This window comes from Abyssibacter sp., assembly GCF_964229365.1.
Classification (GTDB): Bacteria; Pseudomonadota; Gammaproteobacteria; order Nevskiales; family OUC007; genus Abyssibacter.
Genome location: NZ_CAXRDQ010000041.1, coordinates 1 through 56,745, shown reverse-complemented (window position 1 = coordinate 56,745; position 56,745 = coordinate 1). Strand labels below are relative to the sequence as shown.

General features: G+C 62.7%; 55 protein-coding genes (1 of these 55 only partly in view). 31 read left to right on the top strand and 24 right to left on the bottom strand.

What is annotated here, in order from left to right; all coding sequences use genetic code 11:
• The 3 genes in view from uvrD to ACE1EY_RS07200 are tightly spaced (at most 40 nt apart) and all read right to left on the bottom strand, a layout consistent with a single transcriptional unit that may run on beyond the window.
• Positions 1–969, bottom strand: the 5' portion of a protein-coding gene (gene uvrD / locus ACE1EY_RS07210; protein ID WP_291512679.1) for a DNA helicase II. The gene continues 1,191 nt to the left of window position 1, outside the view; only the first 969 of its 2,160 coding nucleotides appear in the window; its start codon is at positions 967–969; its stop codon lies off the left edge, out of view.
• Between the two features lie 40 nt (positions 970–1,009).
• Positions 1,010–2,590 carry a carbon-nitrogen hydrolase family protein gene (locus ACE1EY_RS07205; protein ID WP_291512680.1) on the bottom strand — a complete coding sequence of 527 codons (1,581 nt, stop codon included), beginning with the start codon at positions 2,588–2,590 and terminating at the stop codon, positions 1,010–1,012.
• A complete protein-coding gene (locus ACE1EY_RS07200; protein WP_291512681.1) occupies positions 2,587–3,333 on the bottom strand; it encodes a TerC family protein in 747 nt (248 codons plus the stop codon). Before ACE1EY_RS07200 ends, ACE1EY_RS07205 begins: the two co-directional genes overlap by 4 nt.
• 133 nt (positions 3,334–3,466) lie before the next feature.
• Here ACE1EY_RS07200 and ACE1EY_RS07195 point away from each other — a divergent pair, with 133 nt between their 5' ends.
• The 3 genes from ACE1EY_RS07195 (at position 3,467) to ACE1EY_RS07185 (ending at position 6,252) form a co-directional block, all read left to right on the top strand.
• Positions 3,467–4,354, top strand: a complete 888-nt coding sequence (locus tag ACE1EY_RS07195; RefSeq protein ID WP_291512682.1) for a DUF4382 domain-containing protein — start codon at positions 3,467–3,469, stop codon at positions 4,352–4,354.
• A gap of 21 nt (positions 4,355–4,375) precedes the next feature.
• Entirely contained in the window at positions 4,376–5,032 is a 657-nt protein-coding gene (locus ACE1EY_RS07190; protein WP_291512683.1) for a hypothetical protein, read from the top strand.
• Positions 5,033–5,133: 101 nt separating this feature from the next.
• A complete protein-coding gene (locus ACE1EY_RS07185) occupies positions 5,134–6,252 on the top strand; it encodes a glycosyltransferase family protein (protein WP_370299810.1) in 1,119 nt (372 codons plus the stop codon).
• A gap of 50 nt (positions 6,253–6,302) precedes the next feature.
• Here the strand turns inward: ACE1EY_RS07185 and ACE1EY_RS07180 are convergent, their stop codons facing one another.
• Positions 6,303–6,983 carry a type 1 glutamine amidotransferase gene (locus ACE1EY_RS07180; protein WP_370299809.1) on the bottom strand — a complete coding sequence of 227 codons (681 nt, stop codon included), beginning with the start codon at positions 6,981–6,983 and terminating at the stop codon, positions 6,303–6,305.
• A gap of 144 nt (positions 6,984–7,127) precedes the next feature.
• Between ACE1EY_RS07180 and ACE1EY_RS07175 the strand changes: the two genes are divergently transcribed.
• From ACE1EY_RS07175 to ACE1EY_RS07165, 3 genes are all read left to right on the top strand, one after another.
• Positions 7,128–8,945 (top strand): long-chain-acyl-CoA synthetase, encoded by a 1,818-nt coding sequence (locus tag ACE1EY_RS07175; protein WP_370299807.1) that lies wholly within the window; start codon positions 7,128–7,130, stop codon positions 8,943–8,945.
• A 14-nt stretch (positions 8,946–8,959) separates the two neighbouring features.
• Positions 8,960–10,294 (top strand): wax ester/triacylglycerol synthase family O-acyltransferase, encoded by a 1,335-nt coding sequence (locus tag ACE1EY_RS07170; protein ID WP_370299806.1) that lies wholly within the window; start codon positions 8,960–8,962, stop codon positions 10,292–10,294.
• 142 nt (positions 10,295–10,436) lie between these two features.
• Positions 10,437–12,485 (top strand): M13 family metallopeptidase, encoded by a 2,049-nt coding sequence (locus ACE1EY_RS07165; protein ID WP_370299805.1) that lies wholly within the window; start codon positions 10,437–10,439, stop codon positions 12,483–12,485.
• Positions 12,486–12,551: 66 nt separating this feature from the next.
• On the opposite strand, the gene ACE1EY_RS07160 is transcribed toward ACE1EY_RS07165, so the two are convergent.
• Entirely contained in the window at positions 12,552–13,445 is an 894-nt protein-coding gene (locus ACE1EY_RS07160; RefSeq protein WP_291512689.1) for a LysR substrate-binding domain-containing protein, read from the bottom strand.
• A 164-nt stretch (positions 13,446–13,609) separates the two neighbouring features.
• On the opposite strand from ACE1EY_RS07160, the gene ACE1EY_RS07155 reads away from it, so the two are divergent.
• Together ACE1EY_RS07155 and ACE1EY_RS07150 are read left to right on the top strand one after the other, a co-directional pair.
• Positions 13,610–15,160 carry a catalase gene (locus ACE1EY_RS07155; protein ID WP_370299804.1) on the top strand — a complete coding sequence of 517 codons (1,551 nt, stop codon included), beginning with the start codon at positions 13,610–13,612 and terminating at the stop codon, positions 15,158–15,160.
• Positions 15,161–15,219: 59 nt separating this feature from the next.
• Complete coding sequence (locus ACE1EY_RS07150; RefSeq protein WP_370299803.1) at positions 15,220–15,792, top strand: ankyrin repeat domain-containing protein; 573 nt, start codon at positions 15,220–15,222, stop codon at positions 15,790–15,792.
• A gap of 583 nt (positions 15,793–16,375) precedes the next feature.
• Here the strand turns inward: ACE1EY_RS07150 and ACE1EY_RS07145 are convergent.
• The 5 genes from ACE1EY_RS07145 to aceE all read right to left on the bottom strand — a co-directional run bounded on the left by ACE1EY_RS07145 (position 16,376) and on the right by aceE (position 23,100).
• A complete protein-coding gene (locus ACE1EY_RS07145; RefSeq protein ID WP_370299802.1) occupies positions 16,376–16,972 on the bottom strand; it encodes a hypothetical protein in 597 nt (198 codons plus the stop codon).
• Between the two features lie 252 nt (positions 16,973–17,224).
• Positions 17,225–17,797 carry a hypothetical protein gene (locus tag ACE1EY_RS07140; protein ID WP_370299801.1) on the bottom strand — a complete coding sequence of 191 codons (573 nt, stop codon included), beginning with the start codon at positions 17,795–17,797 and terminating at the stop codon, positions 17,225–17,227.
• A gap of 348 nt (positions 17,798–18,145) precedes the next feature.
• Positions 18,146–18,631: a paraquat-inducible protein A gene (locus tag ACE1EY_RS07135; RefSeq protein WP_370299800.1), complete on the bottom strand. Its 486-nt coding sequence runs from the start codon at positions 18,629–18,631 to the stop codon at positions 18,146–18,148.
• A gap of 72 nt (positions 18,632–18,703) precedes the next feature.
• Positions 18,704–20,413 carry a dihydrolipoyllysine-residue acetyltransferase gene (gene aceF / locus ACE1EY_RS07130; protein WP_370299799.1) on the bottom strand — a complete coding sequence of 570 codons (1,710 nt, stop codon included), beginning with the start codon at positions 20,411–20,413 and terminating at the stop codon, positions 18,704–18,706.
• On the bottom strand, positions 20,410–23,100 hold the full coding sequence (aceE, locus tag ACE1EY_RS07125; protein WP_370299797.1) for a pyruvate dehydrogenase (acetyl-transferring), homodimeric type: 2,691 nt from the start codon (positions 23,098–23,100) through the stop codon (positions 20,410–20,412). Before aceE ends, aceF begins: the two co-directional genes overlap by 4 nt.
• A 62-nt stretch (positions 23,101–23,162) precedes the next feature.
• Between aceE and ACE1EY_RS07120 the strand changes: the two genes are divergently transcribed.
• Positions 23,163–24,203 (top strand): amidoligase family protein, encoded by a 1,041-nt coding sequence (locus tag ACE1EY_RS07120; RefSeq protein ID WP_370299796.1) that lies wholly within the window; start codon positions 23,163–23,165, stop codon positions 24,201–24,203.
• A gap of 38 nt (positions 24,204–24,241) precedes the next feature.
• The gene (locus ACE1EY_RS07115) at positions 24,242–24,901 is read left to right on the top strand and encodes a gamma-glutamyl-gamma-aminobutyrate hydrolase family protein (RefSeq protein WP_291513697.1); all 660 of its coding nucleotides are present in this window, start codon (positions 24,242–24,244) and stop codon (positions 24,899–24,901) included.
• Here ACE1EY_RS07115 and ACE1EY_RS07110 read toward each other — a convergent pair.
• From ACE1EY_RS07110 to ACE1EY_RS07095, 4 genes are read right to left on the bottom strand one after another with little or no spacing between them, the layout of a single operon-like run.
• Positions 24,898–25,413, bottom strand: coding sequence for a GNAT family N-acetyltransferase (locus ACE1EY_RS07110; protein ID WP_370299793.1), 516 nt, complete (start codon positions 25,411–25,413; stop codon positions 24,898–24,900). The genes ACE1EY_RS07115 and ACE1EY_RS07110 overlap by 4 nt on opposite strands.
• On the bottom strand, positions 25,413–25,922 hold the full coding sequence (locus ACE1EY_RS07105) for an NUDIX domain-containing protein (RefSeq protein WP_370299792.1): 510 nt from the start codon (positions 25,920–25,922) through the stop codon (positions 25,413–25,415). Before ACE1EY_RS07105 ends, ACE1EY_RS07110 begins: the two co-directional genes overlap by 1 nt.
• A gap of 35 nt (positions 25,923–25,957) precedes the next feature.
• Complete coding sequence (gene lexA, locus ACE1EY_RS07100) at positions 25,958–26,542, bottom strand: transcriptional repressor LexA (RefSeq protein ID WP_291513699.1); 585 nt, start codon at positions 26,540–26,542, stop codon at positions 25,958–25,960.
• 9 nt (positions 26,543–26,551) lie between these two features.
• Positions 26,552–27,028: a GAF domain-containing protein gene (locus ACE1EY_RS07095; protein WP_370299791.1), complete on the bottom strand. Its 477-nt coding sequence runs from the start codon at positions 27,026–27,028 to the stop codon at positions 26,552–26,554.
• Between the two features lie 200 nt (positions 27,029–27,228).
• On the opposite strand from ACE1EY_RS07095, the gene ACE1EY_RS07090 reads away from it, so the two are divergent.
• From ACE1EY_RS07090 to ACE1EY_RS07060, 7 genes are all read left to right on the top strand, one after another.
• Positions 27,229–27,780, top strand: coding sequence for a GAF domain-containing protein (locus ACE1EY_RS07090; protein WP_373928060.1), 552 nt, complete (start codon positions 27,229–27,231; stop codon positions 27,778–27,780).
• 12 nt (positions 27,781–27,792) lie between these two features.
• Positions 27,793–28,248 (top strand): HIT family protein, encoded by a 456-nt coding sequence (locus tag ACE1EY_RS07085; protein ID WP_370299789.1) that lies wholly within the window; start codon positions 27,793–27,795, stop codon positions 28,246–28,248.
• Positions 28,241–28,969, top strand: a complete 729-nt coding sequence (locus tag ACE1EY_RS07080) for an MBL fold metallo-hydrolase (RefSeq protein ID WP_370299788.1) — start codon at positions 28,241–28,243, stop codon at positions 28,967–28,969. Before ACE1EY_RS07085 ends, ACE1EY_RS07080 begins: the two co-directional genes overlap by 8 nt.
• A 64-nt stretch (positions 28,970–29,033) precedes the next feature.
• On the top strand, positions 29,034–29,969 hold the full coding sequence (locus tag ACE1EY_RS07075; protein WP_370299787.1) for a peptidoglycan-binding domain-containing protein: 936 nt from the start codon (positions 29,034–29,036) through the stop codon (positions 29,967–29,969).
• 270 nt (positions 29,970–30,239) lie between these two features.
• Positions 30,240–30,515, top strand: a complete 276-nt coding sequence (locus ACE1EY_RS07070) for a permease (protein ID WP_370299786.1) — start codon at positions 30,240–30,242, stop codon at positions 30,513–30,515.
• A 95-nt stretch (positions 30,516–30,610) separates the two neighbouring features.
• On the top strand, positions 30,611–30,988 hold the full coding sequence (locus ACE1EY_RS07065; RefSeq protein WP_370299785.1) for a rhodanese-like domain-containing protein: 378 nt from the start codon (positions 30,611–30,613) through the stop codon (positions 30,986–30,988).
• Positions 30,978–32,105, top strand: a complete 1,128-nt coding sequence (locus tag ACE1EY_RS07060) for an FAD-dependent oxidoreductase (protein WP_370299784.1) — start codon at positions 30,978–30,980, stop codon at positions 32,103–32,105. Before ACE1EY_RS07065 ends, ACE1EY_RS07060 begins: the two co-directional genes overlap by 11 nt.
• Here ACE1EY_RS07060 and ACE1EY_RS07055 read toward each other — a convergent pair.
• From ACE1EY_RS07055 to ACE1EY_RS07045, 3 genes are read right to left on the bottom strand one after another with little or no spacing between them, the layout of a single operon-like run.
• The gene (locus ACE1EY_RS07055; RefSeq protein ID WP_370299783.1) at positions 32,083–32,565 is read right to left on the bottom strand and encodes a hypothetical protein; all 483 of its coding nucleotides are present in this window, start codon (positions 32,563–32,565) and stop codon (positions 32,083–32,085) included. The two genes, ACE1EY_RS07060 and ACE1EY_RS07055, sit on opposite strands and share 23 nt — an antisense overlap.
• 41 nt (positions 32,566–32,606) lie before the next feature.
• Positions 32,607–33,236: a glutathione S-transferase family protein gene (locus ACE1EY_RS07050; RefSeq protein ID WP_370299782.1), complete on the bottom strand. Its 630-nt coding sequence runs from the start codon at positions 33,234–33,236 to the stop codon at positions 32,607–32,609.
• 25 nt (positions 33,237–33,261) lie between these two features.
• Entirely contained in the window at positions 33,262–34,845 is a 1,584-nt protein-coding gene (locus ACE1EY_RS07045; protein ID WP_291513711.1) for a sodium:solute symporter, read from the bottom strand.
• Positions 34,846–34,895: 50 nt separating this feature from the next.
• Between ACE1EY_RS07045 and ACE1EY_RS07040 the strand changes: the two genes are divergently transcribed.
• The gene (locus ACE1EY_RS07040; protein WP_373928059.1) at positions 34,896–35,702 is read left to right on the top strand and encodes a TVP38/TMEM64 family protein; all 807 of its coding nucleotides are present in this window, start codon (positions 34,896–34,898) and stop codon (positions 35,700–35,702) included.
• Here ACE1EY_RS07040 and ACE1EY_RS07035 read toward each other — a convergent pair.
• Positions 35,699–36,286: a lipocalin family protein gene (locus ACE1EY_RS07035; RefSeq protein ID WP_370299781.1), complete on the bottom strand. Its 588-nt coding sequence runs from the start codon at positions 36,284–36,286 to the stop codon at positions 35,699–35,701. The two genes, ACE1EY_RS07040 and ACE1EY_RS07035, sit on opposite strands and share 4 nt — an antisense overlap.
• Positions 36,287–36,383: 97 nt before the next feature.
• On the opposite strand from ACE1EY_RS07035, the gene ACE1EY_RS07030 reads away from it, so the two are divergent.
• From ACE1EY_RS07030 to ACE1EY_RS07020, 3 genes are read left to right on the top strand one after another with little or no spacing between them, the layout of a single operon-like run.
• Positions 36,384–37,121, top strand: coding sequence for an endonuclease/exonuclease/phosphatase family protein (locus tag ACE1EY_RS07030; RefSeq protein ID WP_291513714.1), 738 nt, complete (start codon positions 36,384–36,386; stop codon positions 37,119–37,121).
• Positions 37,118–38,347, top strand: coding sequence for a cardiolipin synthase ClsB (gene clsB, locus ACE1EY_RS07025; protein WP_291513715.1), 1,230 nt, complete (start codon positions 37,118–37,120; stop codon positions 38,345–38,347). Before ACE1EY_RS07030 ends, clsB begins: the two co-directional genes overlap by 4 nt.
• Positions 38,344–38,670: a PGPGW domain-containing protein gene (locus tag ACE1EY_RS07020; protein WP_291513716.1), complete on the top strand. Its 327-nt coding sequence runs from the start codon at positions 38,344–38,346 to the stop codon at positions 38,668–38,670. The genes clsB and ACE1EY_RS07020 overlap by 4 nt, the downstream gene beginning before the upstream one ends.
• A 19-nt stretch (positions 38,671–38,689) precedes the next feature.
• On the opposite strand, the gene ACE1EY_RS07015 is transcribed toward ACE1EY_RS07020, so the two are convergent.
• Positions 38,690–40,144, bottom strand: coding sequence for a DUF3336 domain-containing protein (locus ACE1EY_RS07015; RefSeq protein ID WP_291513717.1), 1,455 nt, complete (start codon positions 40,142–40,144; stop codon positions 38,690–38,692).
• 153 nt (positions 40,145–40,297) lie between these two features.
• Positions 40,298–41,059: a sulfite exporter TauE/SafE family protein gene (locus tag ACE1EY_RS07010; protein ID WP_370299780.1), complete on the bottom strand. Its 762-nt coding sequence runs from the start codon at positions 41,057–41,059 to the stop codon at positions 40,298–40,300.
• Positions 41,060–41,297: 238 nt separating this feature from the next.
• Between ACE1EY_RS07010 and ACE1EY_RS07005 the strand changes: the two genes are divergently transcribed.
• From ACE1EY_RS07005 to ACE1EY_RS06980, 6 genes are all read left to right on the top strand, one after another.
• Positions 41,298–41,897, top strand: a complete 600-nt coding sequence (locus ACE1EY_RS07005; protein WP_291513719.1) for a TetR/AcrR family transcriptional regulator — start codon at positions 41,298–41,300, stop codon at positions 41,895–41,897.
• A 141-nt stretch (positions 41,898–42,038) separates the two neighbouring features.
• Positions 42,039–44,426 (top strand): RND family transporter, encoded by a 2,388-nt coding sequence (locus ACE1EY_RS07000; protein WP_370299779.1) that lies wholly within the window; start codon positions 42,039–42,041, stop codon positions 44,424–44,426.
• Entirely contained in the window at positions 44,410–45,213 is an 804-nt protein-coding gene (locus tag ACE1EY_RS06995; protein WP_291513721.1) for an outer membrane lipoprotein-sorting protein, read from the top strand. Before ACE1EY_RS07000 ends, ACE1EY_RS06995 begins: the two co-directional genes overlap by 17 nt.
• 10 nt (positions 45,214–45,223) lie before the next feature.
• Positions 45,224–46,027 carry an acyl-CoA thioesterase gene (locus tag ACE1EY_RS06990; RefSeq protein WP_370299778.1) on the top strand — a complete coding sequence of 268 codons (804 nt, stop codon included), beginning with the start codon at positions 45,224–45,226 and terminating at the stop codon, positions 46,025–46,027.
• A 275-nt stretch (positions 46,028–46,302) separates the two neighbouring features.
• A complete protein-coding gene (locus ACE1EY_RS06985) occupies positions 46,303–46,968 on the top strand; it encodes a BON domain-containing protein (protein WP_291513724.1) in 666 nt (221 codons plus the stop codon).
• Between the two features lie 160 nt (positions 46,969–47,128).
• Positions 47,129–47,707 carry an outer membrane beta-barrel protein gene (locus tag ACE1EY_RS06980; protein WP_291513725.1) on the top strand — a complete coding sequence of 193 codons (579 nt, stop codon included), beginning with the start codon at positions 47,129–47,131 and terminating at the stop codon, positions 47,705–47,707.
• A 75-nt stretch (positions 47,708–47,782) separates the two neighbouring features.
• On the opposite strand, the gene ACE1EY_RS06975 is transcribed toward ACE1EY_RS06980, so the two are convergent.
• Positions 47,783–48,181 (bottom strand): hypothetical protein, encoded by a 399-nt coding sequence (locus ACE1EY_RS06975; protein WP_291513726.1) that lies wholly within the window; start codon positions 48,179–48,181, stop codon positions 47,783–47,785.
• A gap of 414 nt (positions 48,182–48,595) precedes the next feature.
• Here ACE1EY_RS06975 and ACE1EY_RS06970 point away from each other — a divergent pair, with 414 nt between their 5' ends.
• The 4 genes from ACE1EY_RS06970 to ACE1EY_RS06955 all read left to right on the top strand — a co-directional run bounded on the left by ACE1EY_RS06970 (position 48,596) and on the right by ACE1EY_RS06955 (position 53,458).
• Complete coding sequence (locus ACE1EY_RS06970; protein ID WP_370299777.1) at positions 48,596–51,022, top strand: penicillin acylase family protein; 2,427 nt, start codon at positions 48,596–48,598, stop codon at positions 51,020–51,022.
• Between the two features lie 129 nt (positions 51,023–51,151).
• The gene (locus tag ACE1EY_RS06965; RefSeq protein ID WP_291513728.1) at positions 51,152–51,883 is read left to right on the top strand and encodes a phosphoadenylyl-sulfate reductase; all 732 of its coding nucleotides are present in this window, start codon (positions 51,152–51,154) and stop codon (positions 51,881–51,883) included.
• 43 nt (positions 51,884–51,926) lie between these two features.
• The gene (locus ACE1EY_RS06960) at positions 51,927–52,631 is read left to right on the top strand and encodes an alpha/beta fold hydrolase (RefSeq protein WP_291513729.1); all 705 of its coding nucleotides are present in this window, start codon (positions 51,927–51,929) and stop codon (positions 52,629–52,631) included.
• 11 nt (positions 52,632–52,642) lie between these two features.
• Positions 52,643–53,458 carry an alpha/beta fold hydrolase gene (locus ACE1EY_RS06955; RefSeq protein ID WP_291513730.1) on the top strand — a complete coding sequence of 272 codons (816 nt, stop codon included), beginning with the start codon at positions 52,643–52,645 and terminating at the stop codon, positions 53,456–53,458.
• A 6-nt stretch (positions 53,459–53,464) separates the two neighbouring features.
• Here the strand turns inward: ACE1EY_RS06955 and pyk are convergent, their stop codons facing one another.
• The 3 genes from pyk to ACE1EY_RS06940 are packed head-to-tail and all read right to left on the bottom strand — an operon-like array spanning position 53,465 to position 56,488.
• A complete protein-coding gene (gene pyk, locus ACE1EY_RS06950; RefSeq protein ID WP_370299776.1) occupies positions 53,465–54,895 on the bottom strand; it encodes a pyruvate kinase in 1,431 nt (476 codons plus the stop codon).
• 52 nt (positions 54,896–54,947) lie between these two features.
• Positions 54,948–55,979 carry a 2-dehydropantoate 2-reductase gene (locus tag ACE1EY_RS06945; protein ID WP_291513101.1) on the bottom strand — a complete coding sequence of 344 codons (1,032 nt, stop codon included), beginning with the start codon at positions 55,977–55,979 and terminating at the stop codon, positions 54,948–54,950.
• On the bottom strand, positions 55,976–56,488 hold the full coding sequence (locus tag ACE1EY_RS06940; RefSeq protein WP_291513100.1) for an acyl-CoA thioesterase: 513 nt from the start codon (positions 56,486–56,488) through the stop codon (positions 55,976–55,978). Before ACE1EY_RS06940 ends, ACE1EY_RS06945 begins: the two co-directional genes overlap by 4 nt.
• Positions 56,489–56,745 lie beyond the last annotated feature (257 nt).

Here is a 56,745-nt window from a genome sequence, read left to right as displayed (position 1 = left end):
GTAAACCTGGATGGCCGCACCGTCCGGGTCCTCGGTCCACAATTCCTTGCCGAGCCGGCCGCTGTTGTGAGCGATCAGCGTGTTGGCGGCCTTGAGGATATGCCCGGTCGAACGGTAGTTCTGCTCCAGCCGCACCGTCTGCGTGCCGGCGAAATCCTTGGGAAAGCGAATGATGTTCTCGACCCGTGCCCCGCGCCAGGAGTAGATCGACTGGTCATCGTCGCCGACCACGAACAGCTTGGCGCGGTCGCCCGCCAGCACACGCAGCCAGGCGTATTGCAGCTTGTTGGTGTCCTGAAACTCGTCGACCAGGATGTGCTGAAAGCGATTGCGGTAATGCGCCTGGATCTGCGGCTGATCGCGGCACAACTCGTGAGCCCGTAGCAGCAACTCGGCGAAGTCCACCAGGTCGGCCCGCTTGCAGGCATCCTCGTAGGCGCCGTAGATCTGGATCAGCGTGCGGCGGGTGTACTCGCCACGGTCATCCAGATCGCCAGGGCGCAAGCCCTCTTCCTTCCGGGCATTGATGAACCCGGTGACCTGCTTGGGCGCCCACTGGTCGTCGGGCAGGTCCATGCCCTTGAGCAGCCGTTTGACCAGCCGCTGCTGGTCATCGGCGTCGAGGATCTGGAAATAAGGCCCCAGGCCGGCGTCCTTGGCATGCAGACGCAGCATGCGATGGGCGATGCCGTGGAACGTGCCCACCCACATCGCCCGTGTCGGGAACTGCACCAGCGATTCAATGCGCGCACGCATTTCCTTCGCGGCCTTGTTGGTGAAGGTCACCGCCAGAATCGACAGCGGCGACACGGCCTCGACCCCCATGAGCCAGGCCACGCGGTGGGTCAGCACGCGGGTCTTGCCGCTGCCGGCACCGGCGAGAATCAGTCGATGTTCGAGAGGGGCCGTGACGGCTTCGCGCTGGGCATCGTTGAGCGGGTCAACGATGGTGGTGATATCGCCATCCATGGCTGCGAATTCTACCTGTCCGGGCGTCACACCGCAGGCGTCAGTTGCTGCGCGTCTGGCCGGCGCGACCGCCGCCCCACCGCACGGAATAAAGGTCGTGCCGGCGATCCTTCAGGTTCTGCACGGTGCCGGACTTGCGGGCCTGCACCAGCGCATCGAGCGAGAGATCGGCGAAGGCGATCATCTCTACATTCGGCGTGGTGTCGGCGGCGATACCGTCACGCGCAAACGGAAAGTCGCAGGGCGTGTAGATGCCGGACTGGGCGTAATGCATGTCCATGTTGAAGTAGCGCGGCAAATTGCCGACATTGCCGGCGGTGGCCACGTAGATCTGGTTTTCGATGCAGCGGGCCTGCGAGCAGTAGCGCACGCGCAAATAGCCGTAGCGCTCCTCGGTGGAGAACGGCACGAACAACAGATTGGCGCCCTGGTCCACCAGATGCCGGGTGAGCTCCGGGAATTCCGAGTCGTAGCAGATCAGCACGCCGATGGGCCCGCAGTCGGTGTCGATCGCCCGCACGGCGCTGCCGCCGGTGATCTGCCACCAGTAGCGCTCGCCCGGGGTGGGGTGAATCTTGGCCTGTTCGTGCACCGAGCCATCACGCAGACATATCCACGCGACATTGAGCAGGCTGCCATCGGCCTGCTCGACCGGATGCGAGCCGCCGATGATGTTGACGTTGTAGCGCAGCGCCAGACGCTGCAGCAGATCGCGCACCGGATCAGCGTACTCAGCCAGCTTGCGAATCGATTCCAGCGGCGACAAGGCGGCGTTCTCGATTGACAGCAACTGGACCGTGAAATACTCGGGAAAAACCACGAAATCGCAGCGATTGTCGGCGACCGTGTCGACAAAGTACGTCACGATGCGCTCGAACGCGGCCCAGTCTTCAATGCCGCGCTGCAAGTACTGCACCGAGGCGATCCGCACTGTGGAGGCCGGCCGGTCCGGGGCATAAGCCGCGTGCCGCGAGCGGGGCTGGTCGTGGGTATTGCGCCAGACCAGATGCACGGCATAGCCCAGCGAGGCGCGGTCCGTGGGATCGTAGCCAGGCAACACTCCAATGGGCTCAAAACCGTTGCGCAGCTGGAAGCTCATGACCTGGTCACGCAGGTCGCCGGCCTTCACCGCATCCACGTAATCCTGAGCCGACGGATACTGCTCATGCCGCCGTGCAAACCCCGGCAGGCGCCCGCCGAACACAACGCCCTTGAGGCCCAGCTCCGCGCAGAGCTTGCGGCGCGCCGTGTAGAGCCGCTGGCCGAGGCGATGCCCGCGGTGGCTGCGGTCGACCATGACCTCGTAGCCGTAGAGCCAGTCGCCTTCCGGCTCATGCGTGCTGCCGTAGCCATTGGCGGTAATGCCCTTCCAGGTATGCGGCGCTAGCGCGCGGCTCTCAGGGAGCCGGATGCTCGCGCAGTAGCCGACCACGTCGCCGTCATGCACGGCGACCAGATGCCCCTCGGGGAACCAGCGTATCTGGGCCGAGATCTGCTCGACGGTGTAATTGTCCTGCTCGCTATACGCGATCGAACCCAGCCGGCGGATCGCCGGCACATCGCCCAGGCGCGCCGGCCTGATATCCAGGCGGCGGCTGCCCGGACCGGTTGCATCGCTCATGCATCCCCCGACTTCGGCCCATGCAGCTTCACCGGTCGATGCACCTTGCGCACGCGCAGGTTGACCATCTCCACCGCGATCGAGAACGCCATCGCGAAGTAGATGTAGCCCTTGGGAATATGGAAGTGCAGGCCTTCGCCGATCAGCGCCACGCCCACCAGTATCAGGAACGACAGCGCAAGAATCTTCACCGTGGGATGGTTGTCGACAAAGCGTGACACCGCACCGGCGGCGATCATCATGAAGCCGACGGCCAGGACGATGGCGATGATCATCACGGGAACGTTGTCCGTCATGCCGATCGCCGTGATCACCGAATCCAGCGAAAACACGATGTCCAGAATCATGATCTGAATGATCACGCCGGTGAAGCTCGCCACCGCCTTGGCCGCGCTGTGGGATTCATCGTCGCCTTCCAGCTTGTGATGGATTTCCAGCGTGGACTTGGCCAACAGGAACAGACCGCCGCCGATCAGGATCAGATCGCGGCCCGACACCGTGTGACCCAGCACCGCGAACAACGGCGCCGTGAGCTTCATGACCCAGGTCAGCGACAGCAATAACAGCACCCGCGTCAACATCGCCACGCCCAGGCCCAGCGTGCGGGCGCGAGCCTGCTGCTCCACCGGCAGGCGGCTGGCGAGGATCGAAATGAAAATGATGTTGTCGATACCCAGAACGATCTCGAGCGCGGTCAAGGTGACCAGGGCGATCAGGGCGTCAACTTCGAAGAGACCTGTCATACAGGGCATCCATGGAAGAAGTGGCGTCAGTATACGGCCGCCATCATCCGCCATCGGTTCCACTTACAATGGGCCATCGGCGGGTTTCAACGTGATCGCGCCCGGGCCCACGACCACCATCAGGATTCATGGAATGATTCGACGATGCTTCCCCCGAGCGCTGTTCGTGGCGCTGATTTCACTGCTATTGGCTGCCTGCGAGGGCGAGTTGCAGATCCGCCTGACCGACGCGCCGGCGGATGACGCCACGGCGGTGAATATCGAGATCACCGGTGTCGAGTTGCTCACGGAGGCCGGCGCGGCCGAGACCTACGAATTCGACGAAGCCCGGACCATCAATCTCACCGATCTCACTGGCGGCCGCACCGTCACGCTGGTCTCGGATGACGACACGCCGGGTGGCACCTACACCGGCGTCCGGTTGCTGATCAACGCGGCGGCGGGCACCTCCGACTCCACGATTACGCTATCGGATGGCGGCGAGTTTCCGCTGGTGCTCAGTTCCGCCGGCGGGGGCAGCCGTAGCGTCTCGCGCAACTTCACCGTTGAAGAAGACGAGCGCACCGCACTGACCATCGACTTCGACCTGCGCCGCTCCATTCTGGAGCCCACCGGCACGTCCACCGACTACCGACTCGCGCCCCGCCTGCGCCTGGTGCTTGATGACGACGCCGGCACCCTGAGCGGCACGGTCGCCGAGGCCTCCATCACCGATGCCGACTGCGACAACGGCGGCAACAACGACATCGGCAATGTCGTCTACGTGTTCTCGGGCAGCAATGCCACCGTAAGCGACCTCGACAACTCGGTGGACGACGCCATCACCTACGGCGCCGTGGAACTGGACGACGTGTCTGGCGAGTACAGCTACACCGTCGGTTTCCTGCCGGAGGGCAGCTACACCGCCGCCTTCACCTGCCAGGGCCGGCTGGACGACCCGCTGACACAGGACGGCATCGAGTTTTCTGGCGCAACCACGGTCGAAATCGAAGCCGGCCGGACTGAGACAATCGAGTTCTAATTCACAGTTGGGGGCGACACGATGCGATGGAGACTGCTCATTGGGTGCGGCGCACTTTGCGCGGTGATCGTGCTTTTCGTGCTTCCTAACCCCGACCGTCCCTCGCCCCCGCCGCCTGTAAGCGCCGGGCCGCTGGAGGAGCCCGCCGACGAGCCTGCTTTCGCGGCCCTCACCACGACCACAACCCTTGTTCAGGTGCCGATGACTGATCCAAGTAGCGAACCGACCACGCCGCGAGGGGAGGCCGTTACTCTCGAAACGCAGCCCAGCGAACCTTTGCCAACAACCTGGACGCGCGCGCTTTCGCAACGGGTCGAATCCGCGGCAGCGGCCGGTTTTACAAGCAACTTAGTCCCTGCATCGACTTACATGGAGAATTTCGATTGCAATGGTGTCGACACCTGCGGTTTTGTAGCGCGTGTCGCTGAGCCGGATCAGGTGTTTAAGGTCACAAGCTCTTTGATGAAAAGCGTGAACGCAAATCTGGCGAAAACCCCCGAAACCAGGAACTTGATGGTTCTTCTTGAGCAAGCGAACCCTGGCCAGCGAATGGCAAGCTTCGTGATTTCACCTCGAGCGCCAAATGTGCCGTGTCCGAACGTGCAACTCACCGAAAACGAGTCCGGTCAGTTGGAAAGTGTCAGCGTCGAATTTAAGGAGGACGACTGCCGACATTGAGCGTAGACGGGTTGGCCACGTCATCAGTCGTTCATACAAGTGTCACGGATCGATCAAACTCACTGAGTAGCGTGGGGGAAACCTGTAGCAGGGAATCCACGATGCGAATTGCCTACGGAGTGATGGGATACGGCCGCGGTCACGCGATGCGAACCGCGACGGTATTGCCCCATTTGATGGAGCAGCACGATGTGCGCGTGTTCGCCTCGGCGGACGCTTACAAGGTGCTTGCGCCCCAGTTTCCAACAACCGAGATCCCGCTGTTCCGTTATCACTACGGTGCGAGCGGACGGTATTCACTACGCAAGACCGTGGCGCGGAATCTCAAGCCGATTGCCGACCTGCTGTTCCAGATGGATGGCATGCAGGCCTTGATGAACGAGTTCGCCCGGTTTCGTCCGGATGTGGTGATCTCGGACTCGGAAGCCTGGACGCTGCGCGCGGCCGAAGCGATGGGTATTCCGACCATTAGCTTTGATCACGTGGGCGTGATTGCGCATTGCGAGCCGCATTTCCCCTGGGAATTGCGCACCGCCGGCCTGCGCGACGCGATGGGCTATCGCTATCTGATGGGCCAGCCCGACCGCATTCTGATTTCCAGCTTCTATCCGGCGACACCCAAGGATGCACGGACCCGTGTGATCGGTCCGTTGATGCGCGACGAAGTGTTAGGCGTGGTACCCACGCAGAGCGAACACCTTCTGGCCTATTTCAACAAGGGCAAGCACCTGTTCCGTCCGCGCGTGGAAGAAGCGCTGCGCAAGTGCGACCGCCCGGTCATCGTCTACGGCACCGATCGTCGCGGCCAGGACGACAACCTGCTGTTCAAGGCCCCGGCCAATGCCGAGTTCGTTCGTGATCTGGCCAGCGCCAAGGCCGTGGTCGGCACCTCCGGCAATCAGCTGGCCGGCGAAGCGATCCACTTTGGCAAACCGATGCTGGCACTACCGGAAGATGCCTTCGAGCAACGCCTCAATGCCTACATGGTCGAGCGCATGGGCGTGGGCATGCGCCGGTCGCTGGCGCGGCTGCATGTGCGCGATATCGAGGATTTCCTGGCGATGTCGCCTTTCATGCGCAACAACATGGATGAGCACCGTCGTAACGGCCGGGCAGAGGCCCAGCAATGGCTGGACACTTACCTCGCCGAACTGGCGGGTCACCGCACTCGGTCGGTGATCACCCCGGCGGTGAACGGCTGGATGGCCCAGACCGCCTGATTCAGCAGCGGATGCGATCAAGGGCGCCTCGGCGCCCTTTTTTGTTGCCGCTAAGTCGAAACCAGGCGATCCAGCAAGTCAAACAAGATCGGTCGCAGGGTCTCGAACCGCGCGGTGTCGGCCAGCATGGCCTCCGCAGACTGGACCGTCGGCCCCGGCTCGAATGTCGTGTGGTCGATAATGTCCTGCGCGCTGCGCGGGGTCGTTTCCAGATGGCATTGCAATCCGAGCACGCGTTCACCCCAGATGAAGACCTGGTTGGCATATAGCGCGCTGCCGGCAATGCACGTTGCGCCGTCCGGTAGCTCGAAGGTATCGCCGTGCCAGTGGTAGGCCTGAAACGAGACCGGCAAGCCGTCGCAGACCGGGTGAGTCGCGGCGGTGCGGGTTACCGGAAACCAGCCGATCTCCGGCTGCGGCCCGCGGTAGACCCTTGCGCCCAGGGCGCGTGCGATGAGCTGCGCCCCCAGACAGATACCCACCACGCGCACACCGGCGTCAATCGCCCGCCGGATGAAGACCCGCTCTGCTGTCAGCCAGGGGTAGGCATCGGTCTCATCGACATTCATCGGCCCGCCCATCACGACCAGCAGGTCCAGGGTCTGCGGATCCGGCAGCGGCTCGCCGGCCCACAGCGCGATGCGGGGAAACGAGAACTGACGCGCCGCCATCCAGTCGGCGATCAGACCAGGGCCTTCGAAGGGAACGTGCTGCAGCCATGCGGTCTTCATGGCGCAGAGTTTAGGACATTCAAACCGCGGGATTGACCCCACAACAACTACGTCAGCGCCCTGCGGGCATTCGCAGCCACGACAGATATCGCTACCCTGCGACACATAACAAACGGGGCAACCCCGCAGCAGCGAGAGACGACGATGAGCGATACCAAGCGGGTCGGGCTGACCGACATTGCCCGGGGCGTGATCCGGGGCGTGCCGGATGCACCATCGGTGGCACGCGGCCTGTACCGGCTGGCCACGGTGCGGCCCGGCAGCCACCAGTCGATCGGATCGGTGATCGAGCGATGGGCGAAAAAGACACCCGATGCCCCTGCGCTGCGTTTCGAAGGCCGGACTTGGACCTACGCGGAGTTCAACGCCTGGGCCAACCGCATTGCCCACGCACTGGCGCAGGCTGGAATTCGTTCCGGTCACACGGTCGCAATCCTGATGGAGAATCGGCCCGAAGCCTTGGTCTGCGTCGCGGCCACGCTGAAGCTCGGGGCCGTCGCCGGCCTGCTGAACCATAATCAGCGTGGCGAGGTGCTGGCGCACAGCATCGACCTGGTGAAGCCGACCGCGCTGATTCTGAGCGCAGAATGCCAGGAGGCACTGGAATCCTCGGGATTTGCCGCCAATGCAGACGCCTGCACCCGGTTCTGGCACGGAGGCGACGATGGCGCGCCGCCTCCGGCCGGGTGGGACGATCTGGACCGCCTCGCCGGCCGTCAGTCAAGCACGAATCCGGCATCGACATCGTCCGTGCGGGCCGACCAGCCCTGCTTTTACATCTTCACCTCGGGCACCACCGGCCTGCCGAAGGCATCGGTCATGACCCATTACCGCTGGCTGTCGGCGATGGGAGGCGTGGGCAATGCCACGCTGCGCCTGCGCGGCGATGATGTGTTCTACGTCTGCCTGCCGCTTTATCACAACAACGCGCTCACGGTGTCGTGGAGCAGCGTGCTGGCGGCCGGAGCCTGCCTGGCGCTGGATCGCAAGTTCAGCGCCTCTCGGTTCTGGGACCGGGTTCGCGACAACGGGGCCACCGGGTTCTGCTACATCGGTGAACTGCTGCGGTATCTGCTCAACCAGCCCGCGAGCGGTCGTGACCAGGATCACGCGGTGCGACTGATCACCGGCAACGGCTTGCGGCCGGAAATCTGGGACGCCTTTCAGCAACGGTTCGGGATCGATCGCATCTACGAGTTCTACGGTGCCAGCGAATCGAACATTGCCTTCATCAACGCGTTCGGGGTGGACCGCACCGCCGGCTTCACCCCCATGGCATTCGCCATCGTCAGCTACGACACCGACGCCGACGCGCCGATCCGCCAGGGGGGCAAGAGTCGCATGCAGCGCGTACGCCGCGGGGATGTCGGCCTGCTGATCAGCAAGGTGACCAATCGCCGCCCATTCGACGGCTACACCGACGCCAAGGCCACGGAAGGCAAGTTGCTGCGCAACGTGTTCCGCAACGGCGATTGCTGGCTGAACACCGGTGACCTGGTTCGGGATCAGGGCCTGCGCCATATCCAGTTTGTCGACCGCACCGGCGACACCTTCCGCTGGAAGGGGGAGAACGTCGCCACCGGCGAGGTCGAGGGCGCGCTCGCCCAGTTGCCGGGCATCGAACATGGCGTCGTTTACGGCGTGCAAGTGCCGGGACACGATGGCCGCGCCGGCATGGCCGCCGTGACGCTGGCGGCGGGGCATGCCTTCGACGGCGCCGGTCTGGCGCGGGGCCTTTGCGAAACCCTGCCCCCCTATGCGGTCCCGGTGTTCATCCGCCTGCGCGAGGAGCAGGACACAACCGGCACCTTCAAATACCGCAAGGTCGATCTGAAAACCGATGGTTTCGATCCGGTGTCGGTCACCGATCCGCTTTATGTGCTGCTGGATCGCGACAAGGGCTACGAGCGGCTGACCGAACGTGTCGCCGAGGCCATCGCCGCCGGTGGCTGCCGGCTATGACGCCGGTTAACCCGATGGACCTCGGCTTCCTGCTGCTGGAGCGCCGTAACCAGCCCATGCATGTCGGCGGCTTGATTCTCGCCCGGCCGCCGGCCGATGCCGGGGCCGATTACGCGCAGCGGCTCATTGCCGACATGCTGCAATTCAAACAGGCCGAGGCGCCGTTCAACCAGCGTTTGCAACGCCGTGCGGGTGTGTGGTGCTGGACCCAGGACGAAGACTTCGATCTGGAGGCCCATGTCTACCACCTGTCGCTGCCCGAGCCGGGGCGGATTCGCGAACTCCTGGCGCTGGTGTCCAAGCTGCATTCCAGCCTGCTCGATCGCAGCAAGCCGCTGTGGGAGGCCTATGTCATAGAGGGTGTGCAGGATGGGCGGATTGCCCTGTACATCAAGGTGCACCACGCCCTCGTGGACGGCGTGGCGGCCATGCGGCTCATGCAACGTGTGACGTCGGAAGACCCAGCCGCCGAGCTCGTCGCACCCTGGGCGCTGCCGCCACGCGAACGGCGGACGGAATCAGGCGACACCCAAGGGTCCGCGCTGACCGCCCTGGTCGACGCCGCATCACAGTTTCGCCGGCATGCGGGATCGGCGAAGACGGTCGCTACCGAGGTCTTGCGCTCGATTCGGGCCCGCAAGTCCGACCCCGACTACGTTTCGGTTTTCCAGGCGCCCCGCAGCCTCTTCAACCAGCGAATATCGGGCAGCCGCCGCTTCGCCGCCCAGTCGTACGGGCTGGACCGCATCCGGCAGGCGGCGACCCGGCACCAGGCCACGATCAACGACATCGTGCTCGCCATGTGCGGCTCCGCACTGCGGCGCTACCTGCTGCAACTCGGTGATCTGCCCGACAAGCCGCTGATCGCCATGGTGCCCGTCTCGGTGCGGCGTGATGATTCCGACGGCGGCAATCAGGTGGCGATGATCCTGGCGAACCTAGCGACGCACCTGGATGATCCGCTCGAGCGGTTGGACATGACCGTACGCTCGGTCAATCACAGCAAGGAGCGTTTCGCCCGGCTTTCGCAAGGCGAGATCCTCGCCTACATGAGCACCGTGATGGCCGCGCATGGCGCCAATATCGCGCTGGGCATCAATCCGGGATGGCAGGCGTTTAACGTGATCATCTCCAACGTGCCCGGCCCAAAGAACCCCATGTTCTGGAACGGCGCGGCGGTCGAGGGGGTTTACCCGGTATCGATCCCCATTGACGGCGCCGCGCTGAACATCACCCTGAACAGCTATGCCGACAACCTCGAGTTCGGTCTGATCGGCTGCCGCCGCACGCTGCCGCATATGCAGCGGCTGCTCGCCTACCTGGACGAAGGCTTGGACGCACTCTGCTGAGCCGCGCTGCGACCCTTTTCGGGATTCCGACCATCCTGCCCTACAAGGGCAGTTGATCGCCGACGTACGGCGCAACTGGCGATTTTTCCGTGATTTGGCGCGTATCTGCTAGCCTGCGCGGGTTCATTTCAGAGATTTCCTAGTGATCAAACACCTTCTAGTAGGCGGCGCCGTGTTGGGCGTAACCGCCTGTTCGCATTTTCCGTTCGGCGATTCCGTGGAGACAGAGCAACCGGAAGCACCTCTGGCCTCCGGCGTGCTGCATGATCATTTCGACGACACAGTGCAGCCGCAGCAGGACTTCTACCGCTGGGTCAACGGCACCTGGTTGGACGAAACCGAGATCCCGTCCGATCGCTCGAATTACGGCGCATTCAGCGTGCTCGCCGACCAGGCGGAGCAGCAGCTGCGCGACCTCATCGAGACCGCGGCGGCTACCGAGACCAAGGCCGGCTCCGACGAACAGAAGATCGGTGATTTCTACGCCAGCTTCATGGATGTCGAGACCGTCAATGCGTTGGGCGCGCAGCCGCTGGCCGAGGAGTTCGCGAAGATCGATGCGCTGACCTCAGCCGACGATTTTCCGGCCCTGTGGGCACATCACCAACTGGTGGGCATCGGCGGCATTTACGGCGCCTATATCTACCAGGACGCCAAGAACTCCGATCAGTACACCATGTACTTCGCCCAGTCCGGCACCGGCCTGCCCGACCGTGACTATTACCTCGAGGAGACCGAGGCCTTCGCGAAAATCCGCGCCGCCTACCTTGAACACATCGAGGCCATGCTGACGCTGGCGCAGATTGATGATGCCGCAGCCAAGGCGCAGGCCATCTTCGAGCTGGAAACCGCGCTGGCACGCGCCCAGTGGACCAAGGTGGAGAGCCGCGATATTTCCAAGACCTACAACAAGGTCACCGTCAGCGAACTGGCCGACCTGACACCCGATTTCGATTGGGGCAGGTTCCTGGGCGATATGGGTATCGAGATCGATGCCGTCGTGGTCAGTCAGCCGAGCTTTTTCGAAGCCTCGAACACGCTGATCACCGACACGGACCTGGGCACCTGGAAGGCCTATCTCAAGTGGAAGCTCATCGATTCCTATGCGGGCATTCTGTCGGACGATTTTGTCGATCAGAACTTCGCCTTCTACGGCACCACGCTGCGGGGCACGCCGGAAAACCGGCCGCGTTGGAAGCGCGGTGTGAGCAGTGTCGAAGGCTCGCTGGGTGAAGTGCTGGGGCGGCTCTACGTCAAGAAGCATTTCCCGCCCATCGCCAAGGCACGCATGGAGCGACTGGTCGGTAACCTGATGCTGGCCTACGAGCAGTCGATCAATGAGTTGGACTGGATGACCGACGAGACCAAGGTCGAGGCGCTCAAGAAGCTTGCGACCTTCCGTCCCAAGATCGGCTATCCGGACAAGTGGAAGGATTACTCGGCGCTGGAGGTCAAGGCGGACGATCTGTTCGGCAATGTCATCCGCTCCAACCTGGTCGAATCCCAGCGCGAGATCGCCAAGCTCGGCGGCCCGGTGGACGAGGACGAGTGGCACATGACGCCACAGACGGTGAACGCCTACTACAATCCGGTCGCCAACGAGATCGTGTTCCCGGCCGCCATTCTGCAGCCGCCGTTCTTCGACTTGGAAGCTGAGGATGCCGTGAACTACGGCGGCATCGGCGCGGTGATCGGTCATGAGATCGGCCACGGCTTTGATGACCAGGGCTCCAAGTTCGACGGCGAAGGCAATCTGAACAACTGGTGGACGGACACCGACCGTCAGGCCTTCGAGCAGCTCACCACCAAGCTGATCGACCAGTACGACGCCTACGAGCCGCTGCCGGGTTATCACGTCAATGGCCAGCTCACCCTGGGCGAGAACATCGGCGATCTCGGCGGCCTGAGCATTGCCTACGAGGCCTACCATCTGGCACTGGGCGATCGTCCGGCTCCGGTCATCGACCGGCTGACCGGCGACCAGCGCCTGTTCATCGGCTGGGCGCAGGTTTGGGCGCGCAAGTTCCGCGACGAGGCGCTGATCGAACGGATCAAGTCCGATCCGCATTCGCCGAGCGAGTACCGCGCCAACGGCACGCTGGAGAATGTCCCCGCGTTCCACAAAGCCTTCAACACCCGTGCCGGCGACGGCATGTGGAAAGACCCGGAAGACCGGGTGCAGATCTGGTGATCTGAACTCAACACGCAGAACGACAAAGGCCGGGGTTTCTCCGGCCTTTGTCGTTCTGGCGGGCAATCAGCCGGTGGCGCGCTCCGCCGTCATGGCGCGCAGCAGCGCGTCCATGCGCTGCACGACCTCACGGGTGGCGCTGGTCTTGCGGTAGAACAGGCCGATCCTGCGGGTCGGCGCGGGCGGCACGAATGGCAGATAGCGAATGCCCGTCTCGCCGGCGCGGATCGCGATCTCCGGAAACAGCGTGATGCCGGTGCCGGCGCGGACCATGTGTCTCAGGGTTTCCAGACCGGTCGCACGCAAATCCTGCTGCTCGCCCGCATCGTGATGGCGGCAGATGTCCAGCGCCTGATCACGCAGACAGTGGCCCTCCTCCAGCAACAACAGGGTGTGGCGCCCCAGCGTCGACTGATCCACCTGTTCGTGGTCAGCCAGTGGGTGGTCATCCGGCACCGCCAGATAAAAGGGCTCCTCAAACAGCGGCTGGCAGACGAGGGAATCATCGTGGACCGGCAGCGCCAGCAGGGCAGCATCGAGGTCGCCGTCCTTGAGCTTCTGCACGAGCGCGGCCGTCTTGTCCTCGACCAGAACCAGCCGCAGCCGCGGTAGCTCGGCCTTCACCACCGACACCAGATCACAGTAGAAGTAGGTGGCGAGCGTCGGGAAAGCACCAATGCGGAACTTGCTGGCGAACGGGTCCTGGGCGCTTTCGGCCGCGTCGCGGATCGACTCGACCTCGCGAACAATCCGGCTCGCGGAGCGAATAATGGTTTCGCCCACATCGGTGGGCATCACCCGCTTGTTGGTCCGTTCGAAGATCTGCACGCCCAGCCACTCTTCCAGGCGCTTGATCTGCCCACTCAGGGTGGACTGGCTCACGTGGCATTGCTGCGCAGCCCCACTGAAGCTGCGCAACTCCGCGACGGCGACCAGGTACTGCATGTCTCGAAGATTCATGGCGAGCTATCGGTCGAACCGATCATTTGGATTGGAACATCCCATTGTACATCGATAATACCGATCAATAGTCTGGCATTCATCGGTTGGGTGGCTTATGCGCGCCTCTCCGACTCTCTTATTCACGAGCGGCCGCCACAGGGCCGGCCGACAGGAGCACCAGAATGTTCAGACTCAGAGCCATCACCGCGGCCGCACTCACCGCCAGCCTATTCGCCGCGTCCGTGGCGTCCGCCGAGCAACTGACCCGGGCGACCGGCGCACCGGTTGGCGACAACCTAAATTCGGAAACGGCCGGGCCGCTGGGCCCGACGCTGCTGCAGGACCACCAGTTGATCGAGAAGCTGGCGGCCTTCGATCGCGAGCGGATTCCCGAGCGGGTCGTCCACCCCCGCGGCACCGGCGCGAAGGGGTATTTCAAGGCCACGGCCGATCTATCTGAGATCACGCGAGCAGCGCCATTCCAGGCCGCCGGCAAGCAGACGCCGGTGCTGGTGCGCTTCTCGTCGGTGATCAATTCCAAGGGCTCGCCGGAAAGCCTGCGCGACCCGCGTGGCTTCGCCGTGAAGTTCTACACCGAGCAGGGCAACTGGGACATCGTCGGCAACAACTTCCCGGTGTTCTTCATCCGCGATGCCAAGCAGTTTCCGGACATGGTCCACAGCCTGAAGCCAGACCCGGTGAGCAACGTGCAGGACCCGAATCGCTACCTGGACTTCTTCTCGTTCAAGCCCGAAGCCACCCACATGCTCACGCTGCTGTACTCACCGCTGGGCATTCCCGCCAGCCTGCGCGAGATGGACGGCTCCGGCGTGCACGCCTTCAAGTTCGTCACCGACGACTGTTCGGCCAAGTACGTGAAGTTCACCTGGAAATCGCGACAGGGCCAGACCGGCCTGACGCCAGCGCAGGCGGCCAAGGTTCAGGCCGCGGATTTCAACCACCTGACGAACGATCTGTACCAGAACATCGAAGCCGGCAATTTCCCGATCTGGGATCTCTATATCCAGACCATCGAGCTGGATCAGGTCGACGATTTCGCCTTCAATCCGCTGGATACGACCAAGATCTGGCCCGAAGACCTCGTGCCGGCACGCAAGGTCGGCGAAATGGTGCTCAACGAAGTCCCCGACAACTTCTTCCAGTGGACCGAGCAGGCCGCGTTCGCACCCAGCAACATGATTCCGGGAATCGAACCGTCGGAAGACCGGATGTTGCAGGGGCGTCTGTTCTCCTACGCCGACACCCAGCGCTACCGCCTCGGCGTCAACCACCTGCAACTGGAACCGAACCGCCCGCGCGTCGAAACGCATGCGGTCAGCGTGCAGGACGGCGCCGGCTACTCCAAGCCCATGTCGCGCAGCGTGAACTACTTCCCCACACGCCGGGCCGGTGAAACGGGGTACGCGACCACCGACGCCGGCTACAAGAGCTGCCAGTACGCGCTCAAGGGCACGACTCAGCAGATTCCGTTCAGCAAGACGCAGAACTTCAAGCAGGCCGGTGAGCTGTATCGATCCTTCAGCCGAGGCTACCGCACGGCACTGGTCGAAGCATTCGGGGGCGACCTGGCGGCCGTCGAGAACCAGGAGATCCGTGACATCATCACCTCGTATCTCTACAAGGCGGATGCGGACTACGGGCAGCGGGTCGGCAAGATCGCGAAGGCCGACATGAGCCGCGTCAAGCAACTTGCAGCGTCCTACAACGACTGAAGCCAACCGAACTGCGGCGCCGGCCAACGGCGCCGCAGTTCGCAGCTGGAGAGCACCGCATGAAAACGCTTCAAACCCTGAGGTTCCGGGTCCGCTGCCTGTACGTGATCACACTGCTGATCCTGCCGTCACTGGTGCAGGCCGGCGATGATCTCGAAGCGGCGCTGCTCGACGCAGCCCGAGGCGGCGACGCCACCGTGATCAGTCAGCTACTGGATGCCGGTGTCGATGCCAACGTGCAAACGGCCAGCGGCTACACCCCCTTCATCCTCGCGACCTACCACGCCCACACCGCGGCGGCCACGGCGCTGCTGGCTGGTGGCGCCAACCCCTGCGCGACAGACGAGCGGGGCAGCAACGCCCTGATGGGCGTGGCGTTTCGTGGTCACGAGGCGATGGCCGAGTGGTTGCTGGAGCAAACCCCGTGCTCCGTCAATCACCGCAACCTGAATGGCCAGACGGCCCTGATGATCGCGGCGCTGTTCGGCCGCGAAGCGATGATTGAACAGCTGGTAGCCCACGGCGCCGACCCGGCGCTGGCCGATGCCAGTGGCAACACCGCAAGCTCGCTGGCCCAGGCGCAGGGACTGACACGGGTGGTGAACAAGCTGCGCTTTTTGATCCGTGGGTGAAGCGACGAGCCTCTCATCACGGTAGGCAGCGCCTTGGATCCCCTGGCGATCAGCCGAACGTGACGACCCCTGATTCTTCTATACGACACACGGGGCGTCAGCCGGCTCCCTCTCGGGCAGCAACGGCACGGCTACACGTGTATTGCGCCCGCCGAGAAGATCGGATTGAACATCCAGCAGCTGGCCGGCAGCCCGTTGGCGGCAACTTGGCGGCGGGAATAGATCAGTGTTTCCCTAGATTCAGTAGCGGCGTATAGCGTTGTGCGCTGCAATGACGGAATGGACGCCCCCCGCCGTTACGAAACCATTTCTTGAGCGCATCGAGAACCCACAAACGTTTTTCAGCTCTGCCTTGGATCAGGTTCGGGGAAGGGATCGAGCGTCAGGGCAGAGCATTGGAAGGCCCTTGGTGGATGACGAGACGCTGGTCGTACTGGGCACGGGAATGCGCGTTCAGTTGAAACCGGGGAAACGCGGACGGCGGCCCAAGGATAAGACAGATTCGGAGCAGATTAAATTAGCGTAATTGATAAGGTGTCGCCGTAAATCGCTTTTTCAGAGCCTCGAAATAGAAATCGGTTTTTTAAAGCTCGAAGTCGAGATTAATTGCGGTTTTTGGGAGCGACTCGTAGGCAGGTTCGTTATAGTAGCTGTTTTGGCTTGGTCCCATCGTTGGCTGTGCCGCGGGAGGTGCGACCGCAATATCGAATTCATCCACCCATGTACGCCCGGCTCCATTTTGAATCGCCCCGAATACGATTCGTGCGGCATCTTCCGGAACAGCGAGTACGATTCGTTTCCTTTGCCAGTCTGTGGTGCCAAAAAGCGGCCTATCTGACATGTTGTCGAGTGAGATCACACGCCCGTCCGCTGCATCAATTCGTGCCCATAATCCCGACCAACCCTTCAAATCTTCGGTCTTGATAGTGGCTGCGACTTCGATTGACCTACCCAGATAATTAGCCGCCGAGATGGCCTGACCTAACCCCCCCCATGTGGTTCTCGTTCCGCTGAGGGAATAGATAAACGCACATTTGGCACCGTATGGTGACTCTGTGATTTCGACTGTGTAATCAGTTCCCGGGGCACCTCCAAACGACCACCCCGCAAGACTCGAATCGGTTTCCTGCGCTTGGGCATAGCCAAATAATAAAGGCACTAAAAAAGCGTAATACTTCACCAATTTAAATCACCCCTTTTGTTTCGTGTTGCAAACATCGCAGGTTGCCCGACTTGGAGTTCCCCGAATTCCGTGGACGTAGCCGCTAGCATTATGCTACGGGCTAACGCACGAAAAATTGTTAAAACAATAAGGGCAGACCACGCTTTATGACTACTCGCAAGATTTAGTGGAGCGACACAGGCAAGGCGTGTGACACCGGGTAAGCCGAGCCTGCAAAGGAAGTAGTAAGCGATGAAGAGGGTGTGTTGTTCAAAACTGTGGTCTGTCCCCTTTTTCTCCATGGTTTTGTTGGGTACCGTTTTTAGCGTGCTCAAATGCAGCACGCACAACAGGTTGCCATTTGTTGTAGGAAAACCCTCTACCTGACGGGTGACTAACATAAGCAACAGGTATGTGACTTGGGAGAGTGGGCAAGTGAGCTTCTGTTTCCTTTCCGAGCACAACCAAGACATCAGGCTTAAGTTCTTGGATGGTAAGTAGCAACGGTTGTTTGGCATTTTCCCAATGCTCAGCTGTTGGGCGTTGGCGAGCTTTGGTGCCCACAAATTTCTGCACATAGTTATAGAAAGCCACTTTCTCCCAGAATTCACGGCGCGACTGCATGGGCACATACCCCCGCGAAGCGTCCAAACTTACGAGCCGCTGAGTTACAGTAAAGAATTTACTTCTTTTCCTTTGCCCCCACTTCGCGATAATTTCTGACGTGAAAGATGGACGCTCAGGCGGCGCTCCATAGTGTGACTCACCAAGAATAAGCACCCGAAGACCATCAATGCCTTCAGCCTGATATTCGCTTCCAATCCAAGGTTCGAAGTTACGCATGATTAGGTACCCAACGCGTATTCGGCACAAGATAGCGCCCTAATCCCGACGGACAAAAGCGACCTAATCTTCGAAGATCGGATCGGTCGCTCCGACCTGCGGTTCGAGTGGCGGCGATAGCTGGGCTTTCGCTTGCTGCGTTTAGCACTCGCGGATGCATGCTTGTCTCGGATTTTGTGTCGAGTTATGCCACCGACTATAGCCCACGAATAGGCACCGGCAAGTTCACCGAGGTTTGAACGGGGCCTGAAACGAAAGGAGCCGGCGCATGGCCGGCTCCTTTTCATGATTTGTCGCTGCGTGCGGGGTGTTACCGCAACGCGAGACATTCCAATATGGCTTGTCGGCCTAGACCGCTTTGATCTCAACCCGGGGCGCCCAGGTAAAGATGGTCGACACGGCGTTGACCAGCAAGACCGAGACGATGAAGTAGTACAAGCCGCTAAGCAGCTGGGCTTCGGTAATGCCATCCATCCGTGCGCTGACGATGAGGATGGCGATGACGAAGACGTCGAGCATCGACCATTTGCCGAGCACGCCCAGCACCTTCATGCCGAACCCACGTGGACGCCCCAGGTGTGCGAGCACCAGCAGCCAAAGGTTCTTGATCACCGGAAACAGGATGGAGAACAGCATGAGCACGCTGCCCAGGAAGGTCTCGCCGCTGCGGAGCAGGGTCATCGTGCCGCCCCATAGCGACACGGTGTCGGAGAACACCCAGAACTGCTCGAAGCGGATCATCGGTTTGGTGAGCCCGGCGATCAGAAAGACCAGCGCTACCCACAGCACCAGGATCAGCGGAATGCGATAAAGCCAGGGCATGCGGTCAGGCATGACGCCTCCGCAGGTGGCCCTGGCGAATCACAGGTTCTGATGTCCCAACCCGCTCGGGAGGCGGCCTGTTCGTCACAGCACGACGCGCCGGTAATCGGACAGCAAATCGGACAAATACACGATAAAGCGGGCTGCCGCGGCGCCATCAATCACTCGGTGATCGTAGGACAGCGACAGCGGCATCATGGTCCGCGGGACGAATTCGCTGCCGCTCCACACCGGTTTCACCTCGTTGCGGGAGACCCCGAGGATGGCGACCTCCGGCGAGTTGACGATGGGCGTGAAGGCCGTGCCGCCAATGCCACCGAGGCTGGAGATGGAGAACACGGCACCCTGCATGTCGCCGGGCCCGAGCTTGCCATCGCGCGCCTTCTTGGCGAGTTCGGCGGTTTCCGCGGCGATCTCCACGACCCCCTTGCGGTCGGCGTTCTTGACCACCGGAACGACCAGGCCGTTTGGCGTGTCGGCGGCGAAGCCGATATGGCGGTATTGCTTCATGACCAGTGATTCGCCATCTGCGGTCAGCGAGCTGGCGAATTCCGGGAATTTGTCGATGGCGTGGCAAACCGCCTTGATCAGGAACGGCAGCATCGTCAGCTTGGCGGCGTGCTTGTCTTTCTCGGCCTGTCGGAAGGCTTCTAGGTCGGTGACATCGGCGTCGTTGAACTGGGTGACATGCGGAATCAGCAGCCAGGATTTGTGCAGATGCTTGGACGACAGCTTGCGAATCCGCGCGAGTTCCACGGTTTCGATTTCGCCGAACTTGCTGAAGTCCACCGACGGTTGTGCGGGCAATCCGGAACCGGCCGCAACGGTGCTGGCACCGCCGCCGGACGGACCTTGCTGCATGACCTGCTTGACGTGCTGCTGCACGTCGTCCTTCAGGATGCGGCCTTTCGGGCCGGACCCATGCACGCCTTGCAGGCTGACACCCAGCTCGCGAGCAAACTTGCGAACGGCCGGTGAGGCATGCGCCGGCACCTGGCTGCGCGTGGTGTCATCCGCCGGTTTGGGCTGGCGGGATGGTGCAGGCTCCTGTTTGGGGGCCGGCTGCTTGGCTTGTTTGGGTTCTTCGGGTTTGGCGGCCGGCTTGTCGTCGCTGGCGGATGCCGACGACTTTGGCGCCGAGCTGCCCTGCGTGCGGATGGTGGCGACCAGATCACCCTGACGCACCGAACTCCCGGACTGCACGGCCAGACTGACCACGGTGCCGGTCACGGTCGATGGCACATCCATGGTTGCCTTGTCCGATTCCAGCGTGACCAGGCCTTGCTCGGTCTCTACCGAATCGCCTTCGGCGACCAATAATTCGATGATTTCGACGGCATCAAAATCACCGATGTCGGGCACTTTGACCTGCACCTCTTCGGCTTCACCACCGGTTTCGGGGGTGTCGTCGGACTCGGCCGCACCTTCGGTGTCCGCGGCCTGTGATGACTCGTCGGCGGTGTCTGCCACCGAACCGGTTTCGGTCTCGGTGTCGTCGGCGCTGTCCGCTGGCGTATCGTCCGAGGCATCCGTCGAGGCGGCTGCATCGTCTTCGCCCTCGGCTTCGATTTCGGCCACGGCGTCGCCTTGCGCCACCTTGTCGCCGACACCGACCAGCAGCTTGCTGACCTTGCCGGCCGCCGTGGACGGCACGTCCATCGTGGCCTTGTCGGATTCCAGCGAGACCAGCCCATCTTCCACCGCAACCGTGTCGCCCTCGGCGACCAGAACCTCGATGATCTCGACCGCGTCGAAATCACCGATATCGGGAACCTTGACCGTGATCGTGCTCATACCGTCACCGGGTTGGGCTTGTCGGGGTTGATGTTCAGATCCTGGATCGCCTTGGTGAGCACCTTCTGCTCCAGCACGCCGTCCTTCACGAGCGATTGCAGTGCGGCGAGCGTGATCCAGCGGCGATCGACTTCGAAGAAATCACGCAAGGCCTCGCGCGTGTCCGAGCGGCCGAAACCGTCCGTACCCAACACGTTGTAGGTCTGCGGCACCCAGGGTCGGATCAGGTCGCCGTAGGTCTTCATGTAGTCGGTGGCCGTAATCACCGGGGCATCCACCTGCGCCAGTTGCTTGGTCACGTAGGGATCACGCGGCGTCTCGTCCGGGTGGAGCAGATTCCAGCGATCACAATCGAGGCCGTCGCGCCGCAACTCGGTGAAGCTGGTGACACTCCAGACATCGACCGCGACCTTGTAGTCGGATTCGAGCATGTCCGCCGCTGCCATGGCCTCGCGCAGGATCGTCCCGCAGGAGAGGAGCTGCACACGCTTCTTCTTACGCTTGTCGCCCTGGCGCAAGCGATACATGCCGCGCTTGATGCCGTCCTCGGCGCTGTCCGGCAGTTCGGGGTGGGCGTAGTTCTCGTTCTCGCAGGTCAGGTAGTAGAAGACATCCTCACCCTCGTCGAACATGCGCCGCAGCCCGTCCTGCACGATCACCGCAATCTCATAGCCAAAGGTCGGGTCGTAGGCCCGGCAGTTGGGAATGCAGTCGGCGAGGATGTGGCTGTGACCATCCTGGTGCTGCAAACCTTCGCCGTTGAGCGTGGTCCGGCCTGCGGTGCCGCCGATAAGGAAACCGCGTGCACGCATGTCACCAGCCGCCCAGGCCAGGTCCATGATTCGCTGGAACCCGAACATGGAGTAGAAGATGTAGAACGGGATCAGCGTGGTCTGGTGGTTGGCGTAGCTGGTCGCCGCGGCAATCCATGACGACATCGAACCCGCTTCGGTGATGCCTTCTTCCAGAATCTGCCCGTCGGTGGACTCGCGATAAAAGGCGAGCTGGTCGGCGTCCTGCGGTTCGTAGAGCTGACCGACCGGCGAATAAATGCCGAGCTGCCGGAACATGCCCTCCATGCCGAAGGTGCGGGCCTCGTCAGGGACAATAGGCACGATGCGCGAGCCGATCTGCTTGTCGCGGCAAAGCGTTTGCAGGATGCGGACGAAGGCCATGGTGGTGGAGATCTCACGCTCCCCCGAACCCTTGGTCACCGAGCTGAAGGCCTCCAGCGCCGGCAGTGGCAGGGATTCGTCAACCACGCGACGCGCCGGCAGCGGGCCGCCCAGCGACTCGCGGCGCTGCTTGAGGTAGCGAATCTCTTCCGAGTCCTCGTCCGGTCGGTAGAACGGGACATCCTTGATCTGGTCATCGCTGATCGGAATCTGGAAGCGGTCGCGGAACTTGCGCAGGGCCTCTTCGCCCATCTTCTTCTGCTGATGGGTGATGTTCTGGCCTTCGCCAGCCTCGCCCATGCCATAGCCCTTGACCGTCTTGGCCAGAATCACGGTTGGCCGGCCATCGGCGTCGTTCACGGCATGGTGATAGGCCGCGTAGACCTTGTGCGGATCGTGGCCGCCGCGGTTGAGGCGGGCGATGTCGTCATCCGACATCCGCGCGACCATTTCCTTGAGTTCCGGATACTTGCCGAAGAAATGCTCGCGGGTGTACGCGCCACCCTTGGACTTGAAGTTCTGGTACTCGCCGTCCACGGCCTCGTTGAAGCGCTGCAGCAGCTTGCCGCTACGGTCCTGAGCGATGAGCGGGTCCCAGGCGGCGCCCCAGATCACCTTGATCACATTCCAGCCTGCACCACGGAAGGTGCCTTCGAGTTCCTGGATGATCTTGCTGTCACCGCGCACCGGCCCATCGAGCCGTTGCAGGTTGCAGTTGACGACGAAGATCAGGTTGTCGAGGCCTTCGCGTGCGGCGATGTCGATGGCGCCGCGGGATTCCGGCTCGTCCATCTCGCCGTCGCCACAGAAACACCAGACCTTGCGCCCCTTGGTCTTGGTCAGGCCCCGGTTGTCCATGTACTTCATCAGGCGGGCTTGGTAGATCGCCATGATCGGACCCAGGCCCATGGAGACCGTGGCCAGCGACCAGAAATCCGGCATCAGCCAGGCATGCGGATAGCTGGACAGGCCACCGGGCTGCGTTTCGGTGCGGAAACGGCGGAGCTGATCCTCGCTCAGGCGGCCTTCCAGATACGCGCGGGCATAAATGCCGGGGGCGCTATGCCCCTGGATGTAGATCAGGTCCGGGCCGTCCGGATGATCCTGACCCTTGAAGAAATGGTTGAAGCCGACGTCATAAAGCGTCGCCGCCGATCCGAAGCTGGCGATGTGGCCACCGATGCCATCGTGCTCACGGTTGGCATGCACGACCATGGCGGTGGCGTTCCAGCGGATCAGCGAGCGAATCTTCCACTCCAGCGCGTGGTCGCCGTCGCTCTTAACCTCGCTATGAGGCGGAATCGTGTTGACGTAGGCCGTATACGGCGAGTGCGGAATGAACGTGCCGCCTCGGCGCGAGCGCTCCAGCAGGGACTCGAGCAGGTAATGCGCGCGTTCTGGACCTTCGACCTCGACAACGGCATCAAAGGCGTCGAGCCATTCGCGGGTTTCCGTCGGGTCCGTATCGGTTTGATCGGACAACGTGGCGTCAAATACGCGGCCTTCGGTCATGCGGCGACTCCTCGGGTGCGAGAGCTATTCGATGGTATCGGCGGCATGGCACCATTGCCACCGTGATCAAGCACATCATCCAGCGTTGGATCAATCCGTCACCGTCGGATTGGACGGGGCCGCCCGTTATTCATACGGCATCCGGCAAGCTACGCCGAATCGGTATCGAGTTGGAGTTCTCCGGACTGGGTATCGAGCAAATCGCGCGCATCGTCAAGGACGTGGTCGGCGGGTCGATCTCGCCCATCTCGCCCTACGAATGCGATGTCGACGACACACCACACGGCACGTATCACATCGAGCTGGATTCCAGCTACGTGAAACGCCTGGGACGGCATGACGATGACAAGCCGGACGATGGCGGCCTGTTCTCGTTCGAGCGGCTGTCGGACGAGGTGATCGGCGCGATCGCAAAGCAGATTGTCCCGTTCGAAATCGTGACGCCGCCGATCCCCATGCCGGAACTGGGCACGCTGAACGAGTTGGTTTCGCGCCTGCGAAAGGCGGGCGCCCAAGGCACACACCACTCGCCGATCTACGCCTTTGGTCTGCACATGAACCCAGAGTTGCCTGACACGGAGGCCGCGACACTATTGGGCTACCTACAGGCTTTTGTCTGCCTGTTTCCCTGGCTGGCGCGCGAGTCCAAGGTGGACTGGTCCCGACGCGTCACACCATATATCGACCGTTTTCCGAGCAGCTATACGCGGCTGATCACCGCGCCGGACTACGCACCAGACCTGGCCGGGCTGATCGATGACTACCTGGACCACAACGCCACGCGCAACCGAGCGCTGGACATGCTGCCGGTGTTTGGCGAGGTGGACTGGGACCGCATCGACGCCGCGCTGGACACGCACCTCGTAAAGCCACGCCCCGCGTTGCACTACCGGCTGCCGAACTGCCTGATCGACGAGGATGGGTGGACCCTGGACGAGCCATGGCGGCACTGGCTACAGGTCGAACATCTCGCCCATGACGAGGCACGCCGTCAGGCGATGATGCATGCGTTTCGCCAGCATCTGGATGATCCGGTTTCCAAGCTGTTCGATGTCTGGGCGCGTGACTGCGAGCAATGGCTGCTGCCGCTTGCGCGGGCATGAAGCGCCCCCGCCGCATCCGAAACCGTCATCGCCGACCCGTGATCGGCATCACCGGGCCGGATAAACACATCGCCTGGGGCTGGTGGTTTGGATCGCTGGCCGTGCGCATGGCCGGTGGCTTGCCGGTGCGCTTGACGCCGGGCCGCGCCACGCGGGTGGGGCAACTCGACGGCGTGATCATCGGCGGCGGCGACGACATCGATCCGCAGCTATACGCTGGCGACCCCGGCACCGGCCACTACGACGCTGAACGGGACCGATTCGAGCTCGCCGTGATCGACGCCGCGTTGAAGGAGCGACGACCGATGCTGGGTATTTGCCGAGGCGCGCAGCTCATCAACGTGGCCCATGGCGGCGATCTGTTCGCCGACCTGCGGCCGATGCGTGTGCAAACAGGCAACCGGCGGCTGATCCTGCCGCGCAAGACGCTGAACATCCGACGTGGCAGCCGGCTCGCCAAACTGATCGGCCAGCCCCAGACCCGCATCAACAGCCTGCACCACCAGGCTGTGCGACGGGTGGGCCGGGGCCTGCAGGTTTCCGGTCGCGATCTCGACGGCATTGTTCAGGCCATCGAAAAGCCTGGCCGCGGATTTCTGATCGGCACGCAATGGCACCCGGAATACATCCCGCAGCGCGGCACGCAGCGGCGCCTGTTCAAGGAACTGGTGCGCGAGGCGGCGCGGCTGAGAAGCTAAGTGTCCGATCCCGGAGGATGCCTCCAGCGATCGCATTCGACCCCTTTCAGCTCGATGGTCGCCTCAATCCGAGCCCCCAGCCGTATCGCCACCGCTTGGGAAGCACGATTTTCAGGGTGGATAAAGCTTACGAGCGCGTCCAGGCCGAGGTCGGCATACGCAAACTGCCTCGCCGCTCGACACGCTTCGGTCGCGTAGCCTTGGCCTACGGCACGGCGGTTTAACCAGTAGGCGATCTCGATGTCCGGCCACGCGCCGGGCTGCCAAAGACCCACCGAACCCAGCAGTCGCCCGTCGCCCTTGGATGTCACAGCCCAGGGTCCAAACCCACGCAGACTCCAATGTCCGATCGTCATGGCCAATCGGCGCCACGCGTCATCCTCTGAGCATGCGCCACCGATATAACGACAATGGTCCGCATCGGAGAATACGGATGCGAAGTCGGGAAAGTCATCGGCCGTCCACCCTCGCAACACCAAACGCTCGGTTTCCAGCGTCGGGACCTCGGGCATCACCGCCCCGGCAGCTCCAGCATCGGCGGCTCTATGCCGCGGGTGCGCAGCCAGTCCCTTAACGCCAGCCCGGTGGCGAACGGCCACGCCTTGCATCGGTCGAGTGGCACCGCTTTCCATGCAGCCAGTTCGTCACCCAGTTCGACGACGCCTTCGGCCTCGACGTGGTAGGCGATGATCACCTCATTGCGCTGGATGAACTCGTAGACCCCGATCAATCCGCCAATGCGGCCATCCAGGCCGAGTTCTTCCTTGACCTCGCGCAGCATGCCGTCCTCCGGTGTTTCGCCGGCTTCGAGAAAGCCGGTGATCAAGCCGAACATCCACTCCGGCCAGGCGGCATTGCGGGCAAGAATGACCTCGCCGTTGTACTCGACGACAGCGGCCACGACAGGGGCCGGATTGTTCCAGTGAATAAAGTTGCAGGCTTCGTCCGGGCAAATGCGACGCGGGACGCCGCCGTGCTCGCCGGAGACCAGCTCAGTTCGACATTGGGGACAGTACTGCATGGACCGAGGGTAGCCGATTGGGGCCGCTGCCGAGGTCAGTAACTGCGGAATACACCCACGGCACGCCCTTCGATTGCCAGCGGCTGCGTAGCCAGATCAACCTCGATGGGGGCGAAATCGGGGTTGTGGGCAATCAGGCGCACGGTGCGGCCGGTGCGCTCGAACTCCTTCACCGTCACGTCTTCGTCCAGCCGCGCGACCACGATCTGGCCATTGCGTGCCTCGTGGTCTTTTTTCACTGCAAGCAGGTCACCGTCCATGATGCCGGCATCGCGCATGCTTTCGCCGACAACACGGAGGAAATAGTCGGGCTGTTCGGCAAACAGGCCGCCCTGCGTCTGAATGCGCTGCTCGACGTTCTCCGCGGCGAGCATCGGCGAGCCCGCCGCGACACGGCCAATGATGGGAATGCCGGCATCGCGCAACCGAATGCCGCGGGACGTGCCACCGACCAGGTCAATCGCGCCCTTGCGGGCCAACGCCCGCACATGATCACGCGCCGCGTTGTCAGAGGAAAAACCCATCCCCTTGGCGATTTCGTGCAGCGTCGGCGGCATCGACTCGGACTCGGCAAATTGCCGGATAAAGTCGAGCACTTCGGATTGGCGTCGGGTCAGCATGCTGTATTTTTAGACAGTTTTGTCCGCAAGATCAAGTGCGGCGACAACTTGCTCCAGCAACGCCGCGTCCGCCTCGCTGAATCGGTCCGCATCCGGGCTGTCCAGATCGAACACCCCGATCACCCGGCCGCGCTCGATCAGCGGGATTACGAGCTCAGAATGCGACGCAGGATCGCAAGCAATATGTCCATCGAAGGCATGCACGTCGGCAATTCGCTGCACCTGCGCGGTGGCCGCGGCCGTGCCGCAGACACCACGGCCCCAGGGTATGCGGATACACGCCGGCTTACCCTGGAAAGGGCCGAGCACCAGTTCGTCACGCTGTTCATCGCGCAGGTAGAACCCCACCCAGTTCACTCGATCCAGCGCGTGAAACACCAGCGCAGCAATGTTTGCAAGATTGGCGACGCGGTTGGGTTCGCCCGCGACCAGGGCGCGGGCTTGGGCAGGAAGCGTCGCATCCGCAGGGATGTCGGTAGGCTGCATTGTCATCTGATTCGCAAAGAGGGTGCTTATCATAGGTGTGTACATGCTTGCCGATGCGATTCATGGCATGGTGCGTGAATCGACGTTGAGCAGAAGATGGCAGGGAGCCGCCGATGCAAGCGCCAACGAACGTCCCAGAAATCGTGAGTCCAGAAACGGTGAGCGCGAGCGAACAGGCATTTAGAGCGCTGCGAGAACAGATGCGCGAACTGAACGCGCTGTGCACAGCGATGAGTCAATCCTTCGAAGTCCTCCCCATGGAGCGGCGGATCGTGACCAGCTCTGCGCGAATGGCTGGCGTGGACGGCTGCAGCCTCTACCGTCGTGAAGGTGATCAGCTTCATTTTCGTGTGGTGAAATCCACCTCGCTCGGGCTGATGGCCGTCACCGACTTCGGCGAGGACGGCGTGTTCAAACCCATCGAGTTAGCGGATGCCGATGGCACTCCATGCCGACAGGCCGTGGCAGCCCGAACCGTCCACGAAAACGATGTGGTCAACATTTCCGATGTGACGCGCATGCCGAATTACGACGCGTCCCGTATCGCCCAGTTTGACCAGCGCATGGGTTACGACACCCGGTCGATCCTGTCCCTGCCGGTGAGTTTCAACGGCGGCGACCCCATTGGCGTGCTCCAGTTTGTGAACGCGAAGAATGTCGTCGGCAATCACGTACCGTTCTCCAGCTCTCACGTGCAGCTCGCCCGCAGCCTTGCGGCCTTGGTGGGGATGCTCTGGACCCTGGGTGGCTGAGCCGGTCGCGGCTTGACGATCTTCGACCGCATCATCGCCGGCGATCTGCCGGCGAGCTTCGTCCATCAAGACGACCACTGCGTGGTGTTTCTGGATATCAATCCGGTCTCACGTGGCCATGCGCTGGTCGTGCCGCGACTCAGCCAGCAGCACCTGGCCGAGCTAAACGAACCGCTGCTGGCTCATATCTGGCGCATCGCCCGTGATGTCGGCGCCGCGCAGCAAGCGGGTCTCGGCAGCTTGGCGCAGCATTTTCTGGTCAACGACGGCCGGGCGGCGAGCCAATCCGTCCCTCATGTGCATATTCACGTGATTCCCCGTTATCGAGGCGATACCGTGCGCACCATGAGCCGCATCGTCTGGCACCTGAGTACATTGATGCTGCCGCGCCGCGAGAGCGCCGCACGGCGCCAGGCGATGGACCGGACGGCGGCGTTGATCAGCGAAGCCATGCGTAACCATGCGTGAGCTGCTCATCCTTGGTTGCGGCCACTCGGAATCGTTGACCCTGTTCAATACGAACGCGGCCGTTCGTGATCATGGCCGGCTCTTTCTCATTGACTGCGGCTGGACCATCAAGGCGGCATTGCAGGCCCAAGGGCACGGATTCGCTGACATCGATGGCATTTTCATCACCCATGTTCACGGCGACCATGTGTTCGGCCTGGAACGCATCGGCTACGAGGCACGCTTCAAGCTTGGGCGGCGCATCCCGCTGTATCTGCCGGAAGCGCTGATCGAGGAACTGTGGGACCAGACCCTCAAGGGGTCGATGGGGCGTAACTCCGACGGCGAGCAAACCCTGGACGACTACTTCGACGTACGTCCGGTGCCGGGCATGCGCCTCGAAACACCGCAGCTCTCGGCCGAGCTGTTCTCAACCCGGCACACGCCCGGTAAGCCCTCGTTCGGCCTGCTGCTAGACGATCACGTCGTGTTCACCAGCGATACCCGGCCCGTGCCCGAGGCGCTGTCGCGTCTGGACTTCGACATCGGCTTTCACGATGTCACGTTCCAGACCGGCAATCCGGTCCATGCATCGCTGGACGAGTTGATCGAAACCTACCCACCCGAGATTCGGCGCCGACTCTATCTGATGAGCTACGAAGACAGCTATGCTGATCATATCGAGCGGGTCACCAAGGAATTTGCCGGGCTGGCCCGCCAGGGGATGACACTCAGGCTGTGAACCCGAGCCCGGACCCGGTCTGATGTCGCGAGCTGCCAGGACCAACAAGAGAATCATCACGACCATGACCCGATACGCACGCAGCGCACGATGGCTGCTCGCCGGTGGCCTGTTGTTCGCCGCCTCAGCTGCCGCCCAGTCGGACTACATCCGGGATGTCGAGACCGAACTACAGCAACTCGGTTACGACGTGGGCGCGATCAACGGTGTCTTTGACGATACCCTGGAGAGCGCGATCAATCGCTTCAAGGCCGACGAAGGCCTGCCGCAGGACGGCGCGCTGACTCGCGACACGCGGGCATTGATCGCCGCGCGCGCGGCTGGCGAGCCTCTGCCCAGTCGCCTGCCCGCCCCGACCCAACCAACCCCACCGACTCAGCCGGTCGCCCCGCCTCCGCAGCCGAAACCAACCAGCACTCAAGCCGCGACGCCACCGCCGGCTGCACCACCGACAGCCGCAGCCCGTCGCGGTCGCGCAGCCTTTGGCGAATCCGGCTGGCGTGCGGGACGTAGCGCCTACAAGCGCCGTGTCGGTTTCGTCGTCGACCTCGCCGCCGAATTCGGCGGTGACGACCTGGTGACCGTCGTACTCGACAATAACGACAGCGAAGACATCACCGCCGGTGATGGCATCGTGCTCGGCGCCGGTGGCTACTGGCTGCTGCGCGAGAATTTCGGGTTGCAAGGCACGCTGGCGTACAAGATCAAGCAGACCTCGGCGGACAACTCCGACCTCGGCCTGGAACGCTGGATCGTGGATGTCTCGGCCATCACCTTCGTCGACGACTTTCAGTTCGCCGCCGGGCTCGTCCACCATACGAACATCGACTTCGACGGCGACGGCTTCCTCCCCGACTTCTCCTTTGACGACGCCACCGGCCTGAAACTGGAGATCGGCTACAGCTGGTTCGCACTGTCGTATACAAACATCGATTACGAAGTGAACGGCTTCAGCTTCGATGCCAGCAATGTCGGGCTGCGGCTTCGAGGCGGGTTCTAACCCTCGGCCTCCTGCATTTATTTGAAGCCCCAACGCAAGCGCTCGGTCAGTGGCGCGCCATCATCAAGGCGGGTCTCGTCGGCCATGCCACGGACGAAGCGCTCGCGGCAACCCGCGCGTTTATCACCGAACCGACCCATTCAGCGATTGTTTGATTAGCACGGGCAAATGCGTCAGCTATCAATGAGATCGCCAAGGCGAAGGACTGGCCCATCCACGCACCTCACGTGACGCCTACATCTGGACTACCTGGAGCGACCCATCAGCCCGTTGACGTTCGACTACGCCTGGTACGACTTTGTCGGGAATATCGGTGTGCTGTGCATCGTGGGGAGCTATTTCGCGCTGCAGGTCGACTGGCTGGACAACCGGGATCTCGCCTATAGCCTGATCAACGGCGTGGGCGCGCTGGCGTTGATGATTTCGCTGAGTTTCGATTTCAATCTGTCATCGATGATCATCGAATGCTTCTGGCTGGCCATCAGCGCCGTTGGTTTCGTCCGCTGGTGGCGCCGCCATCGAGCACGCGAGGTCGACACCGACTAGTCACGATTGGACTGCAGCCGGTCATCCTCGCGCTCCCGGAACGGTCCCATCATGCCGTTGTCGTACGTCGCGTTGGTTCGAATCAGGAGAACAGGATGACCCAGACAGTCATGTCCGTTAACGACCTTGTGCGCGCCGCCAAGGGTGCGGCCGGCACGCTGACAGCAGAAGAAGTGCAGCTCGCGCAGGAGCAAGGGGCGACACTGATCGATGTTCGAGAACCGCCAGAAACCAAGAACGGCCGGATTCGCGGTGCGCACACCATTCCCCGTGGCACCCTGGAATTCAAGGTCGGCGACGTTACCAAAGACCACGACACCCGCATCGTGACCTACTGTTCGGCCGGCAGCCGCGCGGCCCTGGCCGCCGCCGCACTAAAACAATTGGGCTACGCGGGGGCGATCGCCTCTGACGCCGGGTATGACGACCTTGTCCGGCAGGGTCTGGCGGTCGAAGAGCCGAATGCCGACTGATCCATCGACCCCGACCGTGATCTTGGTCGGAGCCGGACACGCGCATCTGCACATCGCATCACGCGCGGCAGACTATCGCGCGCAGGGTGCCCGACTGGTGCTGATCGACCCCGGTCGTTTCTGGTACTCCGGCATGGCGACAGGGCTGCTGGGCGGGCAGTACTCCGCGGCAGATGACCAGGTCGATCCCGCGCGCCTCATTGAACATCACGGCGGAACGTTCATCCGGGACGAGGTCACGGCGGTCGACCCCCACAAGCGCATGGTGACGCTGGCATCCGGTCGCGCCCTGCGCTACGACTGGCTGTCGCTCAATGTCGGCAGCGAAGTCCATCTGGGCAAGCTGTCCGCGCCGGATGGCGGGCCAAGGGTCTGGCCGGTGAAACCGATCCCTCCGCTGCACACCCTGCGCAGGGAGCTGGAATCTGCAATGGCGGCGCGGGGCCGGATGCCGCATGTCGTCGTCGTGGGTGGCGGCGCAACCGGCAGCGAATTGGCCGCAAACCTTGCAGCACTGGCACGGCGGCACGCGGTTGCGCCTTGCGTCACCTTGGTTTCAAGGTCCTCCGCGGTGCTGCCACAGGCGCCGGCGCAAGCCTCGGCGAAGCTACAGCGCGTCTTGAACCACTGTTCAGTGACGCTGCGGCTAGCCACATCCGTGACGCAGCTCACCAAGGGCGGCGTTCAGCTGGACGATGGCACCGAGCTGCCTTGCGACCACGTGGTTGCCGCCGTGGGACTGCAGGCCAAGGCGCTGACGCAGGCGCTGGGTCTGCCTGCCAGCCGGGAGGGGTTACGCGTCTGCGCGCAGATGCACAGCGTAGACGACCCGCGGATCTTCGCGGCGGGCGATTGCGCCGACTACGCCCCGCGTCGTCTGCCGAAACTCGGCGTGTTCGGCGTTCGGGCCGCCGCAGTCATTCACCAAAACCTGCTCGCCAGTTTGGCGGGCCAGCCCCTGAAACCCTATCAACCGCAGCGCCGATGGCTCGCGATTCTGAATCTTGGCGATGGTCGCGGTCTGCTGCTCTGGTGGCGTCTGTGGTGGCTGGGTCGCAGCAGCGCTTGGCTGAAAAACCGGATCGATCAACGATTCATGCGGCAGTTTCGGGTCTAGCGGGTTCCGCATCGGGCGGCCGCGTGGTCACCACATGGCGCTGCACCTGTGCCCAGGCAACCGCCGCGGATTCAGGCAAGACCACGTCCAGGTCGAGGCCCGGCACGATGATCCGGTCATTGGCAACCCAACCGTCCAGGCAACGGTCGGAATGCCCGACGATGGAGCGAAAGCGCCGTCGGTGCTCGCGAAACCGGTCGCGGCTCACAATGCACCCCCCGGCGGCCTTCGCGGTTGCGAGCAGCGTCCGGTCCGCGGATTCACCGGTGGGCACCTGCGTCGCGACGGTTGGCAGCTCCAAGAGTGCTTGGTAGATCGCATGCTCATCGGGCGCAAGTTGGTGGACCGTGCTGGCGTCAAACACGAGCCAGGTTCGCGCCGCCCGCGTCAGCAGGCCGCCCGCCACCGCCAGCGGCAATCGCAGCGAGGGCGGGCGACCGCACCAGTACGCCACATTCAATGCATCGACAACCGTGATGGGGCCGCCCGTTTGCGCGTTGGCTATCGCGTCTTGTCTCCGTAGGCGGCTTTGGCCGCAGGCCGGTCGGCCATGGTGTTGTACCAACGCTGGAGATGCGGCTGATCCTCCGCCGGCGCAAAGCCGCTGAGCTGGAAGAAGCGCAACGCGCAATAAGCGGTGATGTCGGCGATGGTCAATGCATCACCGGCAACGAAGTGCTGGGTCGCCAATGCCTTGTCGAGCCGCTTGAGCCGCTTGGTCGCCGCCATTCGCTGCTTCTCCCCCCATTCCGGCACCTGGTCTTCGGCCTGTCGCATGCCGGGGTGCGTGTGTCGAAAACACATCGCCATGGGCAGCATCACTTCGAATTCCATGATGCGATTCCACATCTCGACCATGCCCTGCTGTAGCGGTGTGACACCAAACAGCGACGGCTCAGGCTCGATGGCTTCGATATAGCGGCAGATCGCGACCGTTTCGCAGATGATCGTGCCGTCTTCAAGCTCCAGCGCCGGCGTGCTGCCGTTGGGGACACGCGCACGGTATTCGGGTGTCTTGTGTTGACCCGCTCGCAGGTCGATGACCTCGGTTTCAATGCTCAGACCCTTCTCGGCCAGAAAATAGTCCACCCGTGCCGTGCTAACGGTTTGTGGCGTTCCGATCAGTCTCATGTCTCACTCCTCCCGAATATTGTGGTTACCAGAAAACCAGCACCATGATCACCGTCAGCAAGACCAGCACACCGGCCTGCAGGCGGTAATCCGACAGCATGCCGCCCGGCCGCATGTCCGTCGACTTTTCATCCGGCGGCCAGGTCACGTGCTGGGCGAGCTTGAAATTCTGACCGAGTACCAGCGAGACGATGACCAGCAGCACCGCGGTCCAAACCGTCAGCACAATCGCCATGATCGTGAAGTGCACATTGATCACACCGCCGATGGGACCTAGGGCAAACAGCGCCGCAGATGTGACGTGCCCCAACGCCAGCGCCCAGAAGCCCGCCTTGGGGTGCGCGCCCTTCCAGAACAAGCCGGTGAGAAAAATCGCCACCAGCGGGGTGGTGATGTAGGCGAAGGCGGACTGGATGTAGTTCCACAGACCGGGAAAATCCTTGATCTGCGGTGCCCAGGCAATGGCGATGGCCATGAATACGAAGGTGCACACGCGACCGACAAACACGGTCTGGCGGGGGCTCAGATCCGGCTTGTTCGGCTTGATGAAATCCAGCGTGACCAGCGTGGATGCCGAGTTCAATGTCGAATCCACCGACGACATGATGGCGGCGATCAGACCGGCCAGCACCAGACCGACCGCACCCACGGGCAGCAGTTCGGTGACCATGGTCGGGAACACCTGGTCTTTGTTCTCGATGTCCGGAAACAGCGAGATCGCGAACGCCGCCGGCAGAATCATGATGAACAGCGGCAACAGTTTCAGCGCCCCGCCCAACATCGCGCCAGCACGCGCGGCTTCCAGGTTCTTCGCACCCAGCGCGCGCTGGATGATGTACTGGTTCATGGTCCAGTAGTAAAAGCCGATCAGCGGCACGCCAAGCAGCAGACCAGGCCAGGGGAGTACGTCGTCATCGGCCGGACGGATCATCGACAAATGGCCCTCCGGCAGTTCTGCCGTGGCCTTGGCCCAGGACCAGTCGAACTTGTCGAAGATGATCAGCCCCATCGCGGCCGAACCGATGATCAGGATGACCGCCTGCAAGACGTCGGTGAGCACCACGGCCTTGAGCCCGCCGGCGGCCGTGTAGATGCCGGCGAACAGCCCCAAGCCCAGACAGAACCAGAACAGGTGCTCGCCGCCCTGACCGGGAAAGAACAGCTTGTCGAGCACTAGCGAGCCCGCGTAGAGCCCGCCCGCCATGTCGACGATGATCGAGAGAAAAATCGTGATGCATGACAGGTAGAGCCGAACGCGACCGTCATACCGGCGCTCCAGAAACTCCGGGACCGTGGAGATCTTGGTGCGGATATAGAACGGCAACACGAAGATGGCGGCGAAAACCAGCACCAGCCCCGCCATCCACTCGTAGGCCGAGACCGCGATGCCGGTTTCGTAAGCATCGCCGGCCAGACCGATCAATGTCTGCGCGGAGATGTTGGAGGCGAACAGCGAGAAGCCGATGACACCGAAGCCCAGCGCCCGGCCCGCGAGAAACAAATCGTCCCCGCTTTTGGTCTGCCGGCTCACGTACACACCGATGCCGATGACCACCGCGAAATAGCCGACGATCAACGCGATATCGATGGGATGAATGGTCATCTCCATGCTGGCTCCTTGCCCGTTCTGCGCCCCCTCGCGAAGTGCCAGCCTAGCCAATGACCCAGACGGATGCGACCCCGCAGTCGGCCTGCGAACCGGGAGAATCCAGCCAACCTGCTACGGTAGAGGGCTTTCCCGCACCACGGTCACGGATGACTCAGGACACCGGCCCAACCTCTCTGTCACGCCGCCGCAAGGCGCTCATCGCCGGCCTGCTGGCGATCGTGGTCGTCGGCACTTTGGCGGCGCTGTGGCGCCTCACGCCCTTGTCGGACTACGCAGAGCCCGAACGTCTGGCCGACACCCTCAGCGAATTGGTCAAGTCACCCTGGGCACCGCTGAGCGTGCTGGCGATCTACCTCGTGGGCAACGCCGTGCTGTTTCCCACGCTGGTGCTGAACATGACCATGATTCTCACGCTCGGGGCGGGCTGGGGCTTCGCCTATGCCTTGTACGGCAGCATGGTGGCGGGTGTGGCCGGCTACGCTCTGGGCCGTTTGTTCGGGCGCAAACCGCTGGAACGCCTGGGCATCCGCCGACTGGAACGCACGATCGAGCTGCTCAAAAAAAGCGGCGTGGTGGGGCTGGCTGTGCTGCGCCTGGTTCCGATTTCGCCGTATCCGATCATCAATCTGGTGCTTGGCGCCGCCGGCATCGGCTTTTTCACCTACACCCTGGGCACACTCATCGGCCTGTTGCCCAGCCTGATCGCGATGACGGCGGTGGGGCATCAGATTCGCGCGCTGGTTCAAGACCCGGATCCGATGCAGATCACGCTGCTCGTCGTCGTCAGCGTGGCGTGCATCGCCGGACTCTGGGGCATCCAGCGCCTGGCACGCCGCAAGATGCGCGCAGCCGGTTAGCCGGGCGTACCCACGGTGAAATCCACATCGCTACGCTGGTTCAGTGGCTGCTGCGGCACCCGGCGCAACGCGTCGGCATCGTATCCAAGCGCCTCGACTCGCTGGACCAGGTCGGCGTAGCGCGTCTCATCGATTGTGGGCGTGCGCGCCATGATCCATACCCAGTCGCGCTTTGAACGCGCCACGATGCTGGTCTGGTAGTCCGGATCGACATAGGAGATCGTGTACTCCATCTTGATCGGCCAGATGAACTGCATCGCCCACTCGGCGCCATTGCCCTCATCCAGGACAAACCCGGTGGGCTCCATGCGCTTGGCCTCACCGTCGAAGCCGCCTTCGCGGTAGGTGAACACCGTATCGATCGCGTTGCCTTCGCCCCGCGTGTAACGCTCGATGTTGTTGTAGGAGTCGGCCACGACACCGGGCGGTATATGGGCGATGACGAACCATCCGCCCATGAAGCGGTCGACATTCACGGACGCCATGCGCGGAAAGTCCTGCGGAGGCATCACGCTGCAGGCGCCGAGACCGGCGACCGCGAGCAACAGGGCTATGGCATCACGCGTACGGTGTCGAAGGTTCATTGCGTTGTCGTCTTGAGCACGGAGCCTCAGGCTAACCCGCACCCCGGCGCGCCTACAGGGTTGTTCAGGCAGCGCCCGCCGACAGAACAAGCACAGCATGAAAATCCTGACACTGAACATGCACAAGGGCTTCACGTCCTTCAATCGCAAATTCATCCTTCACGAATTGCGGGAGGCGATTCGAGGCAGTGGCGCCGATCTGGTCTGCCTCCAGGAGGTGCTGGGCGATCATCAGGAGCACTCCACCCGGTACGAAGCCTGGCCGGCCGGGCCGCAGTACGAGTTTCTCGCCGACACGATCTGGTCCAACTTCGCTTACGGGCAGAACGCGGTGTACCCCGCGGGGCATCACGGTAACGCGCTGTTGTCGAAGTTTCCGATTCTTCGCCACCAGAATCACGACGTTTCCACCCACGATCACGAGCGCCGCGGCCTGCTGCACAGCGTGCTTGAAATTCCGTCCAGCGGCACCGAACTGCATGTGATTTGCACGCATCTCGGCCTGACGGGGGGACAGCGCATGAAACAGCTCAACCTGCTTTGCGATCTGATCGAGCGCGATATCCCAGCCTCGGACCCGGTGCTGGTGGCCGGCGACTTCAACGACTGGCGCGAAAAAGCCCATGCCTTGCTGCAAGAACGTGTGGGCTTGCAGGAAGTGTTTATCAAGGCATACGGCAAGGCCGCGCGGACCTTCCCCGTCCAGTTTCCGCTGTTGCGCCTGGATCGTGTCTACGTTCGCAATCTGGAGGTGTCACACCCGGAAGCACACACCGGCGCGCCCTGGTCGCACCTGTCCGATCACGCTCCATTAAGCCTGGAGTTACAACTTTGACGAACGGCCGCTGGACCGACGGCAACACCATCGAACTGCTGGAAAACGGAGAAATGTTCTATCCGCGGGTGCTGGCGGACATCGAACGCGCCCGAGAACAAGTCCTGATCGAAACCTTCATTTGGTACGACGACGATATCGGCTACCAGCTGCATCGCGCGGTGATCGACGCCGCCAAACGCGGCGTGCATGTGGACATCACCGTTGACGGCTTCGGGTCCGGCAAGCTGCCCGCCAGCTTCGTGCAGGCGCTGACCGATGCCGGTGTGAACCTGCATGTTTATGACCCGCGAGGCAGCGTACTCGGCTTTCAGACCAATCTATTTCGGCGGCTGCATCGCAAGTTCACGCTGATCGACTGTGCGGTCGGCTATATCGGCGGGATCAATTTCTCGATGGAGCACGTCCGCGAGCACGGGCCGAAGTCCAAGCAGGATTACGCGGTCCGCGTGACCGGACCGGTGGTCGACGAGATGCACGGCTTCTGCCGCAAACAGGTCGGGGCGATCAATACGCCGGAACGCCGGCCCTGGCTACGGCGCCTGCGCTGGTATCGCCCGAATCCGCTCAAACCCGCCCGAGATGCCCAGGCCGCGCTGGTCTGGCGCGACAACGCCGACCACGATCAGTCCATCGAGCAGTGGTACTACCAGGGCATCTCCGAGGCCAAGCGCGAGATCATCATCGCCAACGCCTACTTCTTTCCGGGCTACCGTTTCTTGCGCGCTCTCCGGCTGGCCGCCGAGCGCGGGGTCAGGGTGTGTCTGATTCTGCAGGGCGAGCCGGACAAGTTCTATGTGCGCCACGCGGCCGCGACGCTGCATGACTACCTTCTGAACGCGAATATCGAGATTCACGAATACATGGACCGACCGCTGCACGCCAAGGTCGCGATCATCGACGACGACTGGGCCACCGTGGGCTCCAGCAATCTGGACCCGTTCAGCCTCGCGCTGAACCTGGAGGCCAACCTGTTCATCCGCGACCAGGCGTTCACGACATTGCTGCGCGACCGCCTCGTCGCGTTGATGGACACGGCCTGCCGACGGGTGCGCCGCGAACAGGTGCCGCGCCAGCGGGGCTGGCGACAAATCGTGCGCGTGCTGGTCTTTCACATCCTGCGCCGGTTCCCGGCCTGGGCACAGTTGATACCCGGTCATATCAAGCCGATTCAGCCCTCCGGCCAGGACCGGCTCGTCCCGCACAGCGACAAACGACCAACGTGAGCGAAACCGAACGAAAGCGACGCGGCGGCCTGCGCGAGCATTTCGCCGTCCTGGGGACGGCCGAACCGGGGCGCCGGTTTCTCACCTACCACGAGTGGCGTGCCTCGCGGGTTCGGCAGCGCTGGATTCGAACGCTCTACCTCACACTATCGCTGCTGCTCGTCCCGGTCGGGATCTTGATGCTCGTAACACCCGGACCGGGCCTGCTGGTGCTCGGCATCGCCCTGGGCCTGGTGGCACAGGCATCGCGGCGTTGGGCTTGCTGGCTGGACGCATCAGAGAACTGGTGCCGGCGGCGCATTCGCCGCAACCGGCCGGGGTAGCAGCGGTGCCCGGGGTCGGCTACTTGCGGGCGACGCGCATGGGCGCATCATCGCGCCGGCGGCCGAAGCGCTGCGCCTTGAGCCGGATCAGGCATTCCTCGAACGTGCGGCTAATCGTCGTCTGGATACGCACGCGCTCGATGGTGGGCCAGGTCGCCCGTTCGCCATCTTCCACATAGCACCGCATCTCATCCACGGTCGGGTTGGCCAGCGCACGAATCATTTTCTTGGGCGTGTACCGAGGCAGGATCGTGACATCACCGGTATAGCGCTGATTGGTCAGCGCGTGAATCTGCCGGACGACCCGCCCGACACCACGGTTGCGAAAGTGCAGCCGCGCAAGATCAATGGTCTGCTTGCCGCTGCCCATCAACCAGTCACGGGCGAAAGGCAGCAGACCCGTGGCGTCGTCCTTGGCGAGGAACGGCACAACATGGGGATTGGTCTGGCTGACGATGTAATGATTGACGTTATGCAGCCGCGCCAGACGCAGCATTGGCAAATCGCTGGACAGCGACCCATCGACCCAACGCTTGCTGGGCATGTAGTCGATGACATCGCCATCGTATTCCCGCGCCTTGAGCGTCACCGGGGGGAACAGGCCCGGCACCGAGCAGCTGGCCTGTGACGCCTTGTAGATCAGTACGTTGGGTGATGTCAGATAATTCAGCAGGCGACCATGCTGATGGCGCTCGGCCGGCGACACGGTAATGTCCAGAATCCGGCCAGTGCGCTCGAAAGCCTCTTCGAACGTCGACTCTCCGATATTCGACAGCAGGCATTGCGCGAGCACATCCGGATTCATGATCGCCCGGCCTTGCACGGCGGTCCGAAAATCGAGTTTCTGCCAGGCATCGAGGTTGAGCGTGTCCAGGCTATAGGACGCCGCAATTTCATCATCGGTGCGAGTCGACACCCCGCCGGCGACGATCGACCCGGCCGAGGAGCCGGAAATGACCCGCGGCAGCAGACCCTGTTCGTGCAGGGCCTTGATCACACCAAAATGGAACATGCCCAGGGTCGCGCCGCCGGACAGCATCAGGGCCGAACGCCCGAATGAGACGCCGGTGCGCTTGAAGAACAGGATCTTGTCCTCGAACCCGAAGTCGTCGAACTCGGTGTCGCAAATCCACAGCAGCGCCTTGGCGACCTCCTCGACATACTCGGTGATCAGCCGCTTGGTGCCCACACGGCAATGGCCGTAGAGCAGCGGGTTGGCCATGTTGCCGAGGTTGCCGTGCAAGCCCTCGTGCAGTCGGAACACCAGCCGCCGCACATCTTGTTCGCGACGCATGCGGCGAACTTCCAGCAGCCGTTCCTTGATCAGCCAGTGGTCGTAGCCTTCGCAGGCATCCTCGGCGCGCCAGATGTCGTTGCCGTCACGATGATCCATCTCCAGCGCAATCTCGCGCCAGGTCGCGTAGTCCGGGGCGTGGGCGAGATCTCGCTGCAACAAAGGAGGGGGATTTTTCATCGGGGAGGGAGCACCTTGGTTGGCGCGGCTTGAATGAGATCGTCCGGTCACGTGCGCATCAAACCAGCCGAACGATTCGGTCGCCTAAGTAAACGCGGTGTTTCCCACTCTGGCAAGCACCCCAGCCGGAGGCCTCGGCGTCAGCGCGGTCAATCAGGCACCGAGCAGGCGGCGGCCCGCATCCCATAGCAGTTTGACGGCCAGCAGGACGAGAACCCCCTTGAACAAGGGACGGAATGCCTTTTCTTGCACAAAATGATGCAAGCCGCGGCCCAGCGCCGTGCCGGCAATGACGCCGACGGTCATTCCCGCCATCAGCCAGGCCTGATCCAGCACTTGAAAGCCAATGGTCGCGAAGGCGGTGAGCTTGAACGCATGCCCCAGCGACTGGCACAGGGCGAGGGTGCCGATGGTGGTTTCCTTGCGCCAGGTCGGCCGCAGAAAGAACGGGCCGATCAGCAAACCGGTGGCCCCCACCACGGCGCCGACGCCACCGTTGAGCACGCCGGCCGTGCCCATCGCCGCGCGGTCCGACAACGTCACGGCCCTGGACGCGCGCGGCAGCAACGTCCACAAGATGAACCCTGCCATGAGCAGGCGCACGTAGTCCGGATTGACCATCGACACCAGCGGCGCCACAACAAATGGCGCGGGCAGGGCGCCGAGACCGAAGACCAGAGCGGCGGACCAGCGCACATGCGGCAGATAGGCGACAACGCGGCTGGCGTTAGAGACCATTTGCACCGAAGCATGTAGCGGCACGGCCACGATCGGCGGCATGCCCGCCGCATAAATCGCACCGATCAAGATGGTGCCGCCTCCGGCCCCTGAGATGCCTGACAAGGTCGCCGAAACGAAGGCCACGGCGATGAGCATCCACTCCATGGTTCCGAAATCGGCCAGGCTGCCGCTCATCGGCTCGCGACTGCCACGGCGACGCGGCCGCTTGACGCGATCACGCCAACGTACATACTGGTCGGTATGTAACGCAGTTCGCCGAGGGGCGTGTCATGCCGTTGAAGGCTATACATTTCGGTCACACCGTAATCCGATCCGGGCATCGACGGCCGCGGCGCATGCGCCGTACCGCCGACGCCAGTCAGTATCGGCGATCGTTCCGGGCTGAGCCAATGCCGTTGCCGAAGGGGCCAGCATGACCGTCCGCCGTCAACCGGACGCGACCCGCCAGCGACTGCTGGAAGCCGCCTTTGCCGAGATGCACCGCTACGGCTACCACGCCTCCAGCCTGGATCAGATTCTGCGCGCCACCGAGGTCACGAAAGGCGCGCTTTATCACCACTTCCGCAATAAGCAGGCGCTGGGTCTAGCGGTCATCAACGAAGTCGTTCGGCCCTGGATCGAGACACGTTGGCGGCCGATGCTGGAATCGGAACGGCCACTGCAGGCGGCGATCGACCACGTCAACGCCCATGCCGACACGGTCGATCAGAACATGCTGGAACTGGGCTGCCCCTTCGCCAACCTGGTGCAGGAGCTGGCCGGCAGCGACGCGGTCTTTCAGCAACCGTTGTTCGACATCTTCTTCGAGTGGAAGCGCGGCCTGATCGAAAGCGTGCGCAAGTCGCAGACGATCGGCGAGGGGCGCGATGACGTCGATCCGGAAGACATCGCCGTGTTCGTCATCAGCGCCATCGAAGGCATGTGGGCCATCGCCAAGGCATCGCGTTGCCATGAACATTTTCGCGCCAGCCATCGGGGGCTGGTGCTGTTTCTCGAATCGCTGCGGGCATGAACAGGCCCATAAAAGTGCAACTCAGCGCCGTGCGTCCCACGCATTCGGTGGTCGATCTCGGATCGGCCCGGCTGCATGGTTCGTTCAAGCAAATCCGGAGCACGCAGCTCACCGATTTAGTCATTCTGGGGAGGCTCATCAATGAGTAGTCAGTCCATGCTCGACGGCGCCGTTATGCGCTATGGCCGCTGGGTGGTCAGTCACCCGTGGTGGACCCTTTTTCTATCGGTGTTGACGGTGATGGCGTTGAGCTATCCCTTGGTCGCCACCGTGGCCGGCACCGCCGGCCCCAAGCTGGCAATGAGCAAGGACTACCGGGTGTACTTCGGCCCAGGCAATCCGCAGCTGGTTGCGTTCGACGAGGTGCAGGACCGCTACACCAAGAATGACAACTCGCTGATCGTGATTGAACCGACCGCGTCGGATACCGCGTTCAATCGCGACACGCTGGCGCTGGCCGAAGAGCTCACCGACCGAGCCTGGGGGTTGATCTACTCCCTACGGGTCGACTCGGTGACGAACTACCAGCACACCGAAGCCGATGGCGACGATCTGCGGGTGGCGCCACTGATCGAAAACGCGACGTCGCTCAGCGATGCGGAGATCGTCCAGGTCCGCGAGATCGCCACAACCGAGCCGCTGCTCATCGGTCGACTCACGTCTGAGAGTGGTCACACCGTCGCGGTGAACGTCGTACATCAGCTGCCCGCGCTGGATGATTCCGAAGTCGAAGAGGTCGCCGCCGAGGTCCGGGCCCTGCGCGACGAGATGCTCGCCAAGTACCCCGACCACAACATCTACCTGACCGGCAGCAACTTCATGTCGGTGTCGTTCTCGGAGGCAAGCCAGCAAGATGTCGCCTCGCTGATCCCGCTGATGTACTTGGTGATCATCGTCATCACCTGGGTGCTGGTGAGATCGATCGCCGGCACGGTCGCCACGCTCGGTGTGATCTTCACATCAATGATGGCGTCGGTGGGGCTAACCGCCTATGCCGGCATCCATTTCACACCGCCATCGATCTCGGCGCCACTCATCGTCTCGACCCTCGCGGTGGCGGATTCCATACACGTGTTGGTTTCGATGTTCGCCAACATGCGCGAAGGTCAGGACAAGCGCAGCGCGCTGATTGACGCGTTACGCGTGAACTTCATGCCGATCTTCCTGACCTCGGTCACAACAGCGCTCGGGTTCCTGTCCATCAACTTCGCCGATAGTCCTCCGCTGCGCGATCTGGGCAACATCGTCGCCATGGGGGTGATTGTCGCCTGGTTGCTGTCAGTCAGCTTGCTACCCGCCTTGATGGTGCTGCTGCCGGTGCGAGTACCGCGTCAGTCCGGCGGGCTGTCCCAGCGGATGGAACGACTCGGCAAATTCGTCGTGCGTCGCAAGCGCCCCGTGCTGGTCGTCAGTCTCGTTACGGCGGGCGTGCTGTGCGCGCTGGTTCCGCTCAATCAGGCCAACGAAACCTTCGTTCACTACTTCGACACCAGTGTGAAGTTCCGCACCGACACGGACTGGGTCGCTGAGAACATCACCGGCCTCTACACCATGGAGTTCGACCTGGAAGCGCCGACCGGCGCCGGCGGGGTGACCAGCCCCGAGTATCTGCAGCAGCTCGACGCCTTCAAGCAGTGGTGGCAGGACGACCCGCGGGTCAAGCATGTGGCCAGCGTGTCGGACATCATCAAGCGCCTGAACAAGAACATGCATGGGGACGATTCGGCCTACTACCGCATCCCCGACGATCCGGAACTGGCTGCGCAGTACCTGCTGCTATACGAGTTCTCGCTACCCTTTGGCCTGGATCTTGGCAACCAGATCAATATCGACAAGTCATCAACGCGCTTTTTCGTGGCGTTTGAGCACCTCGATGCCGTGGAGACCCGGCAGCTCGTCGATGATGCCCATGCCTGGCTGGCCACCAACGCACCAGGATTGGAGACCATCGGTGTCTCGCCGGCGGTCATGTTTGCGTACATTGCCGACCGCAACATCAAGAGCATGTTCATCGGTATGCCGGTCGCCCTGATCGGCATCAGCTTCCTGCTGATTCTGGCGCTGGCAAGCTGGAAGATGGGCCTGTTGTCGCTGATTCCGAACCTCGTGCCCCTGGGCCTGGCGTTTGGCGTCTGGGGCCTGATCGACGGCAAGATCAACTTCACGATGGCGATCGTGCTGGGCATGACGGTCGGAATCGTCGTTGACGACACCATTCACTTCTTGTCGAAGTATCTGCGCGCCCGGCGGGAGTTGGGTCAGACGCCAGAACAGGCTGTGGTCTACAGCTTCAGAACGGTCGGTACCGCGCTGACGACAACGAGTCTGATTCTCGTGGCAGGCTTCGCCGTTCTGGCGCAAAGTGCTTTCCTGCCCAACAGTGGTATGGCGCAATTGACGTCGATTGCGATCATCTGCGCACTGATTGCCGATTTCTTCCTGCTCCCGGCCTTGTTGCTGCTCGTCGACCGGGATCGCGAAACCACTTCTGAAACCCCCATGGAGGATACCCATGCGTACTCACACTAAACCCGCTTGGCTCAGCACGATGGCGCTGGTGGCAGCGACCACGCTGCCTCTAAGCGCGCTGGCGCAAGACCCCGAAGCCCGCGGCCTAGAAATCGCCGAAGAGGCGGACGCCCGCAACACCGGATGGAACGATTCGGTGGTCGATCTGACGATGACGCTGCGTAACAAGAACGGCGACGAATCGGTGCGTGAGATGCGTTCCCGCGCGCTGGAGGTCGAAGACGACGGCGACAAGTCGATGATCATCTTCGATCAGCCGCGCGATGTGCGTGGCACGGCGTTGCTGACCTATTCGCACAAGGCCGGCGATGACGACCAGTGGCTTTATCTACCGGCGCTCAAGCGCGTGAAGCGTATTGCCTCCAGCAACAAATCCGGTCCGTTCATGGGCAGTGAATTTGCTTATGAGGATTTGTCGTCGCAGGAGGTCGAGAAGTACACCTACAAGTTCCTGCGCGAAGAGGAACTCGATGGCGAGAAGGTCTTCGTCATGGAGCGCTTCCCCACGGACGAAAGCTCGGGCTACACCAAGCAGACAGTCTGGCTGGACCAAGCCGAATATCGCGTCCGCAAGATCGAATTCTACGACCGCAAGAACTCGCACCTGAAGACGCTGACCATGCACGACTACGGCGAGTACCTGGACCAGTACTGGCGCCCCGCTCGCATGGAAATGGTGAACCATCAAACGGGCAAGTCCACCACCTTGGGCTTCGAGAACTACGCGTTCCAGGAAGGCCTGGATGACCGTGATTTCGATCAGTCCGCCCTGAAACGCGCACGGTAGACCCAGGGCCATGAGCAATACGAGTTTCGCCGCGCTGTTGCGCGGCACGGATTCGGCTGGGCAGAGGACCTTCCATTTCACCTCTGACTGGGGCCAGGGCCGCGCGATTTACGGCGGCCTGATCGGTGCGGCGCTTTACAAGACCATGCGCGGCCAAGTGCCGACCGATCGCCAACTGCGAGCCATGACCGTGGCGTTCATCGGCCCGGTCGCGCCCGAGCCGGCAACCGTCACGGCAACCGTGCTCCGGCAGGGAAAATCCGTCACCCAGGTCGAAGCCCGGCTGATGCAGCACGACCAGATTCTGGCAACGGCCAATGCCAGCTTCGGCGCGTCGCGCCAGTCCAGCATCGTCGTGCCCGGCGCGCCGCGACCCGACGCGCCAGCACCCGATACAGTCCGAGCACTGCCCAACGTGCCCGGTGTGACGCCGGCGTTTCTGGAACACTTCGACCTGCGCTGGACGCACGGCCTACCGCCGTTTTCCGGCGCCGACAAACCGGATTTCAGCGGCTGGTGCCGCCACAAGGAGCCTGCGGGCGACGACGAAAGCACCTTGATCGGCCTGCTCGATGTATGGCCTCCCAGCGTCCTGCCCTTGCTGAAGCGGCCAGCGCCAGGTAGTTCGCTGACCTGGTCCTTCGATCTCATTGACCCTGGCGTTTCCACCGATGGCAATGACTGGTGGTTCTACGAGGTGAACACACAAGGCGCCGCCAATGGCTTCGTGCAGGCGGACGCAAAACTATGGCGACCTGACGGTCAGCTCGCCGTAGTCAGCCGTCAAACGGCTGTCGTGTTCGACAAGGCCTGAAATCCCGGAACTGGTTCCCACGCGGCGGGAATGTCGCTGCCATGCGACACTCCCGCCCCATAAATATCAATCACTTACGGATATGACTGGCGGGAGCGTTGCCCGCGAGCAACACAAAACCCTGCCCGATCGCCGATTGTACGGCTCCCACCGGAAGCACGAACAAAATAATTCTTTCGTATCAACTGCTTAAGTCATCTGGCATCGGCATTGCGCTATGAGCCACTGCCGGGACGAGCTCCCGGTTTCTCATCCACCATCTAAGGACGATGCAGATGACACAGCAGAATCAGATTCAACAGCCGAACACGACTCGCCGAATTCGCCGCGGCCTCGCCGTCGCTGGCTTGAGCTTGGCCCCGTTTGCGCTGCTAGCCGCCCCCGGCGTGGCCGACCAACACAACCCGATGATCAAGACGGCAGCCGCCGAAACGGCGGGTGGAAGCAGCGATGAAGACCGCAGCTTCTCCGGCGCCGCCTACGACGCCTTTCTCGAAGGCCGTCTGGTCACTGCTTACACGGTGAACCGCAATCTCAACCCGTTTGATCTGAGTGTGGACGTCAAGAACCAGAAGGCGACCATCGGCGGCGCGGTCGAGACCGAAGCCCAGCGGGCGTTGGCGGTGGAAATCGCCTCCGGCATCGACGCGATCACCGATGTGGATAGCGAGATCAAGATCCAGGCCGATGTTGTCGACGAGAGCGAACGCGGCCTGGGCGACCGGGTCGACGATGCCAGCACGACTGCGGCCGTGAAAACCCGTCTGCTCGCCAATGACGCAACCAGCGGTCTGTCCATTGATGTGGATACCCATTCGGCCGTCGTGACACTGAGCGGTCAGGTCGATACCGCGACCGAGTCTGACCTCGCCACCCAAATCGCGATGAACACCGACGGCGTGATCGACGTGGTCAACAAACTCACGGTCGAAACGTCCTAAGCGCGACGACCTGAGCACGGCAGGCTGTTCGCCCCCCGCTTCCCCGCAGCCTGCTGTCAGCCCGGCTCCCTGCCCCGAGAGCCGGGCATTTTTGGGCGGCTCGACGTGCAATACACGTCGGGTCGCCCACCCTACGAATTCCCCCCTGAAGGAGTGATCCATGAACATGATGTTCAAGACCGCCTGTGCCACTGGATTGGCCGCCACACTCTGTGCGCCCGCCGCCTTGGCTCAAACCGACTTTGACCCTTACGGCTACGTGGGTGCCGACATTGGCTACTTCCGCGTTGAATCGGAAGATTTCCCCGAGGAAGAAGACAATGTGGAAGACAACCGCACCAGCTACCGCATCCGTGTCGGCGGTCGCTTCACCCCGGTTATCGGTGTTGAAGGTGGGTATGTGGACTTTGGCGACTACGAAGATGGCGCGCTGGACTACACCGCCGACGGCCTGACCCTGGCCGGTGTGCTGCACATCCCGTTGGGCGAGCGCGCTTCGGTCTACGGCAAGCTCGGTGAATTGTTCTGGGATGCCAAGGCAACAGCCGATGGCGGCGCGCTGGGTAGCGCGACCCGCGAAACCGACGGCGAAGACGTGTTCTACGGCCTGGGCCTGAACCTGCCCCTGGGTTCGGTTGTGGCGTTGAACCTCGGTTACGAACGCTACGCTCTGGACGACACCGACGTTGATCTGGCCGCCATCGGTCTGGATCTGCAGTTTGGTGGCAGCACCTACTAGATTGCGCTGCGATCGTCATGGCGCGCCCGGGCTATCTGCCCCGGCGCGCTTTTTATTTTGGGCTGCGCTGGCGAGTTAACGGAACGAGCCGCCGCGGCCCCCGGTGGGGTCGATGAGCCCGCCTGACGGCGCTTGCTGGCCTGGCACGACGATGGAGGATTGCTGCTCGCGTCGCATCTGATTGATCTCTTCGATGGTCTGCTCCAGCGCCGCGCGCGCAGCGTCAGGGAACTGCTTGAGCGCATCTTCAAAACCGGGGCCGGGCAGCTCGAAGTTCAGCGGCAGCGCTCCGCCCGGTGTCAGGAGACTGGCCTGGCCCTCGAACAGAACCGGCCGTGTCGGATCGTCTTCACCGCTGGCCGTCACCGGAGTCATGCGCCGAATGCCGCCGGTCTTGCGATCAGTGACGACATCTTCGCGATAAAGGTCGGATTCATCTAGCTTGAATTCTGGCAGTTCGGGTTCCTGAGCCATATCGAAGTCCTGCGCCTGGGTCGATGGAAATGGGCGCTTACCCTAGTCGATTCCGGTTGAATTCGTCAGCTATCGCCATGCATTTCGCAAAGACCGGATACGTTCATCGGCCCGTTCGCGCCGTTGGAGCGCCGTTTGCAATTTGCTAACCGTCATTTGACGCGGCGTTGACATGCCGCTGTGCACAGTGGTCGCCATCCAGACGGCTGGGGAGCCGAAGGGGTGGTACCAACCGCTAATTGGCGGACTGCAGCAGTGCTCAGTCCGCTATTTTTTTGCCCGCGATTCGCCGCATCGGCCGACCTGCTGCCTCGACATGGAGTTGATCGAGTACGATAGCCGCGACGGTTCATTCAGAGCCGATTAAAACAATAGATCGTGCGGCGGCTCACCGCCGCGGGCAGGAGGAGACACATGCGGTATTTCCCACTCGCAGCCGGCTTGGCTGTTTGCAGCGTATTGCTCGTGGCCGGCTGTGGCGACGGCCAACGCTTCGGCGCCGATGCCGGCAATACGCCACCGACCGGCACCACCCCAACCTACGATGCAACCATACGCCGTGACTCCGTGGGCGTGCCCCATATCCGCGGCGAGGACTATGGTGATATCGGCTACGGCTATGGCTACGCGCATGCCGAGGACAATGTCTGCGTTCTCGCGGAAGACCTGATCACGACCCTGGGTCAGCGCGCACGGTACTTTGGCCGCAGCGGCACCTACAGCATTCCATCAAACGGCAACACGTCGAACAACGTCGATTCCGACTTCTTCTGGCGTCATGTAACCACCTCCGACCGGATCGCCGCGCTGCGTGCTGACGCCTCACCGGAGGCAGCAGCCGCCACGGCAGGTTTTGCCGCCGGTTACTCGCGCTACGTCCGCGAGTTGAAGAATGGTGATCATCCGGGCCGGCATCTGGCCTGTCGTGATACCGACTGGTTAACCGAAATCAATGCCGATGATGTCTACCGCCGCTATTTTCGGCTGGCTGTCATCGCCAGCAGCTCCGCATTGGTGACCGAGATCGGCGCCGCCCAACCGCCGCTACCCGGTGCGACCGGTCCCGCCGTGGCCGTGGACCGTGACCAGTTTCCGCTGTCCGACGGACTGCCGATCGGCAGCAACATGTATGCGCTGTCCGGCGAGGCCACGCAGTCCGGTCAGTCCATGCTGTTCGGCAATCCGCATTTTCCCTGGGAGGGCACGGAGCGGCTTTATGAGGCCCACATGACCATTCCGGGCGAGCTGGACATCATGGGTGCGTCGCTCTATGGCGTGCCCGCCGCGTTGATCGGCTTCAACCGCAATGTGGCGTGGAGCCACACGGTCTCCACCGCCTACCGCTTTGGCCTGTACGAGCTGACGCTGGTGCCGGGCAACCCGACCAGCTACCTGTTCGATGGCGAGGTCCGCGAAATGGAGGCCGAGACCTACAGCATCGACGTGCTGGAAGACGACGGCAGCATCACCGAGGAATCGCGCACCCTTTACCGCAGCCATTACGGGCCGATGATGAGCCTCAGCGTCTCGGGCATTCCCGTGCTCGGCTGGGATGTGGTTCGGGCCTACACGCTGCGCGACGCCAACGCCGATAACACGCGGTTGATCAACCAGTTCTTCGCCTGGAACCGCGCCGAGTCGCTGGACGACTTCATGGCGAAGCAGCGCGAGATACTGGGCGTGCCCTGGGTCAACACCGCGGCAACAGGACCGAACGAGCCGGCGTATTACGCCGACATCACCGTCGTGCCCAATGTGCCGGACAGCCTGGTGACGACCTGTCAGAGCATCCTCGGGCCGGTGGTTGGCGCGCTCATGCCCGGCCTGCCGGTGCTCCGTGGCTCCAGCTCCGATTGCGACTGGGGGACGGACGCAGACGCCCCCGCGCCCGGGATTTTCGGCGCCGGCAACCTGCCGTTTCTGATTCGGGATGACTGGGTGCACAACTGCAACGACAGCTACTGGCTCACCCACCCGGACGAACCGATCACCGGCTTTGCCGCCATCATTGGCGACGAGGAGACCGAACGCAGCCTACGAACCCGGCTTTGTATAGCGCAGATCCAGGACCGGCTCGACGGCAGCGACGGCCTCCCAGGCACCGGCTTCGCCGACCTGCAGCAGCTACAGGACGTGGTGCTGTCCAGCGCGGTACTGACCGAACGTCTGGCCCGCGAAACGGTGCTGAGCAGCCTCTGTCCGCTCGGCACGCTACTGTCCTCGTCGCTCGCGACCGTGGACGTGTCGGAGGCCTGCAGCATTCTGGAAGCCTGGGACGGATCACTGAATCTGGACTCCGTCGGCGGGCACATCTGGCGCGAGTTCTGGAAGCGGGCGGATGACGCGACGCTGCCACTGTGGCTCAGCCCCTTCGATACGGCCGATCCGGTGAATACGCCGAACTCGCTGAATCCGCTGAATCCGCAAGTCTTACTGGCGTTTGCCGACGCAGTCGAAGCCCTGAACGAGGCCGGAGTGGCGCTGGATGCCACGCTGGGATCACTGCAGACCTCGGGCGTGCACGATCCGGACAACCCGATCCCGATATTCGGCGGCAATGGCTTCGAGGGCGCCTTCACCATCGCCGCGCGCGGCAACCTCGTCGATGGCGGCTACCCGGTCACCTACGGCAACAGCTACATCCAGGCCGTGACCTGGGACGACAACGGCGATCCCATAGCCGAAGGCTTCGTGACCTACTCGCAGTCCACCGATCCGGCGTCCCCATACTTTCAGAACATGACCGAGGCTTACTCCCGCAAGGAGTGGATTGCCTGGCGGTTCACCGAGGCGCAGATCACGGCCGACCCGAACCTGACGTCGCTGCGCGTGTTCGAGTAACGCGGCCGCCCGTGACCGGATGGTGCCCGTGCCATCCGGTCTTCTTAACTTATTCCAATCGATGCGTTGTGCTGGTGACGGTTGCGGGCCGCCCCTACACTCCGTGGCCTGTTGGAATGGGATTGCATCATGCAAACGGCGTTTGCAAGTCAGTACACCGATACCGCGGAGGCGGACGACACCGGCAACTCGGCCGGTCTGAGCCCTGGCGACATCGCAGCGCTCAATGCCGCCTACGAGCCACTGGAATTCGGTGACCGGATTCGCAAGGTCTATGAGGATTTCGCCCCGGACAAGGTGCTGGTGACATCATCGTTTGCGGCGACGTCGGCCTACTTCCTGCACATTATTTCCAGCATCCGCCCGGAGCAGGAGATCGCCTTCATCGACACCGGGTATCACTTCCAGGAAACGATTTCGTATCGCGACTTTCTCAGCGGCGAATACGGCCTGAAAGTGCGGGCGTTGCGGGCCGAAGACTGGAAGCACGACTTCACCCGCAAGGACAAGACCTGGAGCCATGATCCCGATTTCTGCTGCTCCATCAACAAGGTCGAGCCGCTGGAGAACGTGAAGCCGAATTACCACCTGTGGATTTCCAGCCTGATGCGCTGGCAGACCGATCACCGCTCCGATATGCAGATCTTTGAAGAGCGTCGCGGCATCATCAAGTTCAATCCGATGATCGATGTCACCAAGGAACAGCGTGAAGCGTATATTCGCGACCATGGTCTGCCGTTCCATCCGCTGGTCGCCGAAGGCTACCAATCGATCGGCTGCACTCACTGCACGGTCAAGGGCGACGGCCGCGCGGGACGCTGGATCGGCAAGCCGAAAACCGAATGCGGGCTGCATTTGTAGGCAACATGTCGCGGCTGCCGCGTTAGCACTTGCCGCAGCAGTCTTGAGTCCACCTCAAGCCGACGCGGCAGAGGCCGCGAACGCCGAGGTCAATCGCCCCGTTATCTTGCTCCATGGGCTCGCCCGCACGGCGCGCTCCATGAACCCCTTGGCCGAGGCATTGCAGACCAAGGGGCGGCGCGTCTGCAACCTCGACTACCCATCCACCGAGGCCCCGGTCGCGGTGCTGGTGGACCAATACCTGTTGCCCGCCATCGCCGATTGCCTGCAGGGCGAGGACAGCGTCGCGGACTTCGTCACGCATTCCCTGGGCGGCATCCTGGTCCGTGTGTTGGCCGAGCATGACGACGCCCCCGCCATCGGCCGCGTGGTGATGCTCAGTCCGCCCAACCACGGTAGCGAGCTGGTGGACCACATGGGCGGGTGGTCACTGTTTCGCTGGTGGAACGGGCCGGCCGGTCTGACCCTGGGCACAGACGACAGCAGCCTGCTGGCCCGACTGGAGGCTCCTGGCTTCGAGGCTGGCGTCATCACCGGAAATCGCAGCCTCAATCCGCTGTTCTCGAGCTGGATTCCTGGTCCCGACGACGGCAAGGTGTCGGTGCAAAGCGCACGCTTGGACGGCATGACGGACTTTCTCGTCGTGCCCACCACCCACACCTTCATCATGCGCAGCGATGTCGTGATCCGGCAGGTCAATCACTTTCTGGAGACCGGAGGTTTCGACCACCTGACATCGGGCGAGTAGAGGAGCGATACATGAACCTGAGCCCCCGATCAGTCGAGACGCCCCTTGGCCGGCTACACATCCAGGTCGGCGACACCGACGGTCCGGTCATGCTGTTCTGGCCGAGCCTGCTGATGACCGGCGATATGTGGCTAGATCAAGCCGCCATCCACGCCGAGCACTACCGGGTCGTGCTGATCGACCCACCCGGCGCTGGTCGCAGCACCGCACTCACCCGAGGGTTCAGCTTCGATGAATGCGCGCAATGCGTGGTCGCGATCCTGGATCATCTGGACGTGTCATCAGCGGTTTTCGTCGGCAACTCCTGGGGCGGCATGATCGGCGGCACCTTGGCCGCGCGGCATCCGAAGCGGATTGACGCCGCGGTGCTCATGAACTGCACGGGGTCCGCCGTCGCTCTCAAGCAAAAACTGGAATATCGCCTGCTTTCGACAGTGGTACGACTCGCCGGAGGCATCCCGCGGCAGATGGAACCCATCGCGATCGCAGCGTTCACCGGCCCGACCAGCCGCCAGCAACGACCCGCGGTGATCGCGCGGATTCGAGACACGCTGCGCAAGACCAACGGCCGTTCGGCGCACTGGGCGATTCGCAGTGTGGTGCCGGACCGGCCTGATCAACTGGAGCTGCTATCGACCATTCCGATTCCGGTATTGGTGATCGCGGGCGCTGAAGACGCGACCTTCCCGGTCGCGGAAACCCGGCAGATGGCGCAGGCGATTCCCGGCGCCCGCTTCGAAGTGCTCGACGGCATCGCCCATCTCGCCGGCCTGGAAGATCCGACACGCATCGCGGCGCTGGTCACCGACTTCCTGGAGCAGCACTGACAGGAGTCAGTACTCGCCGACCGTCACGATCTTGAGTGCATTGGTCCCGCCTGGCCCGGTGAAATCACCCTTGGTAATCAGCACGCGGTCGCCTTTGGCAATCAGCTCGCGCTCCACCAGACAGTTGATCGCCTCGCGGATCGGCTTGAGCGAGGAATCGAGATTCGTCGCATCGAACTGCACGGGATAGACGCCGCGGCACAGGCACATGCGTTGCCGCGTGCTGTCAAAACGCGTCATCGCGAAGATGGGAATGCCGATGTCCTGGCGCGACATCATCCGTGCGGTAGCGCCGGATTCGGTGAGCGAGATGATCGCCTGCGCATGCATGTGACGGGCGGTGTACATGGTTGCCATTGCGATCGCCTCGTCGGTACGGGCGAAATGATCCTTGGTCTTGGACTTGCGTCGTCGCGCCACCAGGTGCTTTTCGGCGCCGAGACAGACCCGCACCATCGCCTCCACTGCCTTGACCGGATACTTGCCCGCCGCCGTCTCGGCCGACAGCATCACCGCATCGGTCCCGTCCATGACCGCATTGGCCACATCCAGCACCTCGGCGCGGGTCGGTATCGGCTGGGTGATCATCGATTCCATCATCTGCGTAGCGGTGATCACCACACGGTTGAGATCACGCGCCAGGGCGATGAGCCGTTTCTGCACGGCCGGCAGTTCGGCATCGCCGATCTCCACCCCAAGATCGCCACGCGCGACCATGACGCCATCCGAAGCCTCGGTGATCGCTTCCAGCTCATCCAGGGCCTCGGCGCGCTCGATCTTGGCGATCAGATGGGCATCGAGACCATGGGTCTCGCACAATGCCCGCGCCGCATCCATGTCCTGGGCGGAACGCGGGAACGACACCGCGACGAAATCCGCGCCGATCTCTGCGGCGAGCTTCACGTCCTCGCGGTCCTTGTCGGTCAGCGTTTCGGCGGATAGCCCACCGCCTAGCCGGTTGATCCCCTTGCGGTCGGAGAGCGGGCCGCCTGACACCACCCGACACTGCACCGCAGTGCCGCCGATGGTCTCGACCTCCAGTCGAATCACGCCATCGTTGAGCAGCAGCACGTCCCCAGGCCCGACATCCCGGGTCAGGGCGGGATAGCTGATGCCCACCCGCTCGGCGGTGCCATCGTGGGCACCCAGGGCGGTATCCAGCGTGAACTCGGCGCCATCTTCAAGATGCACGGGACCGTCGGCGAAGCCCTCAATCCGGATCTTGGGGCCTTGAAGATCGACCATGATCGCGACTTCACGACCCGTGGACTCCGCCACGGCGCGAACGGCGGCAATGCGGCGCCGGTGTTCGTCATGCGTCGCATGCGAAAAATTGACGCGCGCCACGTTCATGCCGGCCAGCACAAGCTGTTCGATCCGGCCGGGTGCGTCCGTGGCCGGCCCGAGCGTGGCTACGATCTTGGTCCGTCTACGCATGCATCCAACCTATCAAGTTCGTTTGACCAACACGTGTCATGTGAAAGTCGATTCAAGAGAGTCCGGTTTTTTGCAGCAGGGCCGTCGCCGTCAGATTCGGGGGCGCTCGATCGGCTTCGGCCTGCTGGATCAGGCGGCAAATGGCGGTATTCACCGGCGCCGGCCGGCCGATTTGTTCGGCTAGCCGCAGAATCTCGCCGTTGAGATAGTCGATTTCGGTCTTGCGCCCGCGGTTCAGGTCCTCCCACATCGAAGATCGGGCTTGCGGGTCGATCTTGACCATGCCGCCGGCGACCAGCCGAAACAGCCAGTCGGGGCAGTCCAGCACCGTGGGCATCAGTGTGGGCAGCAACTTGCCAGAGCTACGCACGGCCAGACCGGCACCGCGAATCATCGCGAGCGCCTCACGCTGAGCCGCCGCGGTCACCCGCCGGTAGTCGCGGTCAGCCAGTTGTTGCTGCAGCGGGATACCGGACAGGGCGTTGGTCGCATTGTTGAGATTGATGACCAGCTTGCCCCACTGCACCGCCTGGATCCGTGGATTCAGGCCGGCGGGCAGCCCTGCCGCGTTGCAGGCATCGGCGATGGTCTGGGCGAGATGCTCGGCGTCCTCGCGTTGCTCCAGCACCAGCGACCCGCTCGTTCCCTGATGGAAATGCGCAGGACCGGCCCAGACCACGTTATAGGGCACCATGCCGGCCAGCACCTGGGCCTGCGGCAAGGCTTTGCGCAGCGTGTCCGGGTTGCGCACACCGTTCTGAAAACTGACGACGGTGGCGCCGTCCGTCACATGCGGCGCAATGCTCTCGGCCATGGCCTGCGTGTCATGGCTTTTGGTCGTCACGAAGATAATGTCGCAACCGTCCAGCCCGGCTGGCTCGGTCACCACCCGGATGCTGTCCGGCTGTACCTGTTCATCCAAGCCGTTGAGATCGGTCACCCGAACGCCCTGTTCAGCAACGGCGTCAGCCAATCTCTGGCGGCCCAGCAAAATCACGCCGTGACCATCGGCCGCCAACCGCGCGCCCAGATAGGCACCGATACTGCCGGCACCGGCCACTCCGATGCGTAGCGGGTGGATCATCGGCGGGTCTCCCGCATGGCGGTGAGTCGTTCGGCGTGTTCCAGACGCAACGCGCGCCGAACCTCGGCTTCGTCATAGCGCTGCAATTCGATATCGGTCTCCGGCAGCACCGGCGGCACATCAATGGCGCGGTTGTGTTCGTCCAGTGCCACAAATGTCAGATAGGCCGATACGATGTGGCGGGATTCGCCGGTGTAACTGTTTTCGGCCACGACCCGGGCGCCGATCTCCATGGATGTGCGCCAGGCCCGGTTCACGGAAGCGGCGTAGATCAGCGTGTCGCCGTCCGCGGCGGGCGCCAGGAAATGCATCGCATCTACCGACACGGTCACGCAAACCCGCCCGCTATGTCGCTCGGCCACCACCAACGCAAGCCGGTCGATGGTCGACATGACCAGCCCACCGAAGACCGTCCGGTGAGCGTTCATGTCGTTCGGAAACACCTTGTAGACGTGCCCGCGAATCGCCGACGCGGACACGGGACGCGGGGTCAGCGTCGACTGCGACAAGGCCTCACTCCTGAATGCGATCGGGCCACGAGCATAACGAAGCCGGCGGGACCACGTCGCCGCCGGCTTCGGGAAAGCAGCCGGTGAGCGAGTCAGAAACTCACCGGCCCTCGGTTCAATCGCAGATCGGTAGCAAGCCGCAGACCAGCGCCGACAGGCCGCCCGTTACCGGCGTGAGCACCGCCGACAAGACCTGGTAGAGCACCTCGACAACGGTCGTGAGCACACCTTGATCGGCTAGCATGGCATCGAGTTCG

Coding starts and splice junctions, on each gene's coding strand:
- ACE1EY_RS06945 (WP_291513101.1), bottom strand. CDS start 55,979: ATGATCCACCCGCTACGCATCGGAGTGGCCGGTGCCGGCAGTATCGGT.
- ACE1EY_RS06985 (WP_291513724.1), top strand. CDS start 46,303: ATGACACAGCAGAATCAGATTCAACAGCCGAACACGACTCGCCGAATT.
- ACE1EY_RS07075 (WP_370299787.1), top strand. CDS start 29,034: ATGACCCGATACGCACGCAGCGCACGATGGCTGCTCGCCGGTGGCCTG.
- ACE1EY_RS07060 (WP_370299784.1), top strand. CDS start 30,978: ATGCCGACTGATCCATCGACCCCGACCGTGATCTTGGTCGGAGCCGGA.
- ACE1EY_RS07040 (WP_373928059.1), top strand. CDS start 34,896: ATGACCCAGACGGATGCGACCCCGCAGTCGGCCTGCGAACCGGGAGAA.
- aceF (WP_370299799.1), bottom strand. CDS start 20,413: ATGAGCACGATCACGGTCAAGGTTCCCGATATCGGTGATTTCGACGCG.
- ACE1EY_RS07030 (WP_291513714.1), top strand. CDS start 36,384: ATGAAAATCCTGACACTGAACATGCACAAGGGCTTCACGTCCTTCAAT.
- ACE1EY_RS07035 (WP_370299781.1), bottom strand. CDS start 36,286: ATGAACCTTCGACACCGTACGCGTGATGCCATAGCCCTGTTGCTCGCG.
- ACE1EY_RS07005 (WP_291513719.1), top strand. CDS start 41,298: ATGACCGTCCGCCGTCAACCGGACGCGACCCGCCAGCGACTGCTGGAA.
- aceE (WP_370299797.1), bottom strand. CDS start 23,100: ATGACCGAAGGCCGCGTATTTGACGCCACGTTGTCCGATCAAACCGAT.
- ACE1EY_RS07010 (WP_370299780.1), bottom strand. CDS start 41,059: ATGAGCGGCAGCCTGGCCGATTTCGGAACCATGGAGTGGATGCTCATC.
- ACE1EY_RS07140 (WP_370299801.1), bottom strand. CDS start 17,797: ATGCGTAACTTCGAACCTTGGATTGGAAGCGAATATCAGGCTGAAGGC.
- ACE1EY_RS07090 (WP_373928060.1), top strand. CDS start 27,229: ATGCGCGAACTGAACGCGCTGTGCACAGCGATGAGTCAATCCTTCGAA.
- ACE1EY_RS07135 (WP_370299800.1), bottom strand. CDS start 18,631: ATGCCTGACCGCATGCCCTGGCTTTATCGCATTCCGCTGATCCTGGTG.
- ACE1EY_RS07150 (WP_370299803.1), top strand. CDS start 15,220: ATGAAAACGCTTCAAACCCTGAGGTTCCGGGTCCGCTGCCTGTACGTG.
- ACE1EY_RS07170 (WP_370299806.1), top strand. CDS start 8,960: ATGGACCTCGGCTTCCTGCTGCTGGAGCGCCGTAACCAGCCCATGCAT.
- ACE1EY_RS07155 (WP_370299804.1), top strand. CDS start 13,610: ATGTTCAGACTCAGAGCCATCACCGCGGCCGCACTCACCGCCAGCCTA.
- ACE1EY_RS07200 (WP_291512681.1), bottom strand. CDS start 3,333: ATGACAGGTCTCTTCGAAGTTGACGCCCTGATCGCCCTGGTCACCTTG.
- ACE1EY_RS06980 (WP_291513725.1), top strand. CDS start 47,129: ATGAACATGATGTTCAAGACCGCCTGTGCCACTGGATTGGCCGCCACA.
- ACE1EY_RS07190 (WP_291512683.1), top strand. CDS start 4,376: ATGCGATGGAGACTGCTCATTGGGTGCGGCGCACTTTGCGCGGTGATC.
- ACE1EY_RS07105 (WP_370299792.1), bottom strand. CDS start 25,922: ATGCAGTACTGTCCCCAATGTCGAACTGAGCTGGTCTCCGGCGAGCAC.
- ACE1EY_RS07050 (WP_370299782.1), bottom strand. CDS start 33,236: ATGAGACTGATCGGAACGCCACAAACCGTTAGCACGGCACGGGTGGAC.
- ACE1EY_RS07000 (WP_370299779.1), top strand. CDS start 42,039: ATGAGTAGTCAGTCCATGCTCGACGGCGCCGTTATGCGCTATGGCCGC.
- ACE1EY_RS07185 (WP_370299810.1), top strand. CDS start 5,134: ATGCGAATTGCCTACGGAGTGATGGGATACGGCCGCGGTCACGCGATG.
- ACE1EY_RS06995 (WP_291513721.1), top strand. CDS start 44,410: ATGCGTACTCACACTAAACCCGCTTGGCTCAGCACGATGGCGCTGGTG.
- ACE1EY_RS06955 (WP_291513730.1), top strand. CDS start 52,643: ATGAACCTGAGCCCCCGATCAGTCGAGACGCCCCTTGGCCGGCTACAC.
- ACE1EY_RS06990 (WP_370299778.1), top strand. CDS start 45,224: ATGAGCAATACGAGTTTCGCCGCGCTGTTGCGCGGCACGGATTCGGCT.
- ACE1EY_RS06970 (WP_370299777.1), top strand. CDS start 48,596: ATGCGGTATTTCCCACTCGCAGCCGGCTTGGCTGTTTGCAGCGTATTG.
- ACE1EY_RS07065 (WP_370299785.1), top strand. CDS start 30,611: ATGACCCAGACAGTCATGTCCGTTAACGACCTTGTGCGCGCCGCCAAG.
- ACE1EY_RS07015 (WP_291513717.1), bottom strand. CDS start 40,144: ATGAAAAATCCCCCTCCTTTGTTGCAGCGAGATCTCGCCCACGCCCCG.
- ACE1EY_RS07180 (WP_370299809.1), bottom strand. CDS start 6,983: ATGAAGACCGCATGGCTGCAGCACGTTCCCTTCGAAGGCCCTGGTCTG.
- ACE1EY_RS07175 (WP_370299807.1), top strand. CDS start 7,128: ATGAGCGATACCAAGCGGGTCGGGCTGACCGACATTGCCCGGGGCGTG.
- ACE1EY_RS07045 (WP_291513711.1), bottom strand. CDS start 34,845: ATGGAGATGACCATTCATCCCATCGATATCGCGTTGATCGTCGGCTAT.
- ACE1EY_RS07080 (WP_370299788.1), top strand. CDS start 28,241: ATGCGTGAGCTGCTCATCCTTGGTTGCGGCCACTCGGAATCGTTGACC.
- ACE1EY_RS07195 (WP_291512682.1), top strand. CDS start 3,467: ATGATTCGACGATGCTTCCCCCGAGCGCTGTTCGTGGCGCTGATTTCA.
- ACE1EY_RS07095 (WP_370299791.1), bottom strand. CDS start 27,028: ATGCAGCCTACCGACATCCCTGCGGATGCGACGCTTCCTGCCCAAGCC.
- ACE1EY_RS06975 (WP_291513726.1), bottom strand. CDS start 48,181: ATGGCTCAGGAACCCGAACTGCCAGAATTCAAGCTAGATGAATCCGAC.
- pyk (WP_370299776.1), bottom strand. CDS start 54,895: ATGCGTAGACGGACCAAGATCGTAGCCACGCTCGGGCCGGCCACGGAC.
- ACE1EY_RS07110 (WP_370299793.1), bottom strand. CDS start 25,413: ATGCCCGAGGTCCCGACGCTGGAAACCGAGCGTTTGGTGTTGCGAGGG.
- ACE1EY_RS07205 (WP_291512680.1), bottom strand. CDS start 2,590: ATGAGCGATGCAACCGGTCCGGGCAGCCGCCGCCTGGATATCAGGCCG.
- ACE1EY_RS06965 (WP_291513728.1), top strand. CDS start 51,152: ATGCAAACGGCGTTTGCAAGTCAGTACACCGATACCGCGGAGGCGGAC.
- lexA (WP_291513699.1), bottom strand. CDS start 26,542: ATGCTGACCCGACGCCAATCCGAAGTGCTCGACTTTATCCGGCAATTT.
- ACE1EY_RS07160 (WP_291512689.1), bottom strand. CDS start 13,445: ATGAATCTTCGAGACATGCAGTACCTGGTCGCCGTCGCGGAGTTGCGC.